50 protein-coding genes and 1 pseudogene are annotated in these 50,980 nt (G+C 49.7%); 23 read left to right on the forward strand and 28 right to left on the reverse strand.

Features of this window, described 5'->3' with window-relative positions; genetic code table 11:
• Positions 1–568 precede the first annotated feature (568 nt).
• Positions 569–913, forward strand: coding sequence for a cupin domain-containing protein (locus JG50_RS0104280; protein ID WP_033099888.1), 345 nt, complete (start codon positions 569–571; stop codon positions 911–913).
• 203 nt (positions 914–1,116) lie between these two features.
• Here the strand turns inward: JG50_RS0104280 and JG50_RS0104285 are convergent, their stop codons facing one another.
• Positions 1,117–1,683: an FUSC family protein gene (locus tag JG50_RS0104285; RefSeq protein WP_081943708.1), complete on the reverse strand. Its 567-nt coding sequence runs from the start codon at positions 1,681–1,683 to the stop codon at positions 1,117–1,119.
• Between the two features lie 76 nt (positions 1,684–1,759).
• Positions 1,760–3,184, reverse strand: coding sequence for an NAD-dependent succinate-semialdehyde dehydrogenase (locus JG50_RS0104290; RefSeq protein ID WP_033099889.1), 1,425 nt, complete (start codon positions 3,182–3,184; stop codon positions 1,760–1,762).
• Between the two features lie 128 nt (positions 3,185–3,312).
• Here JG50_RS0104290 and JG50_RS0104295 point away from each other — a divergent pair, with 128 nt between their 5' ends.
• On the forward strand, positions 3,313–4,176 hold the full coding sequence (locus JG50_RS0104295; RefSeq protein ID WP_033099890.1) for a LysR family transcriptional regulator: 864 nt from the start codon (positions 3,313–3,315) through the stop codon (positions 4,174–4,176).
• A gap of 92 nt (positions 4,177–4,268) precedes the next feature.
• On the opposite strand, the gene JG50_RS0104300 is transcribed toward JG50_RS0104295, so the two are convergent.
• The 8 genes from JG50_RS0104300 to JG50_RS0104335 all read right to left on the reverse strand — a co-directional run bounded on the left by JG50_RS0104300 (position 4,269) and on the right by JG50_RS0104335 (position 12,650).
• On the reverse strand, positions 4,269–5,396 hold the full coding sequence (locus JG50_RS0104300) for a mandelate racemase/muconate lactonizing enzyme family protein (protein WP_033099891.1): 1,128 nt from the start codon (positions 5,394–5,396) through the stop codon (positions 4,269–4,271).
• Between the two features lie 37 nt (positions 5,397–5,433).
• The gene (locus JG50_RS0104305; RefSeq protein ID WP_033099892.1) at positions 5,434–6,528 is read right to left on the reverse strand and encodes a dihydrodipicolinate synthase family protein; all 1,095 of its coding nucleotides are present in this window, start codon (positions 6,526–6,528) and stop codon (positions 5,434–5,436) included.
• 2 nt (positions 6,529–6,530) lie between these two features.
• Positions 6,531–7,547: an NAD-dependent epimerase/dehydratase family protein gene (locus JG50_RS0104310; protein ID WP_033099893.1), complete on the reverse strand. Its 1,017-nt coding sequence runs from the start codon at positions 7,545–7,547 to the stop codon at positions 6,531–6,533.
• 222 nt (positions 7,548–7,769) lie between these two features.
• Positions 7,770–9,071 carry an NCS2 family permease gene (locus tag JG50_RS0104315; RefSeq protein ID WP_033099894.1) on the reverse strand — a complete coding sequence of 434 codons (1,302 nt, stop codon included), beginning with the start codon at positions 9,069–9,071 and terminating at the stop codon, positions 7,770–7,772.
• Positions 9,072–9,428: 357 nt separating this feature from the next.
• Positions 9,429–10,811 carry a UDP-N-acetylmuramoyl-tripeptide--D-alanyl-D-alanine ligase gene (locus tag JG50_RS0104320; RefSeq protein WP_033099895.1) on the reverse strand — a complete coding sequence of 461 codons (1,383 nt, stop codon included), beginning with the start codon at positions 10,809–10,811 and terminating at the stop codon, positions 9,429–9,431.
• Between the two features lie 598 nt (positions 10,812–11,409).
• Positions 11,410–11,787, reverse strand: a complete 378-nt coding sequence (locus JG50_RS0104325; protein WP_033099896.1) for a hypothetical protein — start codon at positions 11,785–11,787, stop codon at positions 11,410–11,412.
• Positions 11,780–11,986, reverse strand: coding sequence for a helix-turn-helix transcriptional regulator (locus JG50_RS0104330; RefSeq protein ID WP_033099897.1), 207 nt, complete (start codon positions 11,984–11,986; stop codon positions 11,780–11,782). Before JG50_RS0104330 ends, JG50_RS0104325 begins: the two co-directional genes overlap by 8 nt.
• A gap of 238 nt (positions 11,987–12,224) precedes the next feature.
• Positions 12,225–12,650: an SRPBCC family protein gene (locus tag JG50_RS0104335; protein ID WP_033099898.1), complete on the reverse strand. Its 426-nt coding sequence runs from the start codon at positions 12,648–12,650 to the stop codon at positions 12,225–12,227.
• Positions 12,651–12,777: 127 nt separating this feature from the next.
• On the opposite strand from JG50_RS0104335, the gene fni reads away from it, so the two are divergent.
• The 13 genes from fni to JG50_RS0104400 all read left to right on the forward strand — a co-directional run bounded on the left by fni (position 12,778) and on the right by JG50_RS0104400 (position 25,067).
• Positions 12,778–13,821, forward strand: coding sequence for a type 2 isopentenyl-diphosphate Delta-isomerase (gene fni / locus JG50_RS0104340; protein WP_052153990.1), 1,044 nt, complete (start codon positions 12,778–12,780; stop codon positions 13,819–13,821).
• A gap of 209 nt (positions 13,822–14,030) precedes the next feature.
• Positions 14,031–14,783, forward strand: a complete 753-nt coding sequence (locus tag JG50_RS0104345; RefSeq protein ID WP_033099899.1) for a hypothetical protein — start codon at positions 14,031–14,033, stop codon at positions 14,781–14,783.
• A 70-nt stretch (positions 14,784–14,853) separates the two neighbouring features.
• Positions 14,854–15,714 carry a cytochrome c oxidase assembly protein gene (locus JG50_RS0104350; protein WP_052153991.1) on the forward strand — a complete coding sequence of 287 codons (861 nt, stop codon included), beginning with the start codon at positions 14,854–14,856 and terminating at the stop codon, positions 15,712–15,714.
• 153 nt (positions 15,715–15,867) lie between these two features.
• Positions 15,868–16,590, forward strand: a complete 723-nt coding sequence (locus tag JG50_RS0104355) for a sugar phosphate nucleotidyltransferase (protein ID WP_033099900.1) — start codon at positions 15,868–15,870, stop codon at positions 16,588–16,590.
• Positions 16,591–16,620: 30 nt separating this feature from the next.
• Positions 16,621–17,610 (forward strand): dTDP-glucose 4,6-dehydratase, encoded by a 990-nt coding sequence (gene rfbB, locus JG50_RS0104360; RefSeq protein ID WP_033099901.1) that lies wholly within the window; start codon positions 16,621–16,623, stop codon positions 17,608–17,610.
• Between the two features lie 2 nt (positions 17,611–17,612).
• The gene (rfbD, locus tag JG50_RS0104365) at positions 17,613–18,470 is read left to right on the forward strand and encodes a dTDP-4-dehydrorhamnose reductase (protein WP_033099902.1); all 858 of its coding nucleotides are present in this window, start codon (positions 17,613–17,615) and stop codon (positions 18,468–18,470) included.
• Positions 18,449–18,922, forward strand: coding sequence for a dTDP-4-dehydrorhamnose 3,5-epimerase family protein (locus JG50_RS0104370; RefSeq protein WP_033099903.1), 474 nt, complete (start codon positions 18,449–18,451; stop codon positions 18,920–18,922). The genes rfbD and JG50_RS0104370 overlap by 22 nt, the downstream gene beginning before the upstream one ends.
• 11 nt (positions 18,923–18,933) lie before the next feature.
• A complete protein-coding gene (locus JG50_RS0104375; protein WP_033099904.1) occupies positions 18,934–19,884 on the forward strand; it encodes a glycosyltransferase in 951 nt (316 codons plus the stop codon).
• A complete protein-coding gene (locus tag JG50_RS0104380; protein ID WP_033099905.1) occupies positions 19,835–20,584 on the forward strand; it encodes a glycosyltransferase family 2 protein in 750 nt (249 codons plus the stop codon). Before JG50_RS0104375 ends, JG50_RS0104380 begins: the two co-directional genes overlap by 50 nt.
• A 4-nt stretch (positions 20,585–20,588) precedes the next feature.
• The gene (locus JG50_RS0104385) at positions 20,589–21,545 is read left to right on the forward strand and encodes a CgeB family protein (protein WP_033099906.1); all 957 of its coding nucleotides are present in this window, start codon (positions 20,589–20,591) and stop codon (positions 21,543–21,545) included.
• Positions 21,546–21,660: 115 nt separating this feature from the next.
• Complete coding sequence (gene cysC, locus JG50_RS0104390; protein ID WP_033099907.1) at positions 21,661–22,215, forward strand: adenylyl-sulfate kinase; 555 nt, start codon at positions 21,661–21,663, stop codon at positions 22,213–22,215.
• Positions 22,212–23,603, forward strand: a complete 1,392-nt coding sequence (locus JG50_RS0104395) for an alkaline phosphatase family protein (protein WP_033099908.1) — start codon at positions 22,212–22,214, stop codon at positions 23,601–23,603. The genes cysC and JG50_RS0104395 overlap by 4 nt, the downstream gene beginning before the upstream one ends.
• Positions 23,604–23,708: 105 nt before the next feature.
• Positions 23,709–25,067 carry a sulfatase family protein gene (locus JG50_RS0104400; RefSeq protein ID WP_033099909.1) on the forward strand — a complete coding sequence of 453 codons (1,359 nt, stop codon included), beginning with the start codon at positions 23,709–23,711 and terminating at the stop codon, positions 25,065–25,067.
• Positions 25,068–25,152: 85 nt separating this feature from the next.
• Here JG50_RS0104400 and JG50_RS18650 read toward each other — a convergent pair whose 3' ends face one another.
• A complete protein-coding gene (locus JG50_RS18650) occupies positions 25,153–26,688 on the reverse strand; it encodes a protein kinase domain-containing protein (protein ID WP_052153992.1) in 1,536 nt (511 codons plus the stop codon).
• Positions 26,689–26,992: 304 nt separating this feature from the next.
• Positions 26,993–27,823 (reverse strand): 5'-nucleotidase, lipoprotein e(P4) family, encoded by an 831-nt coding sequence (locus JG50_RS0104410; RefSeq protein WP_033099936.1) that lies wholly within the window; start codon positions 27,821–27,823, stop codon positions 26,993–26,995.
• A 262-nt stretch (positions 27,824–28,085) separates the two neighbouring features.
• Between JG50_RS0104410 and JG50_RS0104415 the strand changes: the two genes are divergently transcribed.
• On the forward strand, positions 28,086–29,117 hold the full coding sequence (locus JG50_RS0104415; protein WP_052153993.1) for a CgeB family protein: 1,032 nt from the start codon (positions 28,086–28,088) through the stop codon (positions 29,115–29,117).
• A 153-nt stretch (positions 29,118–29,270) separates the two neighbouring features.
• A complete protein-coding gene (gene lgt / locus JG50_RS0104420; protein WP_033099910.1) occupies positions 29,271–30,059 on the forward strand; it encodes a prolipoprotein diacylglyceryl transferase in 789 nt (262 codons plus the stop codon).
• 58 nt (positions 30,060–30,117) lie between these two features.
• On the opposite strand, the gene JG50_RS0104425 is transcribed toward lgt, so the two are convergent.
• Together JG50_RS0104425 and JG50_RS0104430 are read right to left on the reverse strand one after the other, a co-directional pair.
• On the reverse strand, positions 30,118–31,371 hold the full coding sequence (locus JG50_RS0104425; protein ID WP_033099911.1) for an LOG family protein: 1,254 nt from the start codon (positions 31,369–31,371) through the stop codon (positions 30,118–30,120).
• Between the two features lie 173 nt (positions 31,372–31,544).
• On the reverse strand, positions 31,545–32,573 hold the full coding sequence (locus JG50_RS0104430; protein ID WP_033099912.1) for a tagatose 1,6-diphosphate aldolase: 1,029 nt from the start codon (positions 32,571–32,573) through the stop codon (positions 31,545–31,547).
• A gap of 126 nt (positions 32,574–32,699) precedes the next feature.
• Here JG50_RS0104430 and JG50_RS0104435 point away from each other — a divergent pair, with 126 nt between their 5' ends.
• Complete coding sequence (locus JG50_RS0104435; RefSeq protein WP_033099913.1) at positions 32,700–33,635, forward strand: 1-phosphofructokinase family hexose kinase; 936 nt, start codon at positions 32,700–32,702, stop codon at positions 33,633–33,635.
• Positions 33,636–33,690: 55 nt separating this feature from the next.
• Here the strand turns inward: JG50_RS0104435 and JG50_RS0104440 are convergent, their stop codons facing one another.
• Positions 33,691–34,572, reverse strand: a complete 882-nt coding sequence (locus tag JG50_RS0104440; RefSeq protein WP_033099914.1) for a DMT family transporter — start codon at positions 34,570–34,572, stop codon at positions 33,691–33,693.
• Between the two features lie 109 nt (positions 34,573–34,681).
• Here JG50_RS0104440 and JG50_RS0104445 point away from each other — a divergent pair, with 109 nt between their 5' ends.
• On the forward strand, positions 34,682–35,431 hold the full coding sequence (locus tag JG50_RS0104445) for a class I SAM-dependent methyltransferase (RefSeq protein ID WP_033099915.1): 750 nt from the start codon (positions 34,682–34,684) through the stop codon (positions 35,429–35,431).
• Between the two features lie 75 nt (positions 35,432–35,506).
• Here the strand turns inward: JG50_RS0104445 and JG50_RS0104450 are convergent, their stop codons facing one another.
• The gene (locus JG50_RS0104450; protein ID WP_033099916.1) at positions 35,507–36,292 is read right to left on the reverse strand and encodes a PHP domain-containing protein; all 786 of its coding nucleotides are present in this window, start codon (positions 36,290–36,292) and stop codon (positions 35,507–35,509) included.
• 271 nt (positions 36,293–36,563) lie between these two features.
• Here JG50_RS0104450 and JG50_RS0104455 point away from each other — a divergent pair, with 271 nt between their 5' ends.
• Positions 36,564–36,938 carry a hypothetical protein gene (locus tag JG50_RS0104455; protein ID WP_033099917.1) on the forward strand — a complete coding sequence of 125 codons (375 nt, stop codon included), beginning with the start codon at positions 36,564–36,566 and terminating at the stop codon, positions 36,936–36,938.
• Here the strand turns inward: JG50_RS0104455 and fdhD are convergent.
• Positions 36,935–37,723, reverse strand: coding sequence for a formate dehydrogenase accessory sulfurtransferase FdhD (fdhD, locus tag JG50_RS0104460; RefSeq protein ID WP_052153995.1), 789 nt, complete (start codon positions 37,721–37,723; stop codon positions 36,935–36,937). The genes JG50_RS0104455 and fdhD overlap by 4 nt on opposite strands.
• A 166-nt stretch (positions 37,724–37,889) precedes the next feature.
• Between fdhD and JG50_RS0104465 the strand changes: the two genes are divergently transcribed.
• Together JG50_RS0104465 and abc-f are read left to right on the forward strand one after the other, a co-directional pair.
• The gene (locus JG50_RS0104465) at positions 37,890–40,241 is read left to right on the forward strand and encodes an FdhF/YdeP family oxidoreductase (RefSeq protein WP_033099918.1); all 2,352 of its coding nucleotides are present in this window, start codon (positions 37,890–37,892) and stop codon (positions 40,239–40,241) included.
• Between the two features lie 286 nt (positions 40,242–40,527).
• Positions 40,528–42,144 (forward strand): ribosomal protection-like ABC-F family protein, encoded by a 1,617-nt coding sequence (abc-f, locus tag JG50_RS0104470; protein ID WP_033099919.1) that lies wholly within the window; start codon positions 40,528–40,530, stop codon positions 42,142–42,144.
• A 501-nt stretch (positions 42,145–42,645) separates the two neighbouring features.
• On the opposite strand, the gene moaA is transcribed toward abc-f, so the two are convergent.
• The 9 genes from moaA to modA all read right to left on the reverse strand — a co-directional run bounded on the left by moaA (position 42,646) and on the right by modA (position 48,750).
• Positions 42,646–43,659 (reverse strand): GTP 3',8-cyclase MoaA, encoded by a 1,014-nt coding sequence (gene moaA, locus JG50_RS0104480; protein WP_033099921.1) that lies wholly within the window; start codon positions 43,657–43,659, stop codon positions 42,646–42,648.
• 28 nt (positions 43,660–43,687) lie between these two features.
• The gene (gene moaD, locus JG50_RS0104485) at positions 43,688–43,927 is read right to left on the reverse strand and encodes a molybdopterin converting factor subunit 1 (protein ID WP_033099922.1); all 240 of its coding nucleotides are present in this window, start codon (positions 43,925–43,927) and stop codon (positions 43,688–43,690) included.
• Entirely contained in the window at positions 43,924–44,364 is a 441-nt protein-coding gene (locus JG50_RS0104490; RefSeq protein WP_033099923.1) for a molybdenum cofactor biosynthesis protein MoaE, read from the reverse strand. Before JG50_RS0104490 ends, moaD begins: the two co-directional genes overlap by 4 nt.
• Positions 44,361–44,858 carry a molybdopterin-guanine dinucleotide biosynthesis protein B gene (mobB, locus tag JG50_RS0104495; RefSeq protein ID WP_160173804.1) on the reverse strand — a complete coding sequence of 166 codons (498 nt, stop codon included), beginning with the start codon at positions 44,856–44,858 and terminating at the stop codon, positions 44,361–44,363. The genes JG50_RS0104490 and mobB overlap by 4 nt, the downstream gene beginning before the upstream one ends.
• Positions 44,859–44,862: 4 nt before the next feature.
• On the reverse strand, positions 44,863–46,110 hold the full coding sequence (locus tag JG50_RS0104500; protein ID WP_033099925.1) for a molybdopterin molybdotransferase MoeA: 1,248 nt from the start codon (positions 46,108–46,110) through the stop codon (positions 44,863–44,865).
• Positions 46,111–46,125: 15 nt separating this feature from the next.
• A complete protein-coding gene (mog, locus tag JG50_RS0104505; RefSeq protein WP_033099926.1) occupies positions 46,126–46,605 on the reverse strand; it encodes a molybdopterin adenylyltransferase in 480 nt (159 codons plus the stop codon).
• On the reverse strand, positions 46,602–47,090 hold the full coding sequence (gene moaC / locus JG50_RS0104510) for a cyclic pyranopterin monophosphate synthase MoaC (RefSeq protein ID WP_033099927.1): 489 nt from the start codon (positions 47,088–47,090) through the stop codon (positions 46,602–46,604). Before moaC ends, mog begins: the two co-directional genes overlap by 4 nt.
• Positions 47,091–47,319: 229 nt before the next feature.
• On the reverse strand, positions 47,320–47,970 hold the full coding sequence (gene modB, locus JG50_RS0104515; RefSeq protein WP_033099928.1) for a molybdate ABC transporter permease subunit: 651 nt from the start codon (positions 47,968–47,970) through the stop codon (positions 47,320–47,322).
• 12 nt (positions 47,971–47,982) lie between these two features.
• Positions 47,983–48,750: a molybdate ABC transporter substrate-binding protein gene (gene modA / locus JG50_RS0104520; RefSeq protein ID WP_033099929.1), complete on the reverse strand. Its 768-nt coding sequence runs from the start codon at positions 48,748–48,750 to the stop codon at positions 47,983–47,985.
• A 163-nt stretch (positions 48,751–48,913) separates the two neighbouring features.
• On the opposite strand from modA, the pseudogene mobA reads away from it, so the two are divergent.
• Positions 48,914–49,479, forward strand: a pseudogene (gene mobA / locus JG50_RS18070) (molybdenum cofactor guanylyltransferase).
• Here the strand turns inward: mobA and JG50_RS0104530 are convergent.
• Both JG50_RS0104530 and JG50_RS0104535 read right to left on the reverse strand, forming a co-directional pair.
• Positions 49,476–49,805, reverse strand: coding sequence for a transcriptional regulator (locus JG50_RS0104530; protein ID WP_033099930.1), 330 nt, complete (start codon positions 49,803–49,805; stop codon positions 49,476–49,478). The pseudogene mobA and the gene JG50_RS0104530 overlap by 4 nt on opposite strands.
• Positions 49,806–50,270: 465 nt before the next feature.
• Positions 50,271–50,954 carry a B3/B4 domain-containing protein gene (locus JG50_RS0104535; protein ID WP_033099931.1) on the reverse strand — a complete coding sequence of 228 codons (684 nt, stop codon included), beginning with the start codon at positions 50,952–50,954 and terminating at the stop codon, positions 50,271–50,273.
• Between the last annotated feature and the right edge of the window lie 26 nt (positions 50,955–50,980).

Consider the following 50,980-nt stretch of genomic DNA (forward strand, 5'->3'; position numbering starts at 1 on the left):
GGTGGGGTTTGTCATCAATCTCTACGGGCTTATAGCCCGTTTTTTAATTTAATTATGGAAGCCCAAAGCTTATGAACTTCCAAAAGTCGAGACATTTAAGCCGCATTTGAAGATAAATGTTGACGAAATTCTTTTGGAGACAGGTATCCCAACATAGAATGTGACCACTCTTGCATTGTAGAATTGAACGTAGAGGACAATATCTTTTTTGGCTTCCAAGAAAGAGGAGTACAAATCTTTAGCGGGCATGTTCCGTTTTCCTTAAAATTGCCCCAACACGCTTTCTAGTCGCCTTCAATTTGTGTAAGTTAGTCACAGTCCTACTTTCTAACAAAGATTCTCCTCCGAAGAAATTTTGCAGTTATATTCGAAGGGGATTTATTAGACGGGAGTTGGTCAATTCAATTTTTTTCGGCGGTTCTAGGTCGACTATAAGCCGGCTATAACACAATCAAAGTGTCAAAACACTGTATGCCCCTTTCGGGTTGGAAGTATAATCGTTTGAAAATACATTAAAACTAAAAAATCGTTATATAGACCGGGAACCCGGCGGGAAAGGAGCAAACCGATGAAGATCAGCAAAAATACGGCAGAACATTATATTTGGGGACAGCAATGTGACGGATGGCATCTGGTGAAACGGGAAGAATTGAGCGTGATCCATGAGCGAATGCCGGCCGGTACGGAAGAAGTCAGGCATTATCATGAACAGGCGCGGCAGTTTTTCTTTGTCTTGAAGGGAGTGGCCACCATCGAGGTTGAAGGGGAAGTGATTCAGTTGCATGAGCAGGAAGGGATCGAGATTCCGCCGCGAGTGCCCCATCACATGATGAATAAGTCCGGACAGGAGATCGAATTTTTGGTGATTTCCCAACCGACGAGCAAAGGGGACCGGGTGGTTTTGCGCGATTGATCAATCTCTTCAAGATCATGGCGGCAAGAGGCGTTATCAAAACAGAAGCTTGCCGACCGGAGAAAAACGGACTTGGTCAACAAGCTGAACCCGGCGTATGAATTGCCGGGTTTCAGACGGTCGACAAACCTCATTTTCAAACCCTGCAAGAGGTCTTATCTGCAGCGGCCTTTGCGGCGGAAGAAGCCGGGAATTCCATGGATTCAGCCGTGTGGAGCATCAGTGATCAGGCTTCTCTTTTTTCTCTTCATCCGATGCATCTTTTTTATTTTGCTGGATAAGGTTTTTGGTGGTATCAAAATTACATTGATGAAGATGGCGATGATCGAACCGAATATCGTTTCCAAAATTCGCGCCCATTCATATCCCGGAGAATTTATAAAGGCCAAAACCATGATCACACTCACGCCGATCTGATTTGCAATCTCTTGATTCAGTTTCAAAAGTGTTGCAAGTGCCAGCCCGATCAAAACACTGAGGAAAACAGCAACTCCCGAAACCGGAATCCAGTGTGCGATCAAAATGCTTAGCATGACTCCGCCAATTACCCCGGATATGCGATTTTTCGCTTTTTCAAGGGATTCAGCTGCGGTGGCATTGGACACCAATACAGCAGCTAAAGGTGCCAAATAAGGAAAAAAATGAGGCAGAAATAAAGTCGCTAACCACCACGATATTCCCGCTGCGAGAGCTGTCTTGAATATGGGTAACGTAACTCCGATCGAGGTGAGCAGTGATCCTGTCTTTTCGATTTTCGCTTTGATATTCATCAGTGCTCCCCCTTTGCTGATTTGCTTCACAAAAAAAGCCCCGCGTTTTTGAAGGGGCTGATTGTAACGGAATGCCTTATAAACCGAGTGAAATGTATTTTATCTCCAAAAATTCTTCGATGCCATAACGACTTCCTTCACGGCCCAATCCACTCTCTTTAAATCCGCCAAACGGTGCTTGTGCTGCTGAAGGTGCGCCATCATTCACCCCAACAATGCCATATTCTAATGCTTCTGAGATATAAACGGCTTCCCTGAGATTTTCTGTATACACATAGGCCGCCAGACCATAAGAACTGTTATTGGCGCGTTCGATTGCTTCATCGATGGTTTTGAACGTTGCGACGGGAATGAGCGGACCAAATGTTTCTTCAACCATGCAAAGCATGTCATCTTTGGCATTGGCAATCACGGTTGGTTCGATAAAATATCCCTTTTGATTCGTTAATCTGTTTCCGCCGGTCAAGACCCGGCCGCCTTTTTGTTTCGCATCTTCAATATGCTTTATGACTTTTTTAACCGCTTCTTCATTAATTAACGGCCCAATGTCGGTGCTTTCTTCCAATCCATTACCCACTTTCAGTTTTGCTGCTTTCTCTGCCAATTTCACCGTAAATTCTTCAGCGATTGATTCATCTGCCAAGATTCGATTGGTACAGATACAAGTTTGTCCGGCATTGCGGAATTTGGAAGCAATGGCACCATCCACGGCTTTATCTATATCAGCCTGGGCTGTGACAATCAGGGGAGCGTGTCCGCCCAATTCAAGAGATATTTTTTTTACCGTATCCGCTGCTCCCCGCATGAGGATTTTTCCCACTGGTGTCGAACCGGTAAAAGTTAGTTTGCGGACCCGGCTGTCTTTTTGCCAAGCATTTGCAATCGATTCTGCATCTCCCGTTACGACATTGAGCACCCCGTTTGGGATGCCGGCTTGGTCAGCCAGTTCGGCCAGTTTCAATGCTGTAAAAGGAGTTTCTTCAGAAGGTTTTAATACAACGGTACACCCGGCGGCGAGGGCTGGTGCCACTTTTCTTGTAATCATTGCCGCGGGGAAATTCCAAGGAGTGATAGCGGCGATGACACCAACGGGCTGTTTCTGGACAAAGATCCGTTTGTCAGGAGAAGAAGCCGGAATCGTTTCACCGTAAATTCGTTTTCCTTCTTCTGCGTACCAAGAAATAAAACTATTCGCATAGGTGATTTCTCCTCTTGCTTCCTGCAGAGGTTTCCCTTGTTCCAGTGTCATGATTTCCGCCAGTTCATCTTTATGCTTCTCGATTAAATCAAACCATTTCATAAGTAATTTGCCGCGTTCTTCGGCAGGTTGCTTGGACCATTTTTGAAAAGCTGGGTAAGCAGCTTCTACTGCCATTTTGGCCTCTGTTGCCCCTCCATTGGGAACAGATCCTATGATCTTCTTTGTAGCCGGGTTTATGACGTCGATTTTATTGATGGCATCAATCCATCGACCGTTGATGTACATTTTATCAGGATGCATGGAATGGCCTCCTTTTGATCCAAGATGACTTTGTTGCTCTGAAGATACCCCTAGATTATCATGGATTTAATTGATTAAGTACTTCCTTTCTCTCTTAAGGGTATAACAAATGGTTATGGGTGATCGGAATGAATGTAGAATGGCTTGAAGCCTTTTTAATAACGACCAAAGCTAAGAGCTTGACAAAGGCAAGCGAACAACTTCACATGACTCAACCGGCATTGAGCAAGCAAATGAGAAAATTGGAAGAGGATCTGGGCGCAACTTTGTTTATACGTTCTGCAACGGGAGTGGAATTAACAGAAGCCGGAAAAATTTTGTTTGAAGAGATCGAGCCTGTCTTGCGTAAAATCCATTCGATCCGTAAGGATATTTTAATGACGAAAGGAATAACGGGGATCAAGATAGGCACTTGGCCGAGTATTGCTGCTTTTTATCTTCCGGATCGGCTGGCCGCGGCTAAAAAAAGCCATAAGGATCGGGAAATCAGCATTAAAGTTTCTTATAGCTATAAGGAGATTTTGCGTTTTTTGCGTGAAGGAATCATCGATGTCGCATTATTGGATGACAGGGAAATACAACACCCTTATTGGTCGAAACAACTCTTTAGCGAACCTTTTTATTTATTTGTTCACCGTCAACACCCCCTGGCTAAACGGGATCACATTTATTTTAATGATGTTAAGGATGAATCTCTCGTGGTGCTGCCCCCTTCCTGTGACGTTCGGATATTGTTGGAAAAAGCATTTAAAATTCATAACGCTGATCTGAAAATCTCTTCTGAAATTGATTTCGGACAGAGTATCATCGGCTTTATCTCGGCAAATTTAGGAGTATCGATTCTGCCCGAAATTTTTACTCATCACGCAGATCAGTCAAGAATCAAGGCGCTTCCTATCGTGGATTTTAAAATGAAACGAGTCATTTCTCTCATTTCACGGAATCCGGATATGGGGAAGCTGCTTTTATCTCTATTGTTCAGTCCTTATTGATACGGGTTTTGTCCACCGGCACTGTGATCAAAAAAGGATCGGGGGAGAATGGCGGATTGCCCAACCTTTCTCCCCGCTGTCTCGCTTGTGGTCTATTCACGTTTAAACGCATATTTCTGAATTTTTTCCTCCGCGATTGTACACCCGATCCCCTCCCGGCCGGACAAATGGACGGTTCCATCCCGCACCTGCAATCCGTCCGCTGCCGGATCATCGGCAAGAAAGAACGGCCCGTTTAAATCCACCGGGATTTGCAGATCGAGATAATTGAACAGATGGGCGCTGGCGGTCAAGCCCAGCGTCGATTCCGTCAGTCCTCCTCCCAGCAAACCCAAGTTGGCTTCTTTGGCAATTTCCCCGCATAACCTTGCTTCTTTGAGCCCGCCCGTTTTTGTCACTTTGATTACGACCATATCACATGCTTCGGTGCGGATCGCCTGGATCAGATCGCCAGCTGACCAAATGCTTTCATCCAAGGCGATCGGGGTACCGGTTTTTCGGCGCAATTCGGCGTGTCCGGTCAGATCGTTTGCCTTGAGGGGCTGTTCAAACACGTCAACGCCGATTCGTTCCATTTCCCGGGATAAGCGCACGGCCTCTGTCAAAGTGTAGGCCTGATTGGCATCTGCCCGAAAATAGAGTTCGGGTGCCGCTTGTTTAACCGCCTCCAGGATTTGGACGTCCAGTTTTGGATTCAACCCGATTTTGACGTCAATGGCCAGGTATCCGTTTTCCTTGGCCTCTCGTGCTTTTTTGCAGGCCTGGTCAGGATCGTTGGTGCTGATCAGGTAAGAAAGGCGGATCGTGTCTTTAAAGGTGCCCATCCAGAGCCCGGGGAGGTGGGTTCCATGGTGTTTGGCGAGCAGATCATGAATGGCCATGTCGACGGCTGCTTTGGCGATCGGCATTCCTTTGCTGAATCCGGCGGCGATACTCCGGTCCATCAACCGGTGAATCCGGTTCAAATCGCGGACGGATTCGCCGAGCAGAACCGGTTTTAAATAATGTTCAATTGTCGTGGTGACCGATTCAAGGGTTTCATAGCTCCAGCGGTGGCTGGGCCGGGCTTCCCCCCAACCTTCCGCCCCTTCATCATCGGTGATTTTGACATAAACATGGGGTGCACCTTGTCCCAGATCCCCGACTTTCCCGCCGGAGATAAAGAAATTTTGTTTCATCGGCAATGTTAACGGAAAAACTTCGATTTTGCTGATTTTCATCTTTACACCCTTACCTTTCCCGCGTCACTGTCAATCTCTATGCCCCGCTTCCGTTATTCCTGCTCCTTGGAGATAACCATTGCTCTTTGTGCCGGGCGATAAATGCATCGTCATTCAAGTGCGGATACTCGCGGTAGACCCGGTCAATTTCCTCCAGTTGCCCCGGTGACAAGACTTCATCGGGGTTGAGGCACCAGCGGCCCTCCAGCAGTCCCTGGCGGCGGAGGACTTCATGAATTCCGGCGATGCATCCGGCAAAGCGGTTGGCGGAGTCAAAAAAGGCGGCATTGCAGTCGGTTATCTGCACTGCAAGCTCCAGAAGACGGGGCGGAATCGGTTGCCGGTTGTCGCGGATCGATTTGATTTCTTCAAAGAGTTCGACGGCTTTCTTGGTCCAGACGGCCCAGTGTCCGAGCAGGCCGCCGGCGATTTTCTTTTCTGTCCACTTCCCGTTGACCCGGAAGCGATAAGTGGTCAGCAGGTCTGCGACGATATTGTCATCATTGCCGGTGTAAAGGGCGATTTCCTCACATCGCTTCGCATGGCAGACTGCCCTGACTACATCCAGCGTTTGGTAACGGTTGAAGGGGGCGATTTTGATTGCCATCACACCGGGGATGTCCGCGAATGCTTTCCAGAAGTCGAAACTGAGGTATCTTCCGCCGACCGAAGGCTGAAGGTAGAAGCCGAATACAGGAATGATTTCTGCCACTTTTTCCGCCCGTTGAATCAGTTTTTCTTCGGACAGTTCCTGCAAACCGTTCACACTGAGCAGACCCAGATCATAACCGAGTCCGGCTGCCAATTCGGCTTCCCGCAGGGCCTGATCGTCCGGCCCGCAGATGCCGGCTACTTTGATGAAAGGCCGGTTCAGCCCGGCATGTTCCACTTCCTCGGCAGCCAGGCGCAATACCGGTTCCAGCAGATGATGCTCCCTGATCTCAAACTGCGTTGTATGGACGGCAACGGCAATTCCTCCTGCTCCCGCCGCCATGTAATATCGCGTCAAGGCCCGCTGCCGCTGTTCATCCAACTGTCTTGAACGATTCAATGCCAGCGGATGGGCCGGAATCACCACACCTTCATGCAAGGCATTTTTGATTTCCGGTCTGCATTCTTTTCCGCTGTTCATGGTCAAAAAGCTCCTTTTCGTTCCTGAAAGTGGGTGGGTTTATCCAGCGTTTCACCGCCGGAGGCAACCCAGTCGGCCGTCCAGTCGATCATTTGCTTCAGAGTAACCCGGGGATAACCAAACAGCTTATGGGACTCTGATGCATTGCTTAACAAAGCCGTATTTTCTTCATCATGATGAAATTCCGATTCGACATTGAAACGCTTGGCAAATTCTTTCGCCAGCCAGCGGATGGAGACGGTTTCCGGGCCGGTTACATTTAAAATGCGGGGAGGACACTCGCAAATGGCCAGGGAACGCAGGGCGAATTCATTGGCATCCCCCTGCCAGATTACATTGACATGACCCATGCGCAGATCAATGGGTTTTCTTTCATAGACAGACCGGGCGATTTCCAGGAGCACCCCATACCGCAGATCATTTGCGTAATTCAGGCGAAAGTGCACCATCGGGATTTTGTGGAGACGGGAGAAATACTCAAAAACCCGTTCCCGTCCCAAACAGGATTGCGCGTACTCCCCGACAGGGGCCGTGGGATGATCTTCGGTGACGCCCTGCATGGAAACGGGAGTAAGCGGATATACATTTCCGGTGGAAAAGGAGACAATCCGGGAATGGCGGTACTTCTCGGCGACCCGCCCGGGGAGATAAGCATTCATCGCCCAGCTGTAATATTCCCGACCCGTTGTGCCAAATTTGTTTCCCGCCATAAAAATGACGTTTTTTACGTCCGGCAATGATTGCAATTGCTCTTCGTTCAAGAGGTCGGCGGCGATGGTTTCAATTCCGGATGCTTCCAATTCCTCCCGCAGATTTCCCGATGAGAAGCGGGAAACGGCAAATACTTTTTTCTTTGCGCCAGCCTCATCAATGGCGTTTTTTGCCAATCTTGCCAGGCTGGGTCCCATTTTGCCTCCGGCGCCGAGGATGAGAAGATCTCCATCCAACTTAGCCAGAGTCTCCGTCAATTTTACGGAAGGTTCGGACAACTTTCGCTCCAGCTCCTGAACACTTTTCATCAGATTTCATCTGCCCCCTTGTAGCAGGATCTTTTTCTTATTTTCCCGGAGGAAGGGAAAACAAATCGCTTCAAGGTGGAAGGACGGGGCATTTGCCCAACTGGTTTCGCACCAAACCCTCGGTTTCGCGTTTCAATTGCAATTCATCCGAAGACGGCGGAAGTAAAAAAGGCTTTTACCCTGCAAGTTGCTTTGCAAAGTAAAAGCCTTCTGTTTGCATTTTTACTGGAATGCCTGGCTGACAAAGTGCAGCAGGAACAGCCCGGCAATGATATAGAGCGGAAAAGCCACTTCCTTTGCCCGCCCCGTAAACAGTTTCATCACCGGATAAACGATGAATCCGAAGGCAATCCCGTTTTCGATGCTGAACGTCAGCGGAATAAACGCGATGATGATATAAGCGGGAAAACCTTCAGTCAGATCATTCAAGGGAATATTTTTGATGTTTTCCAGCATCAGCCCGCCAATCAGGATCAAAATCGGGGCGATCGCCGGATCGGGAATCAACTTGATCACCGGGATGAAAAAGAGCGAAAGCAGAAATAAGCTTCCGGTTGTGATCGCCGTCAAGCCTGTTTTCCCGCCGGCAGCAATCCCGGCTGCGCTCTCGACGGTCGCGACGGTGGGACTGGTTCCCAAAAAACCGCAGGTGATCACCGAAAGGGCGTTGGCCTGAAACGCTTTTTTAAAGAGATGGGCGTCCGTTTGGCCCAGCATGTGCAAGTGTCCGTGAATCAAGCCGATATTTTCAAACACCAGCACCAATGCCAACGAAAAAGCGGCTGCCCAGAAGGGAACGGACAAAACCCCGGACCAGGATGGTGCCATAAAAACGGAAGTAAAACTGTTTAAGTTGAGCCCCTCCCAGGAGAAATGTTCCACTTTCGCCGCACCAAAGGCATAGGACAAAATCGTGCCGGCCACGATACTGATCAGCAGGTTGCCGGGAACGTTTTTGACAAACAGGAAAATTGTGATCACCAGGGTCAGAAGGGTGACCAACAAGGCTGGTGAGCGAAAGTCGGCCAATTCGATAAACGTGGTTTTACCGGGATGGATCACGCCGCCTTTTTGCAGGCCGATAAACGTAAGCAGCAGTCCGATCCCGACAGTAATCGCATTTTTCAGCGTATCGGGGATTGCTTTTGTGACCAGATCGGCCAGCTTGCTGAACGCAATCAGGGCAAACATCAACCCGGCGGCCACCACGGATGCCAGTGCCGCCTGCCAAGACAATCCCATCGATTTGACCAACGTATAGGTAAACAAGGCATTGATCCCCAAGCCGGGGGCGAGCAAAATCGGCGTATTGCTCCAGAAGCCCATGAGCAAACAGCCGACAAAGCTGGAAAGCGCCGTTGCGATGATGGCGCCTTCAAGCGGAATGCCGGCATCGGCCAGGATCGAAGAATTGACAACGATAATATAAGCAGCGGTAAAAAACGAAAGAACCCCGGCCATGATCTCTTGTTTGGCCGTTGTTTTCCATTTGTTTTTATTTAAACGTGCTTGTAACGCCTCCACTTCATTTCCTTCCTCATTGTAGCCCCTCTCCCAACCCAAAATCGTCAAAAGCGATTTTTAATTCATTCATTATAGAAAGAAGAAGGCATTGTTGTCAATAATGTGCATGGTTATAAACAAGTTTGCTTCGCAAACGAAAAACCACAAAAAGGACCACTCTCAACAGGGGGATTTTCTCACAACCGCTTGAACGCGACGAAGGAATTGGAGTGGAAATTCCTCAGACCGGCAGCGACTTTTGCCACGGATGGCTGAAACGGGCAAGTGTCCCGGCCGAAACATGCGGATAAACAGCCGGTTCCACCAATCCTTCAATTCATCCCCCTGTATTCTTAAGAATGGCCTGCATCTGCGGAGTTATTTCAATCTCTTCACGATCTTTTCCAAATGCAGATTTCGCGAGGCTTTGAAATAGATGATTGCGTTTTTGGGAGAACGGGCCAAGTGACGGAGCAATTGACTCGACTTTGTAAAGTTAAATACCTTGTTTTTGTTCATCCCGCTTTCCACGGCGGCCTTTGCGATGAATCGTCCGTATTTGCCGACCGTGATCAATTGATCCAGTTCCATGGTGGCTGCATATCGGCCCACCAGTTCATGCGCCGCCCGGGTATATTTCCCCAGCTCCAGCATATTGCCGAGGACAGCGATCTTCGGCCTTGTTCCCCCTACATTTTTTAATACTTCCAATCCTGCTTTCATCGCCGTCGGATTTGCATTCCAAGCGTCATTGATCAAGATGCGCCCATACCGGCCGCGGATAAATTGCAAACGCATCTTGGGAGCCTGGAAAGTGGCAAGTCCTTTTTGAATTTCGCTTTTGCTCGCGCCGTAAGCCCATGCGACTCCGATGGCGGCCAGGGCATTATAGACATTGTGGGTTCCGAAGGTGGGAATCCAAACGGGAAACGACTCGTTGCCGATCGAAGCCACAAAGTTCATGCCGGTTCGGGTGTAGTGGATGTTGCTTCCTCTGATGTCGGCGGGGTTTTCAATACCGAATGTATAGACGGTTCCTTTGAAACGGCTGAGATTCAGTTTGCGGGAACGGGCATTGTCAGCATTTAAAAACAACACTCCGCCCGGGCGCACTCCGTCTACCATTTCCTGTTTCGCTTTCACAACCAGGTCGATCCCGCCCAAGGCGCCGGCGTGTGCCTCCCCTACATTGGTGATGACACCGATTTCGGGTTTGACTATCTTACACTGGCGAATGATGTTGTTCAGCGATTTCATGCCCATTTCCAATAAGAGGAGTTTTGTGTTCGGGTTCAGCCGAGTCAAATATGAAGGCAGGAAGACGAATGTGTTCAGGTTGTCCTTCGTTTTTACCATCGGACCGTGATTTTTCAGGATGGAAGCGACCATCTCAGTCGTTGTCGATTTGCCGGCGCTTCCGGTAATGCCGATCACGCGGAGCGGTTTGCATTGTTCCCAGTTCCATTTTGCGATTTTCCAGAAGGCGGCGAAAGCATCACGCGTGCGGATCAGACCGACTTCCTTTGGCAAAGCATGGCTGGAAACATATGGCGGAAGCACGACAGCTATCGGTTTGATCCTTTGAATGGCGGGCAGCTGCTTTTTTTCCCAATTGACCTTCCGGCTGAAAAAGTAAACTTGATGGGGTTTTAATGATTTGGGATTGCCAAAATTAACGGATTGAACAAGTTTGGCGGGATTGGCTTGGATGAGTGTTCCGTCCATCACTTGTGCCATTTTGCCGAGCGAGATTGTTTTCATTCCCGTTTCCTCCCTAGGCTGGTTTCATCACTGATCAATAGCCACCCAGGCCATGTGTTGCTTTATCTTATTCCAAATGGGTAAAAGAGGAATGGGTATCTACCCCGGGAGAGAGGAGAAATATGGAAGAGAGTGCAGATCGCTTGTTTTCCCGATTTCAAAACAAGTTTCCGCCGCTTTAGTTCCGGGCAGTTCGGGATCCGGCCGGTATCTTTTCTCACGGCAGGCCATCTCGGTAAGCTGAGGCGAGGAGGGTCAGGCTAGTGCGTCCATACCGGCAGGGGTTCTTCATGGCTGAAAAAGCCAAACATTTGCCAATGATACACTTGGATTTAAAGTGGAAGCGGTTGGACTCGATCCGGGGAAGGGGGGCAATTGTGGTTTTTTCAGACACTCCGGCAGGGAAACAGCTCAATCCGTAACTTTCCGCTCCTGATCTGGCACATGAAGTGTGATCGTTCCTGCTTGGGTGGTTGGTTGAGCTGTTCCCGTAGCCTTGGCGGTGCTCTGAGGCTCGTATGGCTCCGCAGCAAGTGTTCGGTCATTTGAGCCTTCAAAATCTTGTGAGATGCTGTGCTGATTATTCAACATATATAATTCAGTATTCGGAGTCTAAAACAAGCGACTGTACACGAAAAGGAGCAAGGGGTAAGAAATAAATGAGGATCGAAAAAGCGATTAAGATACTGAGATCGAGATTGATCAAATGCAGTTTCAAAGAAATCAGGTAGATCAGTCCGACACAAATCAGCCCGATAATATAAGACAGGTGTCCGCTTTTAACCTTAATGAATTGAGTTCTTTCATCGTTATGAGCCAGATTAACATTGGCAAACGTATAAAACAAAAGAGAGAATCCCAAAGAAAGCGGTAAAATAGAAGCCCGAATCTCGTTTATGGCCTCTAAAATTCCCCCGAAGATAATGATAATTGCGAATAAACCAAAGAGGAACTGATAAGTTTTTCTGTTATCCAAATTTATCCTCCTCCATGATAAATACTTCTTCAATCAAGCAACCAAACACCTTAGAAAGTGAAAAGGCTAAAGACAGCGATGGATTATATTTTCCATTTTCAATCGAAATAATTGTTTGTCTTGAAACATTGACTAACTGTGCCAGTTTTTCTTGCGAAAGATTATGCTTCTTCCTCAGTTCCCTAAGTCGGTTTTTCATAACATCACCTAACTGCTTTCCCGTTATTAAACATGATATTACAAAGCAGCCTTTATGTAAAGTTACCTTTACATTTGCCGGGCATTTCCCTAAATATCAATCAAGATTAAGACCTGAATTTTCGTCATATTCCAATGTGATTTGGTTGCCCCGGCTTTTTCGCATTGTTCCGGGGCTTCACTTCAAGTGGAGGAGATGAAGCGCGCCCCTCAGCGCAGACACGGGGGAAATCGTGATTTCACCACTCAACATACGAACCCAATTTTTGGCACAGCCGGGCCCACCCCTGATCCATACGTTTGCGCACAATCGTGTGCGGTTCCCCGAATTCGGTCACCTGATCGGCATCCCAGCCGGAATGGACCAACGTCACTTCGGTTTGACCGTCAAGATCTTTTAATTCAAAAGTAATGTTCCAGTCTTTGCCCCAGTTGAAAGAAAGGCGGTGAGGAGGATCCACTTCCGTCACTTGGCAAGGGGACATGCCAAAATGCCCTGCATTCAGGTGAAATTCATGGCCTGACACGGGCTGGAAGTCATTTGGCATAAACCACGCGGCAAGGCCTTCCGATGTAGCGACGGCATTCCATACTTTATTGATCGGAGCATTGAAAACGGAAGTATGCTGAATATCCGGCAGTGTATGTTGTCCTTGTTTTTCCATGTTTCTTCCTCCAAGGATGAGATTTTGCAGAAAGGCGGGAGGCCAGGCGGGTACATATTTTGTTTTGCCCCGAAAATTGACGTACAATAGCAAAGAAATACAAGGTTGTTTAGAAAGGATTATTCTCATGTTGGAGCAGAAACAAACGCCAAAACGCAAAAATGAACATATCGAAATCGCTTTAAATAAGGACGTAACCGGGAAAAAGGTGACTTCCGGATTTGAGAGGTACCGCTTTCTGCATCAGGCGTTGCCGGAAATCGATTTTTCCGAAATCTCCCTCTCGACCCGCTTCCTCGGCAAACGGATGAAGGCGCCGCTGCTGATCAGTTCCATGACCGGAGGAACCAAAGAGACAGGCGAAATCAACAAGAGATTGGCTGTGGCCGCCCAGCAGAGGGGATGGGCGGTGGGGCTCGGCTCCGGACGGGCGGCCATTGAATATCCCGAGGTGGCGGAGACGTTTCAGGTGCGTTCGGTCGCGCCGGATATTCCGCTGCTGGCCAATTTGGGTGCGGTTCAGCTGAATTATGGCGTCAGTGTTGACGATTGCCGGCGGTTGGTGGAGATCGTTGAAGCCGACGCGCTGATTCTCCACCTTAACCCGATGCAGGAAGTGTTTCAGCCTGAGGGAAATACCCGCTTTCGCGGCTTGCTCTCCAAAATCGAAAAGGTTTGCCGGGCGCTTGAGGTGCCGGTGGGAATCAAAGAAGTAGGGAGCGGCATTGATGGAGATCTGGCCGTTAAGCTTTATAATGCGGGCGCGGCGTTTATCGATGTTGCAGGCGCGGGGGGAACCTCATGGATCCAGGTGGAGAAATACCGCTCTAAAAAACCGCTGTTAAAAGAAGCGGCAGAATCCTTTCTTGATTGGGGCATTCCCACAGCCGATTGTCTGATCGGAATCAGAAAAAAAGTCCCGCAAGGTTTCCTCATTGCCAGCGGCGGACTCTCTTCCGGGGTGGATGCGGCCAAAGCGATCGCGCTGGGAGCAGATCTGGCCGGATTCGGCCGGTCGCTTTTGCCGGCAGCAGCACGGAAATCGGCTGATGCCATGGTTGCCCGTCTGGAAAAGATCGAATTGGAGTTGAAACTGGCCATGTTTGGGATCGGTGTGGCCGATGTGACAGAGCTGAAAAAAACAAATAGGCTTACCGCTGTCCGGGATTGATGTGAAACAGGTTTCGAACCCCATTGCCCGGCTGGTTCCGAGTGAGTCAGAACCGCTCTCTGGTCAATGGGGTTCTCCGGCTAACCCGGATCCTCTTAAAGTCGCAAAGAATTCAAGATAAATTTTGCAAATAATGACCTTATTATGCCATTTCCATGTTAAAATAGAATCGGACTTTATATTTTTACATTACTAGAGGGAGAATAAGAATGGCCAGCCATTACAGCAGTATCGGTTTTTGTGTGGAAAGTGATGAAGAATGGGTTCAGCTTTTGGAGCGTTGTAATGAAATGGCGGAAAGCAGGGAAAATGAACAGAGCCGCTATCTTTTATGGAAGGTGTCGGAAGAGATTGAGCTGATTTTGCCCCTGGATGAGGAAGGAAAGGTATTCGCCTGCCATCCGCATTTTGCGGGGAAAGGACGCATGAAGGCGACACTGGAACATTTTTATCCGGGGTCGAAATACCCGCTCGATATTACTTTGCTCGCCTGGGTGAAACATGAAATCAGCCATTTCGGCGAGATGACCGGCGATTTTCCCTTTGTGTTTGATCCGCCGGAATATGGTTCGTTTTTGGCTCTGAAACCGTTTCCGAGGTCGGTCAATCTACAAATTGCTGCATTTGCCCATCGGTTGCAATGTTTTATCGATGAAGAAGATTATCTTCTTGCCCAGGAAAGCGGTGGGCTGATGTATGCAGCGGAATCATTCGTTCCGATCGGGATGTTTGTCGAAAATGACAAGGACCCGGAAGCAATTGCCTTTTTCAGCGGAAAAGTGCTTGAGGCTGAGAAAAAACAAAATCCCGAGACGGGAGCAGAGTTTTGGTATCTGCTCGTCAAAACGTTGGGCGGAACCATCGATGTTGTGGCAGATCCGGAACTGATGGCGGGTGTGCCCGTTGAGGAGGGCATCGTCTGCGGGGAGTTTTGGCTGAGCGGCAAGCTGGCAGAGGAATGAGGAAAGCGGGGTGAAGAAAAAGAATTTGTGGTAAGATAGGTTATAGCATCGTTGAAACGGAGTGGGAGCGATGACGGCTGAGGAGACTTTTTTTCAAATATTTCTTTATCCCGAAAACTGGGATTATACATTAAACCTCATCTTTTTGCTGATCGCCGTGGCTTATTTATTGCTGACAGGCCCTTTCCGGAACAGGCTGAAAGGAGAAGAAGCGGTTCCGGTCTGGAAAAAGATCTGCTTTTTGCTGGGGCTGATCGTTACTTATTTTTCGCTGGGAAGTCCGCTGGATCTGTTGACACATGAGCTTTTCAGCATGCACATGCTCCAGATGTCGCTCATGTTTTTTGTCGCACCGCCATTGTTGCTCCTGGGAATTCCGGCGTATTTGCTTGATCCGGTCGTCCGCCTTCCGGGGGTTCACGGGCTGATAGCCTTTTTTACCCGACCGGTCATCTCGATGTTTTTCTTTAATGGGCTGATGTGGATTTATCATGTGCCGCCCATCTTTGAAGCAATCATGTCATCCCACGCCGGACATAACGCTGCCCATGCGCTGATTCTGTTTGCTTCCCTGTGCATGTGGTGGCCGATCATCGGACCGGTGCCCGGGATGGATCGCCTCAAGCCGCTGTTAAAGCTGGCGCTGATCTTTGGAAACGGCGTTTTGTTGACACCTCCGTGCGCCATGATCACCTTTACGGACAGCATCCTGTACCCGACGTATTCCCAGATGTCGCACATGTTGCCGCTCATGTCCCCCCTCCATGACCAGCAGCTTGGCGGCGTGATCATGAAAGTGGTCCAGGAAATCGTGTATATCTTTGCCATCGGGCTCGTATTTGTCAAGTGGATTCGATTGGAGCGCGAGAAGGATGAGCGGGAGCAGCTGGAATTGGAAAAACAGGGGCATGTTCTGTCCAGGCAGGAGTAAAGGGATGTTGCGCAGGAAAAGCTTCATGCCTGATCTGAATAAGAAACCGAACACCGGGCGAAAAGCGGCCCGGTGTTTTTTGTTATGTGACGTTTTGACGGGCAGGCGAATAATTTACAGGGGAGAACATTACAAGTTGAGGACGTGGAACGGATGAAAGGAATCATTTTAGCTGGTGGAACGGGTTCAAGATTATTTCCGCTGACAAAGATCACCAATAAGCATTTATTGCCCGTCGGGCGTTATCCGATGATCTATCATCCTGTTTATAAACTCGTCGAATGCGGCATCCGCGATATTCTCATCGTGACCGGTGTCGAACATATGGGGGATGTGGTGAGATTGCTCGGCAGCGGAAAACAATTTTCCACCCGGTTTACCTATAAGGTGCAGGATGAGCCCGGCGGGATTGCGCAAGCGCTGTCGCTGGCCGAAGATTTTGCCGGGGAAGACCGCATGGTGGTTTTGCTGGGGGATAATGTCTTTGAAGATTCCTTAAAGCCTTATGTTGAAGCTTATGCCAGTCAGGGTTCGGGAGCCAAGATTTTGCTGAAAAAAGTGAACAACCCGGAGCGGTTTGGCGTGGCCGAAATTTGCGGGGATCAGATTGTCTCCATCGAGGAAAAACCGCAGAGGCCGAAAAGTTCCCTGTGTGTGACCGGGATTTATATGTATGATCCGCAAGTCTTTTCCTTTATCCGCACCTTGACTCCTTCCGGCCGCGGGGAGTATGAGATCACGGATGTGAACAATCTTTATATCCGGCAAAGAGCGCTTACCTTTGATGTGCTGGAGGGATGGTGGACGGATGCAGGGACACAGGAATCATTGCTTCGTGCAAATCAGTTTGCGGCCAATGTCCGCTATGAACTTTAAAACGTCTTTTGGTGAAAGGAATCGGGAACCATGAAGCAAACGGTTTTGGTGACGGGAGGAGCCGGTTTTATCGGAAGTCATTATATTCGCCATCTACTGCATCGGGAAGAGGCTATCGAGGTGATCAATGCCGATGCACTCACATATTCGGGCAATCCATTGAATCTGGAAGAAGTGGAAAAAGATCCCCGCTACCGGTTTGTGCGAGCTGATTTGACAGATCGCCGGCAAGTGCGGGAGCTGTTTGGATACAAGATTGATTTTATTGTGCATTTTGCGGCGGAAACCCATGTAGATCAAAGCATAAAAAGTGCTGAACCTTTTATACGATCCAATGTGCTGGGCACTTTTAATTTATTGGAGGAAGCGAGGCGCGCCGGCGTTCAAAAATTCGTGCACATTTCCACGGACGAAGTGTATGGCAGCATCCCTGCGGGAAAAGCGGGTGAAGATGCCCCGCTGGCCCCTTCCAATCCCTATTCGGCCTCCAAGGCTTCCTCGGATCTGCTTTGCTTGTCTTATTTTCATACCTACCATTTTCCGGTGGTCATCACCCGATGCACCAATAATTACGGGCCGAATCAATATCCGGAAAAATTGATTCCCCGTTTTATCCGGCGCTTGCTTCGCTCAGAACCGCTCCTCCTCTACGGTGACGGCAGGCAGGAACGGGACTGGCTTTATGTCGGCGATCATTGCCGGGCGATTGAGAAGGTGCGAAAAGCGGGAAAATGCGGGGAGATTTATCATATCGGCGCGGAACATACCGTAGCCAATCTGGAGGTGGCCCGGCGCTTATGCGAGCTGATGGGCAAATCCACTTCATTGATTCAATTTGTGGAAGATCGTCCCGGCCACGATTTCAGATACTCGCTTGATACCGATAAAATCAGGCGTGAATTGAATTGGGAGCCTTCTGTCCCGTTTCGGGAAGGATTGGAAAAAACCGTCAACTGGTATCTTTCTCATCCCGAATGGTGGGAGTCGATTGAACGGCGGAGAAGCGAAAGGGGGGATTAAGGGTGAAAGCGGTGGTGACCGGAGCCGGCGGGCAGCTGGGACAGGAGGTGATTCGGTGCCTGGAAAATGACAGCCGGATTCACGTTGCCGGCTTTACCCGACAGGAATGGGATGTGACCGAGCCGGATCAGACCGAACGTCTGTTAAATCGGGAGATGCCGGATGTCATCATCCATTGTGCCGCTTACACCCGGGTGGATGAGAGTGAGATCCATCCGGATGTGGCCTATGCAATCAATGGAGAAGCCACGCGCAATCTCGCCGCGGAGTGCGGCAGAAGAGGAATTCGTCTCATTTACATCAGCACCGATTACGTTTTTGACGGGAATCGAGAAGAGGGGTATACCGAATCCGATTTGCCCAACCCGCTCAATCATTATGGAAAAAGCAAGCGGTTGGGCGAAAAATGGACGATGGAGTATTGCCCTGACCATCTTATTTTGCGCACATCCTGGCTCTACGGCATCGGCGGGGCCAACTTTCCTCTTGCAATCATCCAAAAAGCGGAAGCAAAACAGTCGTTGGCCGTGGTTTGCGACCAGGTGGGTAGTCCCACCTATGCAGGTCATCTGGCGGAGAGGATCAAACAGTTTCTGTTTTCTTCAGCCCGGGGGATTTTTCATGTGGCCAATCGCGGCCAATGCTCCTGGTTTGACTTTGCCGTGGAGATCTGCCGGTTGGGCGGATACGATGTCAAAATCGAACCGATATCCTCCGAACAGTTAGCGCGCAAGGCGATTCGCCCTGCCTGTTCGGTACTTCGGTCAGAGAAAATGGAAAAATGGGGGATGCTCCCGATGCCTCACTGGAAAGAAGGGCTGGCACAATTCTTCGAGGAATGGAGGGAATTAAAGCCGTGATTGAAGGGGTTGTGTCGAAAAAGTTAAATAAATATTGCGACGACAGGGGAACATTTATGGAAATCGTGCGCGAGGATGAGGGCCTGCTGCGGAGGTTTGGTCAAGCATCGATGTCCATGACCTATCCCGGAGTGGTGAAAGCGTTTCATTATCATAAAGAGCAGGATGATCTTTGGTTCTTTCCCAGTGGAAACGCACAAGTGGTTTTGCACGATTTGCGGGAGGATTCCCCGACCTACAGGGAGACGGCCGTTTTCTACATGGGAGAGGAAAATCCGTCGATTTTGTTGATTCCATCCGGCGTTGCTCACGGTTATCGCGTGCTGGGAACGAAACCGGCCATTATCGTTTACTTTACGACCAAAGCATATTGTCCCGATCATCCCGATGAATATCGCTTGCCGTATGATGATCCTGCGATCGGCTTTGATTGGAAAACCAAGTTTCGCTGAGGGTGGGGAAGATGGAGGAGGCTAAACAAACGGTTTTGATCCTTTTATCATCCATTGCGCCCTCGTTTCAGCCCGCCCGTTTTCCAGTTATCCCGCCGTCGGGAGATAAAACCGTTCACTTCTCCGTGCATACCGCCGAAGAGATGGCGATGCGCTTCAGGGAATCCGAAGCGGGCTGTTTCCATTTGCACAACCCGCCCGAATCTGTTTTGCAGCTCTGCCGGGAACAATCATCTCCTGTAACGATTTCCTTTGATCGCCTGCCCGCACGCAAGGTTTTCCCCCTGCTTAAACTTTATGAAGTTCAAGTCCCGTCGCTTTCGTTTGGCACGATATTTCGCCGGAACGGGGTTCAAGCGAAGGTGGTTCATCCGCTGCCTCGTGCGATGCAAAGGGGAAAGACCGGCAGAAAGGCGGCGCGCAAACTGCTCCGCACCGGTGAACGTCTTTGCGTCTGGGTGGACGAAAATCTGGTTCCCGCTTCTTTCCGCTTGTCGTTATTTCAGGCACTGCAGGCAGCATTAAAGGAGAATGGCCGGTTTAAGGCGATATGGGTCACTGATCGCACTTCATTTGCCAAGAACCGGATTGTTTCCGTCCATTCCGGCCGGGTGAAGGAGAAAGCATTATGGCTGGCTGCCGATCTGTTGCTGACGGTTGGCGGATTTGGCCAGTCCCTGGCACCGCTCCATATTCAATCCTTGTACCAACGGATTCCCGTCATGACGGATGACACCGGGGATCACGGCGAATGGGTGAAACATCTTCATTCAGGAATATTGCTTGATAAAAAAAACATTTTCAGGGAATTGCGCCACTACTTTTGCCAACTGGCACGCAATCCGGGGCTGCTGGAGCAATTTCGGCAAAACGGGCATGATTTGGTGCAAAAAACAATTGGAGCGAAGTGGGATGCAAGCACAAAAACCGACCGCGAGTATCATTATTCCGAACAAAGATGAATGGAAAATGACTTGCCGCTGTCTTGAGGCGATCCGCAAGTTTACCAGGGAGAGCTGCGAAGTGATTCTGGTGGATAACGGTTCATCCAAAGTCCCTGAGGTGATCCGGCAGTATCCGTTTCTGCGCCTGATCCGAAATAATTGGAATCGTGGTTTTGCAGCCGCCATCAATCAGGGGCTGGAAAGGGCGAAGGGGGAGTATTTGGTTTGGCTCAATAACGATACGCTTCCGTCGTACCGCTGGCTGACTCAATTGCTCCATGTTTTGCGGAGCGATTCATCGATCGGTTTGGTGGGCCCGGTGTCCAACCGCGTGATCCCTGAACAAAAAATTGCCGTTTCGCTGCGATCGGTGGATAAAATTCTCCGCTTTTCCCGGCAGTTTAATCGGACTGACCCTGATCGCTGGCGGGACACGCTTCGCTTATCTGGTTTCTGCCTGGTTTATCCGCGGGAAGTCCTGCAAAAAGTGGGTTTGCTCGATGAGCGCTTTGGTCTGGGAACCTATGAGGATGATGATTATTGTTACCGCGTGCGCCAGGCAGGTTACCGGCTGGTGGTGGCAGGGGATACGTATGTTCACCATTTCGGAAGCACCAGTTTCAGAAAAAACGGCTATGATGAGTTTCGCAAAATTCTGGCGCAAAACCGGCGCTATTATATTGATAAGTGGCAGCGGATTCCCGAGGGGGAGGGATGACGGGGTGAAGATCGCTTATATTCCGTCCGCGGTCAAAAAGCCTTTTTCCGTGATTGATCAAGCCATTGTCTCTGCTTTAAAAAAAATGGAACACCAGCTGTTTTGGCTGAAGCCGGGAAGTTTGACAAAAGATTGGAAGCGGCGCCCCTTTGATCCCCGGCTGGTACTGGCCATGCTCGGTGAAAGGCTGGGCCCGGAAGAAACCGCCTGGATTCAGGATCTGTCCGTTCCCAAGGCGATCTGGTATACAGACGATCCTTATGCGATTGATTCCTCTTTGCAAACAGCCGGTGCATTTGACCTGATTTTTACCAATGAGAGCCAGGCTGTCCCCCTGTATAAACAGAAAACCAGGGCACAGGTATTTCACTTGCCGCTGGCCGCACCGCTCCAACTCTATTATCCCGAAAAGACGGTTCCCTCAGGCTATCGCAGTGATCTGGCGCTGGTGGGCTCTGCATTTCAAAATCGATTGCAGGGTGTGCGCAAGCTGTCTCCGTTTCTTTTCCGTTACAAAACCAGACTGGTCGGTCCTGGATGGTATCGCCTTCAGCACCTGCCCAACATTTCCGTCCGCCGGGGATGGGTGGAAGCGGACGAAGTACGAAGATATTACAACGGCGCGAAGATCGTTCTCAATATTCATCGCTCGTATGATGATCCGTATTTGCAAAAAAATACGCATCAGGTGAAGGCAGACACGCCGAATAACCGGGTGTTTGAGATTGCGGCATGCCGGGCGTTTCAATTGGTGGATGAAAGAAAAGATCTGGGCCGGCTATTTCAGCCCGGAAAGGAAATCATTACGTACCGGACGCTGGAAGAGCTGAAGGAAAAAATCGCTTTTTACCTCCCTCGGCCGCACTTGTGTCAAAAGATTGCCCACCGTGCTTTTGAACGAACGCGAAAAGAGCATCAGTATGAAAACCGCCTGCGACAAATACTGAAACTGGTGAGGTGAAATTTGCTTTGAATCGGCTGGCCGTTTTCATTCCTTAAACTTCCTCCATTCTGGGCGAAGGGCGTTTCAGAAGGGAGGTTTTTTTCATATATTAGTCCGAAACGGAGGTGAAGGGATGAGACAGACAGGCTTTACCTTGTGGCTGACGGGCCTCTCCGGGGCAGGAAAAACGACTGTTGCCCGACTGGTTGCCAATCATTTGCAACAAATGGAACAGATGAAAGTGCAACTGTTGGACGGGGATTTGCTCAGAGAAGTGATCAACAAAGATTTGGGCTTTTCACGGGAGGACCGTTTCCGCAATGTCGAGCGGGCTGCTTTTATCGCCCATCTGTTAAATACACATGGCGTGATCGTACTGGCATCCTTTATCACGCCATATCAGGAAATGCGGGATTATTGCCGCCAAAACATTGCCGAATATCTGGAGGTTTATGTGAAGTGCCCCCTTTCCCGTTGTATCAGCCGGGATGTCAAAGGATTGTACAAACGGGCGCTGGCCGGGGAAATCAAGCATTTCACCGGAGTGGATGATCCCTTTGAGGAACCGGACAATCCGGATCTGGTTTTGGAAACAGATCGGGAATCGCCGGAAGAAAGCAAGCATCGCGTCCTTGCTTTTTTGGAGCAGAAAGGATTGCTGGCGCGGATGGCGGGTGAGAGAGGATGACGGCCCGGCCCAAAGTTCTCGTCATCGGACTTGATTGCGCTGAGCCGTCGTTGGTATTTGACCGGTATTTCAATGTGCTTCCTCATTTGAAACGATTGATCAATACCGGCGTTTTCGCACGCATGAGAAGCAGCGACCCGCCGATCACCGTGCCGGCGTGGGCGGTGATGATGACGGGAAAAGATCCGGGGCAATTGGGGTTTTACGGTTTTCGCAACCGCAACAGCCATGACTATGACGATATCCATATTGTGGACAGCAGTTCGTTAAAGGAGCCGTGTGTCTGGGATATATTGGGGAAGAACGGGTATCAATCGATTGTCATCGGAGTTCCGCCGTCGTATCCGCCAAAACCGATCCACGGTCATTTGATCAGTTGTTTTTTAACACCGGAAAATGCAGAAACCTACACTTATCCGGCCTCACTGGCACGGGAGATCGAGGAACAAGTGGGAGAATATCGCTTCGATGTGAAAAATTTTCGCACCAGCCCGCGAGATGACTTGCTTGAACAGATCTACCAGATGACGGACACCCGTTTCAATACTGCCCGCTGGCTTATCAACAATAAACCCTGGGATTTTATGATGATGGTCGAAATGGGGGTCGACCGTATCCATCACGCTTTTTGGCAATACATGGACGATCGCCATGTGCTTTATCAAGAGTCCCCTTATCAAAATGCGATATTGGATTACTATCGTTTTGTCGATCAAAAGATCGGGGAACTTCTTGACCAGGTTCCGGAAGGGACGCGGATTTTTGTCGTCTCTGACCATGGGGCGAAACGGATGGACGGCGGCTTTTGCATCAATGAATGGCTGATCCGGGAAGGCTATTTGACATTAAGGAAACCCGTGCACAGACCGGCTGAGCTTTCTGCGGATCTCGTCGACTGGAGCAGGACGGTTGCCTGGGGTTACGGCGGCTATTACGGCCGGTTGTGTTTCAACGTCAAAGGCCGGGAGCCGCAAGGCATCATTCCTCCGGGAAAATTGCCCTCCCTGCGAAAAGAAATCGTGCAAAAGTTGAAAAAATTGACTGATGAAGAAGGAAATCCGCTTCACACCAAAGTGATCCGGCCGGAAAAACGCTATGTTGCCACCAAAAATATTCCTCCCGATCTGCTCATCTATTTTGGTGACCTTTACTGGCGTTCCGTCGGCAAAATTGGATTGGGCAAGGTTTATATCTATGAAAATGATACGGGACCGGATGGAGCCAACCATGATTATGAAGGCATTTTTATCATGACACAAAAAGGGAATGGAACGGGTTCGGCTGGCAGATTGGAAACGATCCGCATTACCGATGTGGCGCCTACCCTGCTCGCCCAATTCGGTCTGAAGCCGCTGCCGGGAATGCGCGGAAAAGCCGTGACGGTTTAGCCGGCCTGCAAAACTAACCAATGCCTATTCCCGTGGAACGACACCGAATTGGACAGTTACTCATATGCTAAGAAAAGGGAAACGACCTTAAAGGCAGGTGAGATGATGAAAATCGTCTTGATTGCCATCGATACGCTTAGAGCTGATCGTTTGGGATGCTACAACAACCGGAAACCGTCTCTCACTCCTCATCTGGATTCCCTGGCGAAACAGGGAGTTTTGTTTGAGAACATGATCGCGGAAAACAATGTAACCCGCAGTTCGTTCGTCACGATTATGACGGGAAAAAATCCGCATCAGCACGGGATTGTCAATATGAAGCACGTTCCGATTCCCGCGCGGTTGGTTCCGTTGGCGCAAATCTTGCAAAAACACGGTTATACGACCGCCGCAGTTGATTGCAATCACCGCATCACCGGCAAAAACAGCGCCTGGTTTAAAAAAGGATACCAAACGTATATCGATCCGGCGGAGGATAAGGAAACGCATTTGACTTTGCCCGCGCGGGAGGTCAGCCAAAAAGCGGTCGCATGGTTGAAAAAACACGCACATGAACCGGATTTTTTCCTGTTTTTACATTATTGGGACCCGCACTACCCCTATATGCCGGAACCGCCTTATGCCAAATGGGCTGAAAAGCATGCTGCCACGGTCTCGGAAGTGCGGAAGGAACCTTCCCTGAAAGCCGTGATGCGGGAACCACTGTGGAGTTTTATAAACAAATACAATAAAAGCGGTCTCCCGGCCAGCAGCATTCGCCAGCGCTATGATGGCAGCGTGAAGCAGGTGGATGACTCGATCGGAGATATTATCAAGGTGTTGTCAGAGACGGGGACGCTGGAAGAGACGTTGCTGATCGCAGTCGCTGACCATGGGGAAAGTTTGGGGGAACACCGGATCTACTTTGATCATCACGGATTGTACGAACCGACAATTCATGTTCCCTGCATCATTTCTTACCCGAAACGGCTGCCCAAGAATAAACGCATTACTCCTCTTTGTCAGCATGCGGATATATTCCCCACTGTTTTGCATCTGGCCGGGATCAGGAAGCCGAAAGGGATCGGCAGGATTGACGGGCGTTCACTGTTGCCGTTGATTCAGGGAAAAGTGAAGCAGATTCGCCCCTTTGTCGTTTCCTGTGAGGCCAACTGGCAGCTGAAGCGCTCGATCCGAACCTTGCGCTGGAAACTGATCCGCTCCTATGAGAAGGATGTTTACGGAAATCCGAAATGGGAATTGTATGATTTGAAAAAAGACCGGGGTGAAACAAAAAATGTGATCGCACAACATCCCCAGGTGGCGAAACAATTGAGGGGACAGATGGAGCGATGGGTGAAGCAAATGCTGCAAAAATACAGGCGCAAAGATCCGTTGGCACAAGGGGTAAAGGTCAAACTGCACCGCGCGACAGTGGCGGATGAAGAGAAAGTGAAACAGCGTTTAAGCGAACTCGGGTATTAAAAGGGAAGGAACCCATCTGCAAGATCAGGTGGGTTCCTTGTACATGGTGAGGAAAGTTTCCTTTCGCAAGGTGTTGATCCGTGTGTCAAGATCTGTTTGCCGGGGGATGACCCGATCGCGTCCGTATCTCTTTCACGTAGGCATCGCTGAAGCCGGCTTGATGGATTTGTTCTGCTTTCGCATCCGCATCGGGCCGTTTGTCATATATGCCGGCGTTTACATAATAAACGATTTGTCCATTTTCCTTCTTCTGATAGAGTCGGGAGTCGATTCCTTTTTCCTTCAACTGATTAACCCGGTTTTGCGCATCTTCCTGTTTATCAAATTTGCCGGCGATCACGACATACTTGACCGCAGGAATTTGTTCCTCCGGCGGCGGGGCAGGTGGCGGATCTTGTTCCTGGTCGTTGTCCGGATTTTTGGGTGGCGAGGCCTCAGGCGGTTTGGGGGCTTGCGGCTCTTTGTCCGAAAAAGGGGGATCCACATCGTCTTGTTTCGGCTGCGGTTTGGTCTCGTTTGGATCATCAATTGTTTTGTGCTTTGGCTTTTCTTCGGAAAATTTTATTTTTTTATGAGCGGCTTCTGCCACTTTTTGTGTGTCCTCATTATTGATAAACGGAGCGGCGATTACCCCGAGCTTACGGGGGTTGTTATCGGTGTTTACAAAGTTGAACCCCAAACAGAACAGCAGGATGATGACAAACAGGAGAGAACCGCTCAGCAACACTTTTCTCTCATTCTTCGCTTTGGCCGGCCGTTGCACCCCTGCACGGTCTGTCGAAGGAATTTCCGGCTGGTATGTGCCATGCAAAGCTTCCCGGAGGGCGTTTTTCATTTGGTCGGCTGATTGAAAACGGTGCTGCGGCTTTTTGGACAGCGCTTTATGTATGATGTGGCACAATGGGTCGGGCAACTGTGGATTGGTTGATTTTGGATCAGGAACAGGCTGCTGTATATGCTTCAATGCAATGGCCACAATTTCATCGGCATCAAACGGAACTTGTCCGGTCACCAGTTCATACAAAACCACGCCCAACGAATACAAGTCGGACATATAACTTACCTTATGACCGGATGCCTGTTCCGGAGAAAGATAATGGACGGAGCCGAGAACCGTTCCCGTTTTTGTATAGTGCGTCGTTGCACCGAGCAGGCGGGAGATGCCAAAATCCATGATCTTATAGCGGCCGTCCGGTGTGCTCATGATATTGTGAGGTTTTATGTCACGATGGATGATCCCGTGTTTGTGCGCATGAGATAATCCGTCACAGATCTGCATGGCGATTTTCATCGCTTCGGCAGCGGGAAGAGGGCCGCGCATCCGCAGGAGCTCGTCCAAGGTAAGCCCTTCGACAAATTCCATGACGATGTAATAAGTTTGTGCCTCCTGTCCCACGTCGTAGACATTGACAATATTGGGATGGGACATTTTTCCGGCCATTTGCGCCTCGCGTAAAAAACGGTTCACAAATCCTTCATCTTTGCTTAATTGGTCATTTAATACTTTAACGGCCACGTGCCGGTTCAAAAGCACGTCCTTAGCTTTGTAAACACTTGCCATGCCACCGTCGCCCAGGTGTTGAAGGATTTCATACCTTCCACCCAACTGCTTTCCTTCCAAATGGCATCACCTTTTTCTTAAATAGCTTACACCTCTACATTATACATAAACTGTTTGAAAAATATATAATTTTGCGACTCGATTTTCTAAATAGTAAAAAATTTGTCAGCGAAATTCATTTTGTTAATAAAATTATATAGATTAAGAATGCGACAATTCGCGATACAGGTAATCCTTGGATTCAGGTGGGATCGTATCAGGCATCCGGGTGGCAGCGTGTTTTAAAAACGAAAACCAGCCGGACAGTCCCGAAGGAAATCGGCTGGTTTTCTGTGGAAATGCATTGCGGGCCGGACGAGGAAAGTTAAGGTTGGAACTCGCTTAAATGATTGCGTCGGAGCTGATCTTTTTCTTCGTCCGATTTACTATAGTCAAAATGATAGATGGCGCCTTCCCAATCGCCATACATCGGATTGGGGAAGATGATCAACTTGTCGCCAAACTGGCTTTTCATTTGCTCCACCATCGCGTTTCTTTCGGTCAGCTCCTTTCCTTCAAAACCGCTGAAATCGCTCAGGTTGTCGCCAAAGAACAACAGGATCTGATGATTTTTGGCAACTTGCTGCCGTCTGTTTTCTTTCCCTTTCTCTTCCGGCTGTTGCAACAGAACGTGATCAGGCGTCGCTTGCGGGGCGCCGATGAGTTGAAGATTTTTGATCGTCGCCTCTTTCTGCGATTCTTTCCGGTTGGAAATATAGTAAATATCAACGCCTTTTTTGTCGGCATGGTTGAGAAAATCAATTGCACCCGGCAGTGCTTTTGCTTTGGCACTGGCAACCCATTTGTCCCATTGGTCGGGATATTCTTTATTCTCTTTTGCCGTATACGCCTGGTAGGGGCTGTTGTCGAATACCGTCTCGTCCAAATCCAGGACGACAGCCGGCTTTTTCTCTGTCCCTTTGTCCAGAGCCTGATCCAATCTCATCGTTCCGATATTGTAACCCTGGTAATACAGCGCTTTTGCTTCCCCGGAAGTCTGAAACCACAGGTCGGATAACAACTGTTGGCTGCTGATTGTCGCCGCCGGTTTAGCCTTGGGGGGAGTTGCGGATTGTGCAGGAAGGGAAGAGTTGCAGGCGGTCAGACCAAGTGCCAGAAAGGCGGCCATCGCGGTAATGAGCTGTTTCATGCTGATCATGTTGACCTCCTTCACAAGTTGGGCGTCTTTTTTATATATTGAATTTCTTCTCTTTATTATAGGATACTTGTGAATATTAGCATAAGATGATAGGAGACACCAAGAGAGATTTCTGGATCTCTGCCCCGGCCGCGAATTACAAGCAAGAAGGGGAACCCCTGGACAAAAGAGGATTTTCAAGGATGGAGCGCACTTTTTGAGTGGCGGGAAAATAAAATGATGTTAGCTTATGAGATAGAAAGGAAAGGGACGAAGATGAATGCGCCTTTTCTATATTTCTTCGGGATGTGGGTTTTCATTCCAGAATCATTTGTCCGATGAGGATCAAAACATCATTCAAGCTTTTCGCCAGATGGAAAAAAGCCTCCCCAATTTCCGTTTCTCTTCCTTTTTGCTGCGTCGTGAGCATCCTTCATTGCTTTTTTCACGGATTCGCAATTTCCGGCCTGATGTGATTTTATCCTTCCGGGGAGCGAATCTGCCTGCGTCAGTAGTCACCCGGTTGCGCTCATACCGCATTCCGATCGGAGTCTGGGTGGTGGATGATCCCTACCGGTTAAAGACACATGAACAGTTGGTAAAGCCTTATCATTTTGTGGTGACTCAGGACAGCAACAGCGTCCGGTTTTATCGAAACAGAGGGAAACCGGCAGTTCACCTCCCGCTGGCCGTAAATCCGGACAAATATTGCCCGCAGGAAGTCCCGGAAAAATATCGGTCCGACATCTGTTTTGTCGGCAGCGCTTTCCCTGTCCGCATCCACTTTTTCGATACATTGACACCGCTGTTGCTGCGGCACAAAACGGTGATCATCGGACAGTGGTGGGAGAAATTGAAAAACTACGACAAACTGAAAGCCTGTATCCATAACCGGCCGATTCCCCCTTCGGAAGTCGTCAAATATTACAATGGTGCAAAAATTGTACTTAATATACATCGCACATCCAATGACCGTCAGGATAATCCGTTAAACATCCCGGCGCACACTCCCAACAACCGCACGTTTGAAATCGCGGCCTGCCGGGCCTTCCAACTGGCCACATGGCGCGAGGACATGCAGAAGTTATACGATCCCCAAACGGAAATGGCTACATTCCGCGGATTAAATGATTTACGGAAAAAAATCCGCTATTACCTGCACCATGATGAAGAGAGAGAGGAGATGGCGGCCAACGCATACCGCCGTACACTGAAGGATCACACCTATGTGATGCGGTTGAAATTCCTGCTCCATCTGTTGCGAAACCATCCGCAATTAAAAGGGATCCGTTCGAAGCCGGCGCGTCTGTGAAATCGGCTTGAACATAAGTTGTGATTGCAGCCGGAAGCCGTTTGTGGCGGGCAGATCAAATAATAAGGATGAGAATGGGACCGGCACTGTGTTAATATGGGAAACGAGGCAATCGTGGCACCTTGATCCAGGTAAAAGAAGGAGGAGAAAACATTGCACCAATATTTGGGGCACATCGGTTCCTTTCCGATCCGTTCCTACAGCATCCTGTTTTTGCTGGCGATTTTGCTCGGCCTCGGCGTGACGGTGACCCTGGCCAAACTGCAAAAAAAGGATCATCTAATCGAGCCATTGCTTGATATGATTGTTCCGGTTCTGTTCGGCGCGATCATCGGGTCGCGATTTTGGCATGTTTTCCTGTTTGACTGGGGCTATTATAAAAATAATTTATGGGAGATTCCGGCCATCTGGCATGGAGGCTTGTCGATTCAGGGCGGTGTTGTCGGGGCGCTTCTGGTCGGCCTCTGGTATGTGCGCAAGCATCAGCTTTCTTTCTGGGAATTGGCTGATTTGTGCGCTCCGGGGCTCATTCTGGGCCAGAGCATCGGCCGGGACGCCAACCTGATGAATGGAGATGCCTTTGGCGACCCGACCGGGGGAGACTTCGGGCTGGTTTATCCCGAGGGGACCGTGGCCCGGGCTACTTACGGGGATCAGCCGCTATGGCCGGCCGAAGTGTGGGAAGGGCAGATGGATGTGATCATCTTCGCCCTGCTTCTCATCCTCATGCAGAAGAAGATGCCCAAAGGTTATCTTTTCCTCCTATACAGCATCTTGTACAATGCCGGCCGTTTTTGTCTGGAAATGCTGCGGGGGGATTCGCCGCGCTATCTTTTTCACTGGACAGCGGCGCAATGGACGGCGGCCATCGTCATTCTCATTTCCATTCTGGCGGGAATTTACCTCGCTTTGGCCAGCCGCAGGAAAGCGGAAAACAATTAATCGCGATAAAAAGGCGAAACGCAGGTGCACCCCTGTGTTTCGCTTTTTGTTTTTTATCCTAATAACTGCGCAAGGTCAGCTGATTCCGCCGGTAAAGCTCTTCGACAAATGCCCGCGTTTTGGCAAAGGCTTCTTCGGGCGTATCGACGACTTCGGCGATATAAGCTTCATCCGGCAACCGGTCATCCACACCGGGGATTTTGATTCGGTCACCATAGCTGTTTATTGTGCCGAACTCCCGCATGTGGTCGACTAAACGGAAGAGCGGTTCCCAATATTCCCGGTGGACAAAAATCACTTTTGTCCGGTGTCTTCTCAGATGTTTGGTGGAGATTTTGGACAAGGTTTCAAACACTTCCCAAGCAGTGCCGTAGCCGCCTGGCCAGAACAGGATCACGTGGGAGTAATTGATCAGGACCCCTTCGCGGATGGAGAAATTGTTCATTCTGAGCCGTTGATTGGAGTAAATGGAATAACTGTCGCGCAGGTTGAAAAAATTGTCATAGCCAAACTGACAGTCAATCCCGATGACATGCGCGTTCTGGCTTCTCGCTCCCTCTGCGACAGCCTGCATGATGCCGGGGCCTCCTCCCGTACAGACAGGCACATAGCAACCACCTAACGCTTTCTCTTGTTCCGTCGCCGCATACCTGCCCCACAATTCGCCGAACTTTTTGGCCGAATACCAATAGGAGGCGCTTTTTTCCTTGATCTTCCGATGCCGGTCCATTCTGACTTGCAGCCGGCCCAGTTTGTCTTGCAGAAGTTGCCGGCTGAATTCGTCCTGCTCATTTTCCAGCGCCGATTTCCAGTTGTTCCCGTGCTGGCCCAGGATCTCCAGACTGGTGTCGATTTTTTCGTGAGATGAAATGCTGGCCGATCCCATGACAGTCACAACCCCGTACTTGGCCTCGTAATCAAACAACAGCCCGGCGGCATAGATATCCGCCACGCTGTCTTCATTGCTCAGGGCACGGTCATTGGGCACATAGGAGACTTTGCTGCCGGCGACAGAGAAAGAAGCGATGCACGGGGCCGCGGAATAATCTTTCCATCTGAGAATAAATCCGTCTTCATCGATATTGTAAGCATCAACCTGACCGTTTTGGCTGATGTTGCTGAGAGATAGGCTGTAGCTGTTTGTTTTCAGCGGGTCGGCCAAATTTTTTGCAAATTTGATTCGTTCTTCAAATCTGATTTTGGCGTGAGGCCCCGAAGTTTTTTCGATCCACCATCCCGTTCCGGAGCTGATCCATGTTCCTGTGGCCGGTTCAAAAAAGACGGTGCCGTGAAGTTCGATCTCATTTTTCACAGGAAAAACACCCTCACTTTAGCCGATTTTGATTTTTTCAAGGGGTGAGAAATTACGTGACAGCTGAACCTTAAGTTTTCCGTTGTACTATGATGGCCGAAGTGAGAAAAAATATACCGGCACCGGTGCATCTTTGACGGAAGCCGCTCACAGGTCATCTCTTCTTCAACGGATTAACCGGCAACAATGTTTAACCGTTCTTTTCCTCCGTAAACATTCCACCAGGCGACGGCATTTTTTTGCAACACGTCATTCAGCTTCTGCACTCTTTTTACTCCCACGTTTAACAGCCATTCCCGCAGGGCTGCTTCCCCATGGCGGGCGTAGACGGGAATGCCGTCTTGCCAGGAGGCGCGGCCGCAGAGAACACCGGAGAAGGGAATCTGTGCTTCACCGGCGAACTCAAGGGTTTCGATAAAAACTTCATCCGTCACCCCGCCGCTTAAAAAGATAAAAGGCACTTCGGCGGCTGCGGCGGCTTCCTGCATCAGTGTTTTCGCTTCTTCCAGAGTGTATGCGACGGGATGGCCTTCGTTCGCTTTCAGTCCTTTCACATAGTGGACATTTACGGGCACTTCCACTTTCAAGACATCGATATGGTATGCCGGCCGTGAAAATTCCTTCATCATTTTCCTTACATTGTGCGGGCGGACTTTGGCAAATTCGATGCCCTTGCTGTCGGGAATGTGCCGGGAGTAACATAACGGTTCCAAAAAGAACGGAAGATTTAACGCTTTGCACTCCAGGCCCACCCGTTCAATCAGCGCCTGCTTGACGGTGTTGATTTCTTCCCGGTCATCGGGATCATAGTAAACGAGCAGTTTTACCGCCTGTGCTCCTCTCTGTTTTAAGCGCAGAACCGACCACTCGGGGAGCAGATCGGGCATGCGGTTTTCGTCTTCTGCGCTGTACCCGGTTTGCTCGTAAGCCATGATCAGTCCTGCATTGTCAGCGCGCTGTTTCGCGGCCGGCCATCCGTATTCGGGATCGAGCAGGATGCTGCTCGCATGGGGAGAAAGGATTTCCGAGACCAAGGTTTTAAAGGCAATGAGCTGTTTTTCCGTTACCTCGTTTTGACTGTACTGAGCCAGTGCCTTTTTCAGTGATCCGCGTTGATCCATCGCCGTAGCCGTAATAATTCCCCGTTCATTGGCCAGTGAGCAGAGCAAGGAAAACTTTTCTTCGGTCATCAGGCGACCCATCGCGTTCCCTCCCGATCGGGCTATTATTCAATAAATTAAGAATTGATCGTTAATTATCAATATATTATTAATGTAATATACAGAGGAAAATTTTGCAAAGATATCCATCCTTGCGAGGTGAATGCATTGATTCGCATCGTCTGTCCAAATCCCGCTCTCGATCGGACGATTCTGTTGCCGGAATTGTGCTATGATGAGGTAAACCGGGCCACCGATTTCCGTGTTGTTCCCGGAGGAAAAGGGTTAAATGTGGCCCGTGCCTGCCGCCATTTTCAGATGGCTGTGGCGATCTACGGATTTGTTGGGGGAATGGCGGGAGAGCTGGTGCAGGAAGGTTGCCGGATGCCGGGAATTTTCAACCGTTTGACCAAAATCAAAGGGGAAACGAGAATTTGCAGCATCTTCGTAGAACAGAAAAACGGCCGGGTTACCGTCGTCAATGAACCCGGGCCGGAAGTGAGCGGGGAGGAACAAAGCGACTTGAAACAGAAGCTTTATTCCGACATCCGCGAAGGTGACATCGTGATCTTTTCCGGAAGCCTTCCCGGCGGTGTTTCCAGTTCCTTTTATGCCGAACTGGCCAGACAATTGACGGAAAAATCCGTAAAAATTATTGTGGATACGAGCGGAAAGGCGCTTCAAGAGGCGATGCGGGTAAATCCGTGGTTCGTCAAGCCCAATTTGGAAGAGTTTCAAGAACTGACGGGAGTGGCTGAAAATGCGGATCTCCGGACGATATTGCAGGAAATGAAAAACTGGATAAATCAAGGCGTGAAACACATGGTAGTGACATTGGGAAAAGAAGGTCTGCTCTACGCCGGTCAAACGGAGTGCTTTTTCCTGAAATCCCCGCGGGTCGCGGCCGTTAACCCCATTGCCTGCGGCGATACGTTGTTGGGCGGATTTGTTTCGCGGTATGTGCAAACAAAGAGAATCAGGCCTTCTTTGCAACTGGGGGTTGCTTGTGCCGCGGCCAACGCCATGAATCCGTACCCGGGGATTCCGGACGATGCGGATCTGAATGCTCTCACCGGACTTGTCGAAGCGGAGGAGATGGATTGATTGGCATAAAAACAAAAACCCCCGTCTCCCCGGAAGGACGGAGGTTTGCCAGAAGTCAGGCCTGCACTTTTTTCTTTCTTCCAAGCGGCAGGTTCGTCAAGAGAAGAATGCTGAAAATAATCAAACAAAGTCCGAAGCAGGTGGCCAGTCCGATTCGTTCCCGGAGGAAGATCGCTCCCCAGATGCAGCCGAAGATCGGAACGAGAAAGGTAACATACAAGGTCTGGGTCGGACCAACCTCTTTTAACAGCCGGAAATAGAGCAAGTACGCAAAGGCGGTGGAAAGGAGGGCCAATCCCAGGACGGACCAGATGACGGCCATCGATGGAATCTGCCCGGGTATGGTAAAACAGGCAAAAGGCAAGATGGCCACGGCAGAACCGAACATCTGGCCGATGGAGAGTTCCAGAGGGGTGGCGTTGAAATTTTTCTTGGCATAAATGGAACCGATCCCGTAAAAACAAGCGGCCATCAAGGAACTGACGATCGCGACAACGGTTTGCCAGTGAAGCTGGATCGTTGTCCAGCCCACCAAAACGATGACGCCGATAAAACCGGTAATAAGGCCGAGGATTTTTCTTGCGTTTAACGGTTCTTTAATCCAGATGCGGGCGATCACCGCAGAAAACAACGGGGTGGTTGCATTGAGAATGGCCGCGAACGAAGCGGGCAGGTATACTTCAGAAAACGAAATCAGCACAAACGGAATCGCCGCATTTACCGCTCCCAGAGCAATATATTTTTTCCAGCTGCCGATAAATCCAAGCCCTTTTTTAATGACCAGACCGTAGAGGAACAGGGCCAGAAAAGCGAATCCAAGGCGGAGGGCAACAAGGAATATCGGGCCGATCACCGGTGCAGCAATCCGCATGAATAAAAAGGAAGCCCCCCACAAAGCGGCCAGAGAGAATAAAAGGGACAGATTTCGCCAATTCATAGTCGCTCGAACCTTTCTGTTTCCAAATGGAATTTCTTATAAAAATAGTTTAATAGAAAATATGATGGATATAAAATAAAAGTTTTTCATATGCAAAGGAGCTGGGAGCATGAAACAGGAAAAGCAGCGGGGAGAATGGCAAGATCGTGATACAGCGTTATTTCTGCGATACGGGCATATTTTTGTTCCCGAGCGTGAAGAATGGGGCCGTACTTTCACGGACCTGATTCCCTTCGAAAGAGATGAATCTTTCGTCGCGGTGGAGATCGGGGCCGGAGGCGGATGGTTAAGTGAAACCATTCTGACTCAGTACCCGAACAGCAAAGTGATAGCCCTCGACGGTTCTCAGCAGATGATCCGGCATGCCCGCCGGCGTTTGCAATCTTTCGGGGATCGCGTTGAATTCCGGCTCTTTAATCTCTTTGATTACGAGTGGTACCGGATGTTTGATGAAAAGATCCATTGTTTTGTCAGCAGCTTGGTGATCCATCATCTGGACGGAGAGCAAAAGCGAGCGTTATTTAAAGGGTTATATTCGGTTTTGGAGCCGGGCGGCGCTTTGCTCATAGCCGACATCATGAAAGAAACAAGTGAATATGCGCGGATTCATATGGGACGGGCTTGGGATGAGGAGACCGCCCGCCGCTCCCTGGATTTTGAGGGGAATTTGCAGGCATTTAACCAGTTTCAGAAAGAGAAGTGGAATTTATTTCATTATCCGGATCCGGCGGTGGATAAACCATCCACGTTGCCGGAACAGCTCGGTTGGCTGCAAGAGGCCGGTTTTACGGGAGTCGATGCTTTTTGGGTGAAAGCCGGACATGCTTTGTTCGGAGGGTATAAAAGGGGAGAAAAATAATACAGCGCTTGTCGATGCAGCGGGTAAATCCCTTCATTTGCACGGGGTTTACCCGCTGCATCGCTCTTGCTGGGCTTATCTGAAATGGCCCAAAGCGTGTTCGTCATGGTGGAAGTCGGAACCGCCCGTCACGATTAAATCATGTTGCTCTGCCATTTGCAAAAATTTTTTGGCTTCTCTTTTGCCATGCTGGCGGTGCCATACTTCGATCCCGTCGATCCCCATCAAGATAATTTCTTCAATGAGCTCATGGTTTTTCAGGTATCCAGGATGAGCCAGAACGGCGACCCCTCCTGCTTCGCGGATCATTCGGATGCCTTCGGGGAGCGGGAGTTCTTTTTTGCTGACATCGGCGGGTTTGCCATCGCCAAGATAGTGATTAAACACTTCTTTTGTATCATAGGCATAACCTTTGACCACGATGGCTTGGGCGATGTGCGGTCTGGCGATGATGCCGTTCCCGCTGATTTTTTTTACATCTTCCAGGGTGATCGGCATGCCCAGACGGCAAAACTTTTCGATGATTTTCTTGGCGCGTTCTTCCCGGTTTTCGCGAAATTCGGCCAAACGCGAGTGAAGCAGATCCAGATCGCGGATGTTATAACCTAAAATATCGATGCTCAGGCTTTGCCAGCGGGTGGATATCTCCACCCCGGGAATTACCGTCAAATCATAAGCCGGAGCCAGGCTGATCGCTTCACGGAGGCCGTCCAGCGTATCGTGATCGGTGATGGAAATCGTTTTTAACCCGACTTTGGTCGCGAGATCAAGGATTTCTGCCGGCCGGTAACGCCCGTCTGATGCGGTGGTATGAATATGCAGATCAAAAGTTCCCAATGGCAAATCATTCAGGATCTTCATTGTCAAAACTCCCTTGCGTGGATTAATGCATTATATGGAAATGAAATGGAAGGGTATAGGCCAAAGGAAAACAGGTATGTTGATGCAAATCAACTTCCGAAAGAAAAAAGAAGGTGTTTTTATCACGGGCGAAAAATATTTACTTTGCTGGAATCTTTTTCAAAACAGAAACGGTTGGCCCAAGCTCAGGCCAACTCGCATTACATATGGCAATACCCGGCTGTTTTGAAGATTAAACCGTAATCTTCTGAAAAGGAAAGGAAAATGGAACATGACGGTAAAAATGAGAGAAGCGCTTCCGGGACATTTATTGTACGATTTGTACGATGATGCGGAGATGACGATCCATTATCTGATTGATTCCTATGAGGAATGGAAGCAGAACTGGCGGCAGGTTCCGCTTAAAGTGACGGAAGCGCTGGAGGCGGTCGGGGCCAGATTCAGGCATGACCAGCATTTGATTGAGAAGCGCAGGCGGGAGATATTAATGGAACTGAAGCAACATTTTCCTGAAGTCTGGCAATATTTCCACCCGAACGGCGAATTCAGCCGCTACCATTGGGATTATGCCCGCTCTGCCTTTTGGTGCCGCCTCCGTTTCAAGCAGATAGGATCAGCAGGGGAAGAGGGCGATTTGGAATATTAATGAGGCAAAATCCGGTCAGGATGAGTATAAATATTGCATTTGCGGTTTCGCATAAATCCGACGGTCGTAATTCCCAGCTCATCAGCCAGGGTGAGCGCCAAATCGGTGGGGGCGGATTTGGACAACAGGATGCCGACGCCGATTTTGGCTGCTTTTAACAGGATTTCCGATGAAATGCGCCCGCTGAAAGCCGCCAGCTTATCATGAAGCGGAATCGGGGAGCGCAGCCAGTGGCCGTAAAGTTTATCCAGTGCATTGTGCCGCCCGATGTCCGTACGCATGGCAAGAATCTGACTGCGGTCGCACAATGCGGCATTATGAACTCCGCCGGTCTGTCGAAAGCAATTGGACCGGCTGTGCATCATCTCCATCAGCTGAAAGCATTCGTCCAGCGTAACGACCGCCCGGCTGGTTACGGTTTTTGCCGTTTTCACGTCGTTGTGAAAATAAAAGGATTGTCTGCTCTTGCCGCAACAGGAGCCGATAAAGCGTTTGGAATAAAATTCTCGGGCTTGAGGGGATGGATTCCTCGTTTCCGCATAAGCAAACCCGCCTTTGTAATCGAGTGAAAGTGCTTTGAGATCGGATGAAGCCCGAATCACACCCTCGGCGGCGAGGAATCCGTACACGAGATCTTCCACATCGACCGGACTGCAGACGATGGTGGCAAATTCAATTCCATTCAGCATGATGGTCAGCGGATATTCCACGACAATATCATCTTCCACAGGTTCCAGCTCTGATTCATGGCAGCGAATCACCGGACGGCGGATCGATTGCTCCATAACCATACGCCCCTTTATAAAAGTTGAATCGTTTGAGAAATAAAATATCTCGTTTTATAATGATTATATCGTATCTCTAATGAAATTTTTCAGTTGGGAAAAACCTTAGTCTTTTGACAACCGGAAATTAAATGATGAGACATTTCAGGAAAAAGAGGGGAGAACAGTGGGGGAGACAAAACATACCGGGCCGGTCAAGCTGCCGAAATGGCCTGATCCCAAATTGTGGGTCAGCCCGATGCCTTTTGGATTGGGAAAGCTGAAACCGCACCATTTGCGGGATACGCTGAAAGTGGTTTGGGAAAATCGCGACCAGCTGGAGTTTGCGGCGCGCATTTTGACTAAGGGCGTCTGCGACGGGTGTGCGCTGGGAGTGGCCGGCTTGAGAGATCAGACATTGGCCGGCATGCATCTGTGTACAACGCGTTTAAATCTGCTGCGACTCAATACGATGCCGGCGATCCGGCCCGATGTCCTTCATCGCGATATTGACGAACTACGTAAGTTGGACAGTACGGCGCTGCGAAAGCTGGGAAGAATTCCTTATCCGCTGCTCCGTTTAAAAGGGGAGCGTTCGTTTCGGAGGATCAGCTGGGATGAAGCATTACGGTACATCGCGGCGAAGGTGAAGGCGATTGATCCGAAGCAGATGGCGTTTTATTTGACCTCACGGGGGATTCCCAACGAAACTTATTATGTTGCCGCCAAAGTCGCCCGTTTTTTGGGCACCAACAACATTGACAACGCTTCTCGGATTTGTCACTCTCCTTCCAAGACAGCCCTGAAGCGGTCACTCGGAATCGGGGCATCCAGCTGCAGCTACAAGGATTGGATCGGGACGGATGTGCTCGTCTTCTGGGGGAGCGTTGCGGCCAATAATCAACCGGTCTCAACCAAATACATGTACGCTGCCAAACGAAAAGGGACCAAAATCATCGTGATTAACCCTTATCACGAACCGGCGATGGATCAATACTGGATTCCGTCGATTCCTGATTCCGCCCTGTTTGGGACAAAAATTGCGGATGATTTTTACCAGGTCAACATCGGCGGCGATATTGCCTTTATGAACGGCGTGATAAAGCATTGGTTTGAAATGGAAGAAAAAAATCCCGGCTCTGCGATCCGGCATGATTTTGTGCGCGAGCATGTGAACGGTCTGCCGGAATTGAAACAGCATGTACAGCAATACAGCTGGGAAGTGCTGGAGGAGTCGTCCGGATTGACGCGCGAACGGATGAAAGAGTTTGCCGAATTGTTGGCCAAAGCGGACTCCGCTGTTTTTGTCTGGTCGATGGGACTGACGCAACACCGCTTCGGTACCGATAATGTTTCCCAAGTCGTCAATTTGGCTCTGCTGCGCGGGTTTATCGGCCGGGAACACTGCGGGGTGATGCCGATCCGGGGCCATTCCGGCGTGCAGGGGTCAGGTGAGATGGGAGCCGATCCCTTCAGTTTGCCCGGCGGCGATTTCTCCGATGAAAACGTGGCCAGAATCGAACGGATCTGGGGGTTTCCGCTCCCGCGCTGGCAGGGGGATATCGTGGGGATATCATTGGAAAATGCGCTGTTGCCGGAGGATCATCAGCGAAAGCTGAAGCTTTTTTATACCTCCGGTGGCAATTTCCTGGAAACGATGCCGGACCCCGATTTTATGAGAAAGTGTTTGGAGAATATCGAAGTCCGCGTGCATCAGGATATTATTTTGAACACCTCCACTTTGACCGATGCCAAAGAAGCGGTTCTTGTTTTGCCGGCGATGACCCGGTATGAGATTCCGGGCGGGGTGACATCTACATCGACGGAACGGATGGTTTATTTTTCTCCGGAAATTGAAGGGCCCCGAATTGAAGAAGCGAGGCCGGAGTGGGAAATTTACCGGGATCTGGCGGCGCTTGTCCGTCCGGAGCAGAAGCGGCTGATTTGGTTTGAGACGACTTCGCAGATTCGGGAGGAGATCGCCAAGGCGGCGCCCGATTATGAGGGGATTCAAAACCTCCGGAAGCAGGGCGATGTCTTTCAGTGGGGCGGAGCCTGGCTGTGCGAGGGAGGAGAATGTCCCACCCCCGACGGACGCGGCCGATTGATTCCGATCGAATTGCCGGAGCGTAGAAAGGAGGAGGGACAGTTTTATGTCACTTCACGCCGGGGGAAACAGTTTAACTCCATGATTTATAACACGAGGGATCCTTTTAACGATGCTGATCGCTACGATGTTTTGATGAACCCCGACGATGCCGGAAGCCTTGGCATTGCGGAGGGAGAAGCGGTTGTCGTCCACAACGCGTATGGAATATTTCACGGACGGGCCAAATTTGCGCGAATCAAGGCGGGAAATCTTGAAGTGCACTGGCCTGAAGGAAATGTGCTTTTTCCCAAGGGCGTTTACGAAAAGTTTGCCGGCATCCCCGAATACAACGCGGCCGCTGTTTTGGAAAAGGCGGAAACGTTCCATGCGCATAAAGACCGAAAGTATATCAAAAAGCGGATCAAAGAATTGGACCTGGAGATTACATAGCGATCCGCTTTTCATCTGAGACGTTTCCGATTTGACAATTGATGCAATCGAATTTAGAATAAAAGCAATAAATAATGTGGAAAGGAACGGTACTTCGAGCGATGGACAACTAATTCTGCTTGGTTGAAGCGAAATTTCATTTGCAGAAATTTGCTTTCCGGAGCAGGATTCGTATGCCCATAGTTCGATGTGCCTTTTTTTGTGCCATATGTCAACGCCTTAAAACCTTGTGTTTTTTGGCGTATTTGGGATACGAATGCCTCTCTGGAAATAGGGAGGTTTTTTTGTGTTTGTATTGGAGACTTATCAACTGAAAAAGTGGGTGGCGGATCGTTTGCTTTTCTCCCTGGAGCGCTTGCAGATTAAAGCAGGGCAAAAAATAGGGGTTGTCGGGGTCAATGGTGCGGGCAAAACCACTTTGCTCCGGGTTTTGTCCGGGGAGTTGCCACCCGACGAGGGCAAGGTGTTGTCCCAGGGGACGACGGGCTGGATTCGGCAAATGGAGGAACAGGAGCGTTTGGAGGATGGCCCATCTGCTTTGAGCGGCGGGGAACGGACAAGGCGAAAGGTGATCCGTGCACTGGCGGAGAAACCGGAGCTCCTTTTTGCCGATGAACTGACCAGCCATCTGGATACAGAGTCGGTGGAATGGCTGGAAAAAGAACTGATCAAATATCCGGGAGCCGTTCTCCTGATTTCCCACGACCGCGCTTTGCTGGATGCGGTTTGCACCAAAATCATCGAGGTGGAAAACGGAAAGGTTCGTCTGTATCACGGAAACTACAGCGAATATCGTCGGCAGAAGGAAGAGGAGCTGGAACGTGCCCGTTTTGAATATGAACAGTATGTGGCAGAAAAAAAGAGGCTGACGAAGGTGGTTGCTGAGAAGAAGCAGAAAGCCCGTTCGATGGAAAAGCCGCCCAAGGGAATGAGCGCGTCTGAGGCAAGATTGATATCCAACAAAGGAAAGGCGAATTCAGCCAGGGCAAAGATGGAAAAACAAGCGAAAGCGATCGAGTCCCGGATCGAGAAACTTGCCAAAAAGGAAAAGCCGGTGGAACTGCCGACGGTTCAGTTCGATTTAAATGTTTATCGTCCCATTAAAGGGAAAAATGCGCTCAGGATTGAAAACATGAGCAAACGCTTTGAGAAAAAAGTGTTGTTTCACCAGCTTACCTGTACCATTCCCAACGGCAAGAAAGTGGCTGTTCTGGGCAAAAACGGGGTTGGCAAATCCACCCTGCTTCAGATGATTGCATCTGGGGCAGACGGGGTTCACCTTCCTCCTTCGGCGAAAATCGGCTACTTCCATCAACAATTGGCCAATCTCGATGAAACGAAGTCAATTCTCGACAATGTGAGAGAGAGCAGCCCTTATTCTGAACAGCTGATTCGCACTGTTCTGGCACGTCTTTTGTTTCAGCGCGAAGCAGTTTATAAAACGGTTGGTGTGCTGAGCGGGGGAGAAAAGGTAAAAGTGGCACTGGCCAAGGTGTTTTTAAGCGATGCAAATCTGTTGTTGCTCGATGAACCGACCAACTTTTTGGATATCTTCACCCGTGAACAGCTGGAAACGGTTTTGCAGGCTTATCCGGGAACCATCCTCTTTGCCTCCCACGACCGTCAATTGATCCGGAAGCTGGCCGACCACATGCTGATTCTGCGCAATGGAAAAGCGATGTACGTTGCCGAGGGATACGACGAATATCAAACCCGTCTGAATCGGAAGTCACTCCATTCCGAACAAAGCCTGAAAGAGCGTCTGCTAAAGGTGGAAACGGAGTTGACGCAGATCCTGGGCCGCTTGTCCATGCCGCAAAAGGAGGATGACGTGGAACAGCTCGAACAGCGGTACCAGGCGCTGCTAAAAGAAGTGAAGCAACTGCGGGAAATGAAATCGTAAAATGAAAAGAGAAATGAAAGGAGCAGAAGTGAATCATTTCTGCTCCCCATCTTCATCAACCGGCAGAAAGCGGAAGATCAGGAGGCTTAAAATGTGGTCAGGCTATTTCTCCATCCCGGCAGGAATTTTACTTATTTTGTATAAAATGTAAATAAAACGGAAATTCACAGCCGGGAGGGGAATAGCGTCATGTCGTATGACAACAGAGAAAAAAAGAAACGGGATACAGGGACAACCAAGGTGATTTCGAAATTTTCGAATGTTCCGGAGGACTATGTCAGAGAGCGTTTGACCAAAGAAAAAAGAGAGTGGATTTTCTCGAAAATAAGGGATTTTTTAAAAGAATTTTATCGAAAACAGGAAAGCAAGTGAAAAGCGGCTTTTCCGGAATCCGGTCACCCCGGTCGGATGTGACAATGGCAAGGCATGAAGCAAAGAAAAAAGCCCGCTCCGTACAGGCTGCGGGCTGGTCTGGTGATCCGGAAATCGCGTCTTCCCGGTTCAGCCGCCGATATAGGACATTTCGATTTTTTTTCTGTTTTTCCCATCACCGGTCAGGAATCGTTCTTCAGAGTAGCGGTCTGCCCGTTTTGCCCACAGTTTTTCGATAAACCGGCGAAGTTTTTCGTCGTCTGCACCTTGCCGCATGAAATCCCGCAGGTTGAAGCCCTCCGTCGCAAAGAGGCACGTGTATAAAAAACCGTCGGAAGAGAGGCGCAGTCGGGTGCAGGAGGAACAAAAAGGCTGGGTGATCGAAGGGATCATTCCGACTTCGGTTTCGGTTCCCTGATAGCGGTAACGCGTGGCAACTTCGCCAAAATAAGCGGGGTTGATCGCTTCAAGCGGCATTTCGGCATGAATGCGACTGATGATTTCCTGCTTGGAGATTACCTGGTCTGCATTCCAACCGTTGCTGTTGCCGACATCCATAAATTCAATAAAGCGGACAACCAATTCCCGTTCGCGGAAATATCGGGCCACCTCAACGATTTCCGTGTCATTCACTCCTTTGATCACCACCATGTTCACTTTCACCGAAAGCCCTGCCTTCTGTGCGGCTTCGATTCCTTGCAATACGTCGCGTACACTGTAATTTCGGGAGTTCAGCCGATGAAAGGTATCATCGCGCAAAGTGTCGAGACTGACATTGATTCGCTTGAGACCGGCCTGTTTCAGCGGGGCAGCGAATTTCGTCAGTAAAACGCCATTGGTGGTCATGGCGAGATCTTGCAGCGGTTTTATGTCGGCGAGCATTTCGATGAGGTGGACAATTCCCTGCCTGAGCAAGGGTTCGCCTCCGGTGATCCGGATTTTGGAAACGCCCAGTTCCGTGAAGATGTGTGCCAAGCGGACGATTTCCTCAAACGTTAACAATTTTTCTTTCGGAAGAAACGAAAATCCCGAACCGAACAATTCTTCCGGCATGCAATAGCGACAGCGGAAATTGCAACGGTCGGTCACGGAAATACGCAAATCCCGCAGAGGGCGACCCAGCGAATCGACGATGGGTTTCAATTTTTTCATCTCCTTTTACCTGAGCGGCTCACCCGCCGCTGATCGGCGGAATCAAGGCCACTTCATCCTTCGTTCCGATGATTGTCTCTTCACGGGCGTATTCCTGATTGACGGCAATCATGCAAGTCTCAATCAGTTCCCGGCATTCGGGATACTGCCGGCCCAGCTCGCGGCGAAGGGCAGAGACCGTCATGTTTTCCACGGCGGTAATACTGATCGAGTTCCCCAGTTTCTCCCCGATTTCAGCAAAACACAAAATGCGGATCATTTCCTCTCTTCCCCCCTGGCCCCTGATTGGCTGCTAACCCAGAAGGAGCCATCTTCACCGTGCTCTTTTTTCCAGATCGGTACCAGTTCTTTTATTTTTTCGATGGCGTACCGGCAACCTTTGAACGAAGCATCGCGATGGGGAGAGGAAACGGCAATGGCCACAGCCACGTCGCCGATTTCCAGCCGTCCGATGCGGTGGACGATCGCGATTTTGCTGCAGTCAAACTTCCCCAGTGTTTCTTCACCGATTTTTTGCAGCATTTTTTCTGCCATCTCCTGATAAGCTTCATACTCGAGAAAGATCGTTTTTTTTCCGTTTGTCAGTTCGCGCACCGTTCCCATGAAGGTGGTGATCGCGCCGCAATTGCGATCCTGAACCCATTCAATCAAAGGAGAAAGTTCGATTTTTTCGCGGGTGACCGAAAAATTTTTCATGTTGCTTCCACTCCCATAATCCTGAGCAAATATTCAATGCACTTTTCCTGATCATGGACGAACCAATACGGGCACGGGATGGCCCCATCCAACGGAACGCGGGTGAGCACAGCGATAATCCGGTTCAGTTCTTTCAATTGCTCCCATTCTTCCTTTGTGTTAATCAATACAACTTTGGGATGATTTTCATGTTTAAAACCTTCAACCAGGATGAGATCCACTTCACCCATAGAGGATATCAGGTCGGCAAGGGCAGACGGCCGCCTTGAAAACACAGCCGTTTGCGATGCGGAAGTGATGCTGACCGGGTCTGCACCGGCCTGGCTCAATTTCCACGAATCGGTGCCCTCCCGGTCGAAAGTGAAGTCATGCCCGTCATGTCTGATTGCGCCGACACGAAGGCCGCGTTTGGTCCATTCCTGAATCAGGCGGCAACAAAAAGTGGTTTTGCCGGCGTTCTTGAAACCGACAACTTGGATGATTCGCTTCGTCACAATATCACTCCAGTTTTTTAAGCATCAGCACTTGCACTTGATCCCCTTTTTTGACACCGCGCCCGCCGGGCGGAACGATGATCAGGCAGTTGGTGTCGCGGATGGTCAGCGTAACGCTTGATTTTTCCAACCCGGCTGGTCGCACGTAAACCCGGCCGTCTTCGATCTGATAAATTCCCCGGACATACCGCTCAAAGCCGGAAGGCTTGGTAAAATCGACAGCCATGGATGCTGTGATCAGCGGCAAGTCGAACTCCGTTTTCCCCATCATCCCCAGGATCACCGGACGAACAAAAAGCTCAAACCCGACGAAGCAGGCACCCGGGTTTCCGGAAAGCGCGAACAGGAACCGATTATTTCTCACGCCGACAGTCGTGGGACTTCCCGGGCGCATGGCCAATTTATTGAAAAGCATCTGTCCGTCCCAGCGTTCAAAAATGTCGACGAGGATATCGTAATCACCGACAGACACCCCGCCGGTGGTGATCACGAGATCCGCTGTTTCCATCGCCTGTAAAATGGCGGTTTGCGCTTGGGAGACATCGTCAGGCAAAATCGGCTGCATGAGAGGTTCGGCGCCGCAGTCAAGGAGCAGGCTGTACAACATGTAACTGTTGCTGTTGCGGATCTTCCCGGGTTCGAGGGGCGCATCTGCTTCCAAAAGTTCCGAACCGGTGGCAAAAATGGCAACTCTGGGTTTGCGGTAAACTTTTACTTGCGCATGGCCAAACGTCGCGAGCAAGGCGATTTCACCTGGTCCGATCCGCCGGCCTTTATGTAACAGAAGGGTTCCTTGCTCCAGTTCTTCCCCGATCGCAGCCACATTGGTGCCCGGGGCGATTTCCCGTTCGACACCGACATAGGTTTCGCCGTTTTTTACGGCCGTTTGTGTCATCTCCAGCATGACGACCGCATCGGCGCTGTCCGGAACAGCTGCCCCCGTCATAATTCTCGATGCGGTGGTGTCGGTGATTTCACAGCGCGGAACGTTGCCGCAAGGGATTGTTTCCAATACTTTCAGCCAGACGGGATTTTCTTTGGTGGCCCCTTTCGTGGCCCGCGCCTGGATGGCGAATCCGTCCATACTCGAGCGGCGGAAATGGGGAAGCGGAATCGGTGCGGTGATCTCCTCGGCCAGGGTGCGTCCGTGACACTGGGACAAGGGGAGAATTTCCGTGTCCAGTTCGTTGATATGCGGAAGCAGCCGGGCCCTGGCTTCTTTTACTTTGACAATTTCACGCTGAAAACGCACAAAACCCCTCCTTTTTCAATCGTGATTGGTGTTGCCGGCCAACAGGGCAAGGGCATGGGGGAGTACGGGCCGGATGATTGCAAAGCATTCTTCCACGCCTTTGGGACTTCCGGGTAGATTGATGATCAGGGTCTGATTGCGGATTCCGGCAACAGCGCGGGACAGGATGGCGAATTTCGTCTGTTTCAGCGTCTCCATGCGCATCGCTTCGCACAGTCCGGGCGCTTCTTTATGAATGACGGCCCGGGTGGCTTCCGGTGTGACGTCCCGTGGGGCAAACCCGGTACCGCCGGTGGTGAAGACGAGCTGGCATCCGGTTTCATCCGCCAATTTTTTCAATGTTTGTTCGATTCGAGCTTGTTCATCAGGGACGATTTCATAAGCACACAAATCCCAATCCCGGCATAACTCTTTCAACAATGCGCCGCTTTTGTCGTCTTGTTCTCCTCTGGTGCACCGGTCGCTGACAGTGACGATCCCCACGCGAATGCTCATCTGCCGTCACCTGTCTTTCCGTCAAATTGAAAATGCCCGTTTTTTCCGCCTTGTTTTTCCGCCAGATGAGTCGGACCGATCACCATCTCAGGATCAATCGCTTTGCACATATCATAAATGGTCAAGGCGGCGATGCTGGCAGCCGTTAAGGCTTCCATTTCCACACCCGTCACGCCGACCGTTTTGACTGTCGCGATAATCTCAATTTCCTGCTCGGAGAGAAAATCAAACCGGAGGTCGATTCCGGTCGTAAAAATGGGGTGGCACATCGGAATCAGTTCCGCCGTTTTCTTGGCAGCCATGATTCCTGCGACTTGGGCGACGGCCAAGACATCTCCTTTTGCCATTTTTCCTTGTTTAATTATTTGCAGTGTCTCCGGTTTCATGGTAACCTTGCTTTTCGCCACCGCAATTCGTTCTGTCGCTTTCTTATGAGAAACATCAACCATTTTCGCCCGGTTTTGTTCGTTGAAATGGGTGAGCATGCTTAACCTCCTTCGGGCTGCGGATAAAACCGGCCTCTCAAGCGTGGCGCGGGCCGGATCAATTTTTCTTGAGCTCCCGTCTCTTTTTAAGGATATAGTTAACCGATCATCAAAGTAAAGTATATCCTTTGCATTAAAAAGGAAGAGGAGGCAGAGGATGAATACGGAAAATCCCATTGACCAGGGGACGGGGGCGCAATGGGATCTGGAGAGGACGATAAGGGCTTCATCATTTTTGCCTGCCCGGCAGGTGTTGAACGAAGAGCAGCAAGGCAAAAGAAAGCGCGGCAGAACACAGTGCCCACAAAAGGGCAAGCCGGTTTTGCCCCGATTCGATCGCCATGTACATCGCCATCGGCAAGGTCTGGGTCCGACCGGGAATATTTCCGGCGACGAGCAGCGTAGCGCCGAATTCTCCCAAACTGCGTGCAAAACCGAGGATCACCGCAGTGATCATGGCGCGCCTGGACAACGGGAGATAAATATGGAGGAACACCTGCCAGTCATTCGCTCCGTCACACTTGGCTGCAAATTCAAGTTCCGGGTCGAGGGAGGAAAATGCGGTTTTAAATGTTTGATAGACGAGCGGGAATGAGACGACCACGGCCGCTGCAACAGCTCCCCAATAAGTAAAGATAAACGGGATCGGCAGGAAACGTTCCAGTCCGTCCTTGCCCAGCACGGCCAGCAAAAACAGACCGACGGCCGTGGGAGGAAGGACGAGCGGAAGCAGGAGACAGGTTTCGAGCAGACTTTTGCCGCGAAAAGATGTTCGGGCCATGATCCAGGCAAATAAAATGCCCGTCAAAATCTCGATCAGTGTGGCCAATAAGGCAATGCGGATCGAGATAATGATCGGACTCCAGAATGACTCAACCAATGAAAAACACCTCTACTGCTGCTTTGTTACGAAGCCATACTTGTGTAAAATAAGAATGGATTGTTTTGATAATAAAAACTTTTCATATTCCGCGGCAATTCCGGCCTGTTTGGTCTGTTTGACCGTGCCGACAAAGTATTGGATCGGTTGGTGGCTGTTTTCGGGCAAGGTTTGGACGATCCGCACTTTTTTCGATGTCAGCGCATCGGTTTTATACACGATTCCGGCATTGACCTGTCCTTGTTCCACATAGGTCAAAACTTGTCGCACATCTTTGCCGAACACGAATTTGTGTTTCAGATCGTCCCACAGATGAAAAGAATGCAATGCCTGATCAGCATACCTGCCGGCGGGGACGAATTTGGGTTCGCCGATGGCCACCCATTTGACACGGGGAGCCGTAAGGTCATTCAGCGACTGGAGATGATCGCTGCCTGTTTTCGGCTCAATTAATACGAGGGAGTTGCCGGCGAAAGAATGGACCGTTTGCTTCAGAATCAGATTTTTGCCGGTCAGGGCATCCATCTCTTTTTTGCCGGCAGACAGATAAACATCAACCGGTGCCCCTTTTTCAATCTGCTGTTTCAGAGAACCCGAAGCGCCGAAGTTGACCTTTACGTCCACTTGCGGATGCGATGCTTCAAATTTGCGTGTGATTTCCGAAACGGCATCGCTCATGCTTGCCGGTGCGGAAACAATCAGGGTTGCTTTGCCGGAGGAAGGGCTGCATCCTGTAACAAGACCGCTGAGCAGCATGAAAAACGCGAACATACGAATCATGAAGTCATGAGCCGATCGAATGATGCATCAGCCTTTCCATATGATAGAAGTTTCTTGATCATATTAATGAATAAAATCGAAATCGTCAATCTGCTGAGAAGCAAATCAGGAGGTGGGTTGATTGCTCTCGGGTGTCATTTTGGCAGGAGGGGAAAACCGGAGGATGAACGGGAGAGTAAAAGCGCTTCTGCCTTTTGAGGACAGTACCTTTTTGCAGGTGAGCTGAGGGAAATGAAAAAAGTGTGTGCGGAAGTTTTGGTGGTGACCAATCAGCCGGATTTGTTTTCTTTTGCCCTGGATGAACAGGTGCGGGTCATCTGGGATCGCACTCCGGGATTGGGGCCGCTGGGAGGGATGGAGGCCGCATTTGACGAGGTTCGCCAACGTGACGTCTGGATTGTCGGGTGCGACATGCCTTTCCTGTCCGGGGAAGTGGCGCAAGCATTGGCTGAATTGCGCACACGGTCATCATATGACGCCGTGATCCCTGTCATAAAGGGAAAAATCCAACCCCTGCATGCCATTTACCACCGGGACAGCGGAAAAGGGATTTCCCGCCTGCTGCAAAAGGGAATGCGGCAGGTAAAGCATTTTTTGGATTCAATTCATTGTTGTTATGTAGAGGAAACTTTTTTTGAGAACCGGTCACTCCCCGTTCAGTTTGCGGAAAATGTCAATACGCCGGAAAATTACCAAAAAATCTTGGACGGGGGCCGGGGGATTAATTAGATTCCTTTCTTTTGCCACTGCTTGGTCACTTCGCGAATGCGGTCCAACTGTTCCCAGTAATTGTGAAGCGCAGTTTTTCCTTCATGGGAGATCCGGATTGTCGTGTGAGGGATTTTTTTGCGTACAAACTGCTTGCTGATAGCGACATAGCCCGCTTTTTCCAATTTGGAAAGATGGGAAGACAAATTCCCTTTCGTCAATCCGGTCAATTCCTGCAAGAAGAGGAATTCGGCCATGGTACAGGCATCCAGCGCACTCATGATCGCCAGCCGGGCTGGTTCGTGAATCAATTTGTCCAAGCGGGTCATCTCTTTAAACGGCATCATCGGTGATCGCCTCCCTTAATTGATCTATCTGTTTAACCAGTTTGTATTATAAACCAGAGCGGAGTGAAAGAAAACACCTTCAGATCCCGGTAAACAAAACCCAGGAGATGAAAGTTAAAGCATGGGATGGTTTTCACCTTCACAAAAAAGAGTCTCCTTGTCATGTCAACCACTGGTTTATGCATAATGGTCTGATCGTTACGCCAAATCCACGCGTTTCTTCTCATTTTCTTTGCATGGACTGAGGAATCGTCCTTTTCGTCTTTTTCAAGATCCTAAACCTCATCAAAAATGACGCATGGATGGATAATATGATCCGAAGATTTCCGTTGTTTAACCCCGCTTATTTATCATCATGCGAATCCATATGGAAAGGACGATCTTGATATGAGGAATAAGGGACCACTCTGTAAAAGAGTGGTTTTATGTTACTGCTGGTAGACTGTCTCCAAAATGAGTTATAGATCAACGCCCTCCCTCTTTTTTTCCCTCAACAATTACTGAAGAGATCCCGGTCGCTTTTACATGGGTTCTAAGTAAGGCTTCCGCTTCAGTAAGTGCAGGTGAGAGACCATCACCTGAAAAGCTGATAATCACCATCATGATCTGCCTTGTGTGAAGCGAAATCATGGCCCTTTCCGAGTCGCTGGTCGGGGAGCCGAAAGGCCCGTGTTCATCTTCGAAAACCGGGAGGTTCTCAAGGTTGATGTTCGACTTGCCTATACCTTTGTATGACTGTCCTGGTTCACCGACACGAAACGTAAAGGGTGGCACTAATTTGGATAAGTCATAAGTACCAACCGGGTGCAGCGTTTTCAGCGAGATTAAATTATTGATGTCAACGATAGTATTGACCTGGTACAATCCCTTGCCTTGAAGTACACGGCGCAGCAAGGCTTCCGAAGAACCTCGATAACGGGATGGGTCTTTTCCAAGGATTTTATAGACGTTTCGTAACGATGCAATCGGAGAGAGGCCGGTGATGTTAGCCCCCGTATAAGTTTTTTTGATTATAGAAATTTGATTGGTGATCTTGCCCCACAGTTCTTCATCATATTCTGTGTTCTGAACTGTAGCGGTCAAAATACCCAGTTTTAGTTGTGGGGCCGCATCTGACAAAGCAGGATCGATATGAATTGGTTTGACCATGTTATACCCTCCCTCAATAAATTAAG

The sequence above is a fragment of the Thermoactinomyces daqus genome (assembly GCF_000763315.1).
Taxonomy (GTDB): Bacteria; Bacillota; Bacilli; order Thermoactinomycetales; family Thermoactinomycetaceae; genus Thermoactinomyces_A; species Thermoactinomyces_A daqus.

Bases quoted from the DNA above. Each gene is read 5' to 3' on its own strand.
- JG50_RS0104280 (WP_033099888.1), top strand. From the start codon at position 569: ATGAAGATCAGCAAAAATACGGCAGAACATTATATTTGGGGACAGCAA.
- JG50_RS0104285 (WP_081943708.1), bottom strand. From the start codon at position 1,683: ATGAATATCAAAGCGAAAATCGAAAAGACAGGATCACTGCTCACCTCG.
- JG50_RS0104290 (WP_033099889.1), bottom strand. From the start codon at position 3,184: ATGCATCCTGATAAAATGTACATCAACGGTCGATGGATTGATGCCATC.
- JG50_RS0104295 (WP_033099890.1), top strand. From the start codon at position 3,313: ATGAATGTAGAATGGCTTGAAGCCTTTTTAATAACGACCAAAGCTAAG.
- JG50_RS0104300 (WP_033099891.1), bottom strand. From the start codon at position 5,396: ATGAAAATCAGCAAAATCGAAGTTTTTCCGTTAACATTGCCGATGAAA.
- JG50_RS0104305 (WP_033099892.1), bottom strand. From the start codon at position 6,528: ATGAACAGCGGAAAAGAATGCAGACCGGAAATCAAAAATGCCTTGCAT.
- JG50_RS0104310 (WP_033099893.1), bottom strand. From the start codon at position 7,547: ATGAAAAGTGTTCAGGAGCTGGAGCGAAAGTTGTCCGAACCTTCCGTA.
- JG50_RS0104320 (WP_033099895.1), bottom strand. From the start codon at position 10,811: ATGAAAACAATCTCGCTCGGCAAAATGGCACAAGTGATGGACGGAACA.
- JG50_RS0104330 (WP_033099897.1), bottom strand. From the start codon at position 11,986: ATGAAAAACCGACTTAGGGAACTGAGGAAGAAGCATAATCTTTCGCAA.
- JG50_RS0104335 (WP_033099898.1), bottom strand. From the start codon at position 12,650: ATGGAAAAACAAGGACAACATACACTGCCGGATATTCAGCATACTTCC.
- fni (WP_052153990.1), top strand. From the start codon at position 12,778: ATGTTGGAGCAGAAACAAACGCCAAAACGCAAAAATGAACATATCGAA.
- JG50_RS0104345 (WP_033099899.1), top strand. From the start codon at position 14,031: ATGGCCAGCCATTACAGCAGTATCGGTTTTTGTGTGGAAAGTGATGAA.
- JG50_RS0104350 (WP_052153991.1), top strand. From the start codon at position 14,854: ATGACGGCTGAGGAGACTTTTTTTCAAATATTTCTTTATCCCGAAAAC.
- JG50_RS0104355 (WP_033099900.1), top strand. From the start codon at position 15,868: ATGAAAGGAATCATTTTAGCTGGTGGAACGGGTTCAAGATTATTTCCG.
- rfbB (WP_033099901.1), top strand. From the start codon at position 16,621: ATGAAGCAAACGGTTTTGGTGACGGGAGGAGCCGGTTTTATCGGAAGT.
- JG50_RS0104370 (WP_033099903.1), top strand. From the start codon at position 18,449: ATGGAGGGAATTAAAGCCGTGATTGAAGGGGTTGTGTCGAAAAAGTTA.
- JG50_RS0104375 (WP_033099904.1), top strand. From the start codon at position 18,934: ATGGAGGAGGCTAAACAAACGGTTTTGATCCTTTTATCATCCATTGCG.
- JG50_RS0104380 (WP_033099905.1), top strand. From the start codon at position 19,835: ATGCAAGCACAAAAACCGACCGCGAGTATCATTATTCCGAACAAAGAT.
- cysC (WP_033099907.1), top strand. From the start codon at position 21,661: ATGAGACAGACAGGCTTTACCTTGTGGCTGACGGGCCTCTCCGGGGCA.
- JG50_RS0104395 (WP_033099908.1), top strand. From the start codon at position 22,212: ATGACGGCCCGGCCCAAAGTTCTCGTCATCGGACTTGATTGCGCTGAG.
- JG50_RS0104400 (WP_033099909.1), top strand. From the start codon at position 23,709: ATGAAAATCGTCTTGATTGCCATCGATACGCTTAGAGCTGATCGTTTG.
- JG50_RS0104415 (WP_052153993.1), top strand. From the start codon at position 28,086: ATGCGCCTTTTCTATATTTCTTCGGGATGTGGGTTTTCATTCCAGAAT.
- JG50_RS0104430 (WP_033099912.1), bottom strand. From the start codon at position 32,573: ATGGGTCGCCTGATGACCGAAGAAAAGTTTTCCTTGCTCTGCTCACTG.
- JG50_RS0104440 (WP_033099914.1), bottom strand. From the start codon at position 34,572: ATGAATTGGCGAAATCTGTCCCTTTTATTCTCTCTGGCCGCTTTGTGG.
- JG50_RS0104445 (WP_033099915.1), top strand. From the start codon at position 34,682: ATGAAACAGGAAAAGCAGCGGGGAGAATGGCAAGATCGTGATACAGCG.
- JG50_RS0104450 (WP_033099916.1), bottom strand. From the start codon at position 36,292: ATGAAGATCCTGAATGATTTGCCATTGGGAACTTTTGATCTGCATATT.
- JG50_RS0104455 (WP_033099917.1), top strand. From the start codon at position 36,564: ATGACGGTAAAAATGAGAGAAGCGCTTCCGGGACATTTATTGTACGAT.
- fdhD (WP_052153995.1), bottom strand. From the start codon at position 37,723: ATGGAGCAATCGATCCGCCGTCCGGTGATTCGCTGCCATGAATCAGAG.
- moaD (WP_033099922.1), bottom strand. From the start codon at position 43,927: ATGATCCGCATTTTGTGTTTTGCTGAAATCGGGGAGAAACTGGGGAAC.
- JG50_RS0104490 (WP_033099923.1), bottom strand. From the start codon at position 44,364: ATGAAAAATTTTTCGGTCACCCGCGAAAAAATCGAACTTTCTCCTTTG.
- mog (WP_033099926.1), bottom strand. From the start codon at position 46,605: ATGAGCATTCGCGTGGGGATCGTCACTGTCAGCGACCGGTGCACCAGA.
- moaC (WP_033099927.1), bottom strand. From the start codon at position 47,090: ATGCTCACCCATTTCAACGAACAAAACCGGGCGAAAATGGTTGATGTT.
- modA (WP_033099929.1), bottom strand. From the start codon at position 48,750: ATGATTCGTATGTTCGCGTTTTTCATGCTGCTCAGCGGTCTTGTTACA.
- JG50_RS0104530 (WP_033099930.1), bottom strand. From the start codon at position 49,805: ATGATGCCGTTTAAAGAGATGACCCGCTTGGACAAATTGATTCACGAA.
- JG50_RS0104535 (WP_033099931.1), bottom strand. From the start codon at position 50,954: ATGGTCAAACCAATTCATATCGATCCTGCTTTGTCAGATGCGGCCCCA.